We start from the raw sequence: 57,671 nt of genomic DNA, 5'->3' as shown, positions 1-57,671 counted from the left end.
GTCGTCTCCATGGCCGCCGGCGCCTGGTTCACGGTGGTGCTGAAGCAGGACGGTACGGTCTGGGCATGGGGCCGCAACTGGCAGGGTCAGCTCGGGGATGGAACGACCAGTACCCGCTTGAGGCCCGTTCAGGCCGTGGGCCTGAGCAATGTCATCGCCGTCAGCGCCGGCAGCCCTCACACGGTGGCGCTGAAGCAGGATGGGACCGTCTGGACCTGGGGCCAGAACACCTATGGCCAGCTCGGGGACGGCACGCAGACCGACCGTTGGTCGCCGGTCCAGGTGGCCGGGCTCAATGGTGTGACCGCCATCGACGCGGGGGCCTGGCACACGCTCGCGGTGAAGCAGGATGGAACAGCCCGGGCCTGGGGTTCCAATTTCTATACCCAGCTTGGGGATGGAACGCAGACCGACCGCCTGACGCCGGTCCAGGTGGTGGGCCTTTCCCTGTTGTGACGCCGAGTCCCCTCACGCCGGGTACGACCCGGTGTGTCGGCGCTGACGCAACAGGACGGGCGCGGTAGCATCCGCCCCGGTGCGCCCCCCCGTCCCAGGAGAAGAAGCGCCGTGGCCGAGCCGCTGAAGGGAAACGTATTGCTGGTGGACGACGATCCCGCCGTGGCCAAGGTGCTCGGTGCGCTGCTGGGCCAGGCGGGACTCACCGTGCATACGGCGTCCAATGGCCAGGAGGCGCTCACCCTGCTGGGCCGCAAGCCCATCGACGTGGTGGTGAGCGACGTGCGCATGCCCGGCATGAGCGGCATGGAGCTGCTGGCCGAGGTGGGGCGCTCCTGGCCGGACGTCCCCGTCATCCTCCTCACCGCGCACGGCACCGTGCCGCTGGCCGTGGAGGCCATGAAGGCCGGCGCGGCGGACTTCGCCCTCAAGCCCTTCGACCGGGAGGAAATCCTCTTCAGCATCCGCAAGGCGCTGCTGCATGCCCAGCAGCAGGAGGGGGCGCGCCCGATGGCCAGGGAGGCCAGCGCCTTCATCGGTGGCAGCACCGCCATGGCCGAGGTGCAGGCCATGTTGACGCGGGCCGCCTCGGGCACGGCCACGGTGCTGCTGCGCGGCGAGTCCGGCACCGGCAAGGAGCTGGCGGCCAAGGCGGTGCACGACGCCAGCCCCCGGCGCGGCGGGCCCTTCGTGAAGCTGCACTGCGCGGCCCTGCCGGACACGCTGCTGGAGAGCGAGCTGTTCGGCTACGAGAAGGGCGCCTTCACCGGCGCGGCCACCCGCAAGCCCGGCCGCGTGGAGCTGGCCAACGGCGGCACCCTCTTCCTGGATGAGATTGGCGACATCACCCCGCAGGTGCAGGTGAAGCTGCTGCGGCTGCTGCAGGAGCGCGAGTTCGAGCGGCTCGGCGGCACGCAGACGCTGAAGGTGGACGTGCGCTTCGTGGCGGCCACGCACCGCAACCTCGAGGAGATGGTGCGCAAGGGCGAGTTCCGCGAGGACCTCTTCTACCGGCTCAACGTGGTGCCGGTGTGGCTGCCCCCGCTGCGCGCCCGGCCCGAGGACATCGAGCCGCTCGTGCGCCACTTCCTCGACGTGCACGCGAAGGCCAACGGCCGGCCGCCCTTCACGCTGACGCCGGACGGGCTCGAGGCCCTGCGCGCCCAGCCGTGGCCCGGCAACGTGCGCCAGCTGCAGAACTTCATCGAGCGCCTGGTGGTGCTCTCCGATGGCCCCATCCTCACCGGGGACGAGGTGCGGCGCGAGGTGGCACGGCAGCCGGGCATCGTCCCCGTGGCTCCGGCCCCCACGCCCACGAGCCCCCTCCCGATCGCCCCGGCCATGCCCGCGCCGGGTGGCACCGGGAACGAGGGACGCACCCTGGAGTCACAGCGCAAGGAGATGGAGCGGCAGGCGCTGGTGGACGCGCTCAACCGGGCCGGGGACAACCGCACGCTGGCGGCGCGCCTGCTCGGCATCAGCCGGCGCACCCTCTACAACAAGCTCGAGGAGCACGGGCTGGTGTAAGGGTTTCCCACCGCCGGAACGTCATCCCCATCCACCGGTGCAACGCCGTCCTGTTCCAGGGTGGGCACGACGAGCCGTAGCGCGCCGGGGCCTACCGGCGCGCGGCCAGCCGGCGCATGAAGACGGGGGCGACGAGGAAGATGAGCAGGAGCCGCCCCACCTGCACGGCGACCACCAGGGACAGGGTGGCGTGGGTCCCCAGGGCGATGGCGAGCACCGAGTCGGCCCCCCCGGGCGAGGTGGCGAAGTAGGTGGTGAGCAGATCCACCCCGCCCACGGAGGACCAGAGCCAGGCGAGCAGCAGGCACCCGCCCACCATGGCCAGCGCGGCCCCGAGGGCGCCGAGGGCCACGCGCTTGAGCTCGTGCACGGCCGCCGCATCGAAGTGGCTGCCCACGCGCGCCCCGAGCGCCCACAGCGACACGAGCAGCACGCCCGGAGGCCACGCGCCCACCGGAATGCCCAGGAGCGTGAAGGGAATGCCCAGCAGGAGCGGCCCGAGGAAGCCTCCCGCGGGCAGCTTCAGCCACGTCCCCGCCGCTCCGCCGACGATGGCGACGAAGGCCGTGGTGCCCCACGCCACCAGGGGAGCGGGAGCGCCGGGCAGCGCCGCGACGGTGGCCACCTGCGAGTCCGGCACACTGCCCGACCACCGGCCCACCGCCGCCGCCACGACGATGACCACGCCCAGGCGCAGGTACTGGAAGAGCGTCACCAGGCGCGAGTCGGCGCCGAGCTCCTCGCTCAGGGCCACCATGGCCGAGGCGCCTCCCGGCATCAGCCCGAGGGTGGCGGTGCGGACATCCACGCCGCCGAGCCGGGCGAAGGCGAGCGCCACGGCCTGGCCGATGGCCACCACGCCCACCACGTTGACGAGCGCGACGAGCCAGTTCTCCGCGAGCGCGCTCCACGCGGAGGGCTTGAAGGAGGAGCAGAGGGCGGCGCCCAGCACGGCCTGAGAGGCCAGCAGCAGCGGCCGGGGCACGGGGACGTGGACGGACAGGGAGAGCGCGGCCACGAGCGACACCAGCATGCCACCGAGGAGCGCCCCGGCGGGTACATGGGACCACTCGCCCAGGGCGGCGCCCAGCAGCGTCGCCACCGTCACCGCCCACACGCGCGAGTCCTTCGCCATGAGGACGTCTCCCTACCCCAACCCCACCGGGATGGGCATAGTCTGGGCGGCGCATGAGTATGGATGAGCATGTCTTGGAGAAGCTCGGCTGGGGGCCCCCCTTCCAGGAGGCCTGGCGCTCCCGCGCGGGTGAAGGCGAGGAGCCGGCGCGCATCGGCGCCGACTACGGCGTGGAGTACGTGCTCTTCTCGGCGCGCGGGGACATGCGGGCCACCATCCCGGGGCGGCTGCGCATGTCCATCCGCAAGGGACAGTCCGTGCGCCCGGTCGTGGGCGACTGGGTCTCCTTCGAGCCGCGCAGCCAGGAAGGCACCACCGTCATCCAGGCGGTGCTGCCCCGGCGCACCCAGCTCGCCCGCAAGGCGGCCGGCCGGGCGGAGGAAGAGCAGGTGGTGGCCGCCAACGTGGACGTGGTCTTCCTCGTCTCCGCGCTGACGCGGGACCTGAACCCGCGGCGGCTCGAGCGCTACCTGGCGGTGGCCTGGGACAGCGGGGCCCAGCCCGTGCTGGTGCTCACCAAGTCGGACCTGTGCGAGGACGTGGTGGCGGCCCGCGAGCGCATCGCCGCCCTGGCTCCGGACGTTCCGCTGCACACCCTCAGCAGCCTCACCGGCGAGGGGATCGACGCGCTCTGGAAGTACATCGGCGGCAACCGGACGGTGGCGCTCATCGGCTCGTCCGGCGTGGGCAAGTCCACCCTCATCAACCGGCTGGTGGGCGCCGCGCGCATGGAGGTGGGCGCGGTGCGCGAGGACGACAAGGGCCGCCACACCACCACCCACCGCGAGCTGTTCGTCCTGCCGCAGGGTGGCCTCGTCATCGACACGCCGGGCATGCGCGAGCTCGGGCTGATGGAGAACGAGGAAGGCCTGCGCACCGCCTTCACGGACATCGAGGAGTTGGCGGCCGGGTGCCGCTTCAGCAACTGCCGCCACGAGAAGGAGCCGGGGTGCGCCGTCCGCGAGGCGCTCCGGAGCGGACAGCTCGCCCCGGAGCGCCTGGAGAACTTCCGCAAGCTCGTCCAGGAGGCCACGCGCCCCTTCAACGACTCCCAGAGGAAGCGCGGCCGGTGAGTGTCACCGCTCCGGGTGGTGCTCATCCATCGCCCGGTCCTCGAGGGCGCTGGGCATATGACGCCTGGGAGTGGAGCACCTCGGTGGCCAGACTCAGGGCAGCCCGGGCCTGCACCACCAGCAGCGAGGCCAGCACCACGAGCACCACGAGGAGGAAGGGTCCTCGCTGTCTCTCGGGGAGCTGATGAAGACCACTGTGGAAGAACAGCCAGGCGAACAGCAGCGAAAAGCCGAATGAGCCTCCCGCGAGTGCCGTGAGGAAACGTTCGGGGGGTGCGGCTTGGACGACGAGCGCTCCAGCGACGATGAGGGCCACCGCGCTGGTCCTCGTCCTGCGGGATGCGAGAACCTTCACGAGCTGCGTATAGGAATGGGCGGGCATGGAGTTCTCCTTTGCGTCGGCGAGGAAATCGGGACGTGTCCGCGCGCACCCATGCCCGGGCTCCGGCTCGTGGGAAGAGCGAAGCGGGAGAGGTGGCACCTCGGGCGGGAGCCCGACGGACACAACGGCCTGATGGGACGATAGGGTGGGAGGGCTGGCGGCCACTCCGCCGCGGACTCAGCGGCAGCGCGGCGGAGTCGCCAGGCCAGCCCCGAGCATTCCAGGAATCACCACCCCGTTGCCATGGAGCAAGCGGTACCGGACAAGCCACGCGCACAGCTGGGCGCGGGCAGATATCGCGGTCTCCTCTCGCTGCTCGGGATACATGGCTTGGGGCCCCCCTCTGGAAGTGGAGTCATCCGAGAGGACAGACACAGGAGCCGGCCGTTGTGAGCACGGCGGGCCCCTGCCCGCTCTCCCGGAGGCGGACCCGCCCGGGCTCAGTGCAACGGACGGGCGTGGCCGGAGTCCCTCACCGCCTCGGCCAGGGGCGGCCCCGGCACTGTCACTCATGCCGGAACCACTCCGCGGGAATACCGAGCGCCGCGAGGATCCGCTCGGGAGAGCGCTCGCCCTTGACCTCGTTGATGACAGGGAGCGATGTAAACTCATCATGCGGGTGCGCGAATCGCCCGATGCACTCTCCTCCCTGAAGCATGCTGACAACAAGAAAATCCAGACTTGGAGAGGCAATCACCGCATAGGCGATCGCATTTGGAAGCCGCTCCGATAGAGTGACGTCAGCGAAGCCAATATTGCCTGTTCTGCTGGAGATTCGAAGCCCTCGCGGTGTGTCCTCGAATCGGTAGTGTTCCGGAGGAAATGGATCGTTGGCCTCCTGCAACACGCGTGGTGCCTCTTGCGCCCGGACGCCTTCCACCAATGCGACATGCCGCAACGGCTTTCTCGCGGCCCGGTCCGATGTCTTCTCGCTTCCTGGCAGCGGGCAGCCGAGGGACTTCGCCAAACCTTCTGGGCCCACCTCCAGAACCTCGAGTGCACCGTTTCGCCATGCCGTGACGGCCCACGGGTCGTTGGCACGCTCAATCGAGTACACGGGCTCATCACATTCAAGCGACAGTTCCTCGGCGATTTGCATCTCGGCGCCCACGTAGCTGGCCTCCGTGCTCACGATGGCCTGGTAACGGCCACTGCCCGCGATGACCTCGAAGGGCTGCTCTTTTCCGTCCTCTTCGTCCTCTTCCGTCATCACGATGGCCCGCGCACGGCGCTCCAGCCATGCGGGCTCGCCTGGAGCCAGGACCGCCCAGAGAGGCCACCGGCTCATGGCGCACCTCCAGGCAGCACTTCCGGCAGTTCGAGTGCCGCCCGCAACTGCTTCGTCTTCTCCAGTATTCGAGCTTCCTCCACCTCGATGAACTGTGTGCCCCGTGCGTTCTCCGCGAGGAAGATATTCAGCTTGACTCTGGTTGGACCGCTCAATCTGTCTGTGCTGACGAGGAACGGTTTCCCTCGGGGTGCCTTCGCCGCGTCCGCCAGTTGGTCGAGCAGGCGCTGAAGCTGATCTACCAGCGCCTCCTGCTGTTCGTTGAGTGGGGCGCCCCCCTCTCCGGACAGCCAGGCGTCGAGCGCCTTGCGCCACCGGTTTTCGTTCCATCCCTTTACTTCCACTCCGTGTTGAAGCAGCGAGCCATGCATCGCCGTCAGCTCGTTGTCCATGATGTGCCCGTCTTTCATTTTCACCTGCCGTCCGGTCAACCGGAAACCCGGGAAGAGCTTCCGTGCATTGCGCTCTGTCAGCATCTCCACCGCGATGCCGCGGAGTCGCTCGCGTGCCCGCCGTTGCAGCATTGAATTCCCCGGTTCCGCCGCCGCCCGCTGGAAGTCTTTCCACGGCGTCATCTTGTCCCTGGCCATGAAGTTGAGGTCCTCCAGGGTCAGCCCCGTGGAGCGCAGCCAGCCCAGGTCCACGCGGTCCCCACAGGCTTTTCTCGCCAGCTCAGCCACGGCCTCGGCTTCCAGTTCCGGGTGACTGACGAGCCACCCGGCCTCTTCCAGGAAGGCAAGCGGGTCTGCCAGACTCGGTGCTCCTGAGCGCCTCAGCAGCTGCGCCAGCGCCGGCTTCGCCGCACCGCGGGCGGAGGCACGCAGCGATTCCACCGCGGCCAGGTACGCCTGGGCCCTGTCCGCCTGGAGGGCCGCCGCGCGCCTCGCCACGGCGTTGTAGGCGAGCGCCAGCTCCTGGCTCTCCACCGCCAGCAGCTTCAGCGCCTCCAGCGTCTTCTCGGCCTCCTGCACCGCGAGCCCCGCGCCGCGAATGCCACCGAGGGCCCGTGCGGCGGCCATCTCCCCCCGTATGGAGAAGAAGGCCTGCTTGAAGCCCTCGGCTCCGCCAGAGAAGGGAAACCGCAGTCCGTCCGGTATCGCAACGGCCTTTCCCTCGGCGAGCATCCGCTCCAGCGTCTTCGACAGGGCCTGGATGGACTCCACTGACTCGCGCAGTCCAGCCGAGGCCCTCGCGCCAGACTGGCTCAACACCCGCCCGCCCCGGTGCACCAGCTCGCGCAGGATGCCCGACGTGGCGAGCCTGGAGATGTCCCTCCCGGCCAGCCCCAGCATGGCCAGGTCATGCACCGCGAGGAATGCCCGTCCCTCCGGCGTGCGGGACAACTCGTCACGGGAGCTGTCCACCACCGCCAGCGTCGTCACCAGGGACATGCGGCCGATGAACTGGCCCACCGCCGTTCGCTGCGCCGCCGCCATCGTGCCGTCCTGCGCGGCGGTGGCCGTCATCCCCGCCAGCAGCGGCGCCCGGGCCAGGGCGGACACGGCGCCATACACCATGTGCAGCTCACCGATGCGGCCCAGCGCCGCCCAGAAGAGCGACGTGTCCGGCAGGGAGGCGAGCAGGGCCAGCTCCATGGCCGTCATGAGGTGGGTGCGCGGCCGTGGCCCGTGGACTTCCACGCGCACCCATTCCAGCGGGTGCAGGGCTCGGCTGCGTGTGGCCGGCTCCGTAGAGGAGAGGTAGCGCGCCTGGAATTCATGCCGCACCGGCTCGAAGTACAGGGCCATCCGCCTGGAGGTGCCCGCGGCCTCTCCCGGCAGGGCGGGCTCGGCGTCCAGGCTCACGCCCCGCTCCAGGTCCCAGGCCTCCGGCGCCACCAACGTGGTGGACACCAGCCCGGTAGACACGTTCAACAGGTGCGTCGTCTCGCCCTCGCGCCCCAGGTGGAAGGAGGGCAGGGATTCCAGCGAGCCGAGCACGAGGGGAAACGAGGCCAGCGCCTTCTGCGTGAAGGCCCGTCCCAGCAGCACCTTGTCCGACGCGTTGCTGCCCAGCAGCTTGTCCAGCACCGCGCTGGAGGTGAGCTGGCGCGCCAGGGCGGGATACTCGTGGGCCGGCATGGACAGCACCACGCGCCCCAGCAGGTGGACGGCCTCCCCCTCCAGGCCCGAAGTGGGCTCGGGCCCCGCGAGCACGGTGTCGAAGACATTCCGGCGCTCCTCCGCAGTGAGCAGGAAGAGCACGTCATGGTCCAACCCGAAGAGGGGTTGGGGCGCTTCGGGTGTGGCCCTGGCCAGGGCCGTGGTGAGAATCGCCCGCCGCAGGGCCGCCACTTCGCCCGTGCCGCTGCCGGGCCCCGGCTGCCAGTCTCCCGGGCGGATGAGCATGATGCCGGGGTAGTACCAGTAGAAGTGGCCCCGGGGATGCTCGAGAGGCTCGGGAGCACCGGCGGCGAGACGGAAGTCGGCGCTGTACCCACGCCAGCGCCCATCCTCCCCGGGAATGAGGATGCGCGGGCCATTGGAGGCGAGGTTGCGCAGCCGGACCTCCGCGCGCGACAGGGAAGCGTCCTCGGTGAGCAACTCCAGCAGGTACACCTGGACGCTGTCGCCATCCGGGAAGTAGAAACGGCCCACCACGTCCCCCGGGTGGAGGGCGGGCGAGCCATCCGTGACGTGGTAGCCCGTCTTCCAGCGCTGGGAGCGTAGGGCGATGGCCTTGCGCAAGGGCTCGGAGGCTTCGCCCAGGAAGCGCCAGTCCCGGGCCAGGGTGTCCCCCAGGTGAGAACGCAGAGGCTCGTCCCGCCAGGGGGCGAGCACCTCGAGGTAGCGGTCGAAGTAGCTCTGCCCTGTGCTGTCCAGGATGTCCGAGCGCTGGGACCAGCGCAGGGCCCTCTCCACGAGCGCGGCGGCGCTGGCCTTGTCGAGGGAGGGCATCGAGAGCTGAGAGCGGGTCCACGCAGTGTCCGCCATCAGTTGCGCATCCAGGGCCCCGCGCATGGCGTCAAGCACCCCGGGCAGGAGCGCTTGTGGCTGGTGCACGCGAACACAGACACGTGGCCCGCCCCCGGCGTCAGGTGGAGCCATGTGGTGCTCGAAGGCGAAGGCGTCCCCAGCGGACGCATCCCCGAAAAGGCGCGAGGCGAGCTCCTCTCGTGAAGCGTGACCGGGAACCCAGAGCAGCTCGGGCCGCTCAGGGTCCACCTGGACAGGGAGCGCAACCCGTTGGGGCGAGAGAAAGGCCAGCACACCGTCCTCGTCCTCCGGCGCGTCCTCCCACTCGGGCTCGGACGGCTCGTCCTCCAGCCACTCTGGAGGGATGGCCTCCAGGGGCGGGAGGCGCCAGGTGCGCACCAGGGCGGGCTTGCCGGTATGGTACCAGTCCCACTCATAGGTGAGGGAGAGCAACGCTCCGGCGCCCACTCCCTCCGGGACGTCTACCTCCACCTCCTCCCGCCCGGACTCGCGGTTGACGACCCGTGGCAGCGTCTCGGGCGGGTAGTCCGCGAGCAGGTCCACGTGCAGCCGCTGCTCCTCGTCAAAACGAAGCGCCCCCGCGGCAATGACTTCCGCGCCTGCCATCACCACCAGGCGCCCCGCGTCCACCACCCGCAGGGAGAGCACGCCCGCCCGCCATTCCTCCAGACGCGGGCCGGGCGCTGCATCTGGAGGATGCGCTTTGACCGAGAGCAGCACCTTCACCTGGCGCAACTCCTCGCCAGCCGCGCTCATGCTGGCCACCAGGCAGCTCGCCACCAGGAGGGACTGGAAGACTCTGGCCCAACGAGGCCGGGGCAGCGAGCGGGTGACGAGTGCGTAGTCCTTCGCCATGCCGGGTGCCCCTCGAAACGACAACCGCCTGGGAAGATAGCCCGTGGCGTTGACTCTGGAGAATCGGCCATCGTGCTCAACGCGCCGCGAGGCCCGGGGACAGTTGGAACGGGTGCCGCGGTCTCAGTGCAGCGGACGGGCGTGGCCGGAGTCCCTCACCGCCTCGGCCAGGGACTCGAGCTCCGCCTCGAAGTCCTCGATGAGCTCGTGCGGCTCCGGAATCAGCCCCTCATCCGCCGCCACGCCCAGCGTCACGTGGCCCGCGTAGCTGAAGATGCTCAGGCCCACGCCCAGCCGCGCCGCCATCGGCACCCAGAACATCACCCCCGCGAGCCTCGCCCCCGCCAGGTACACCGGCCGCTTCGGTCCCGGCACGTTCGTCAGCACCACCGAGGCCTTCTTCCTCAGCACGTCCACCGCCATCCGCTCCACCGGCGCTGGCGCCAGCCCCGCCGCGGACAGCATGCCGAACACCACCGTCGCCTCCGGCGAGCGCTTCAGCTTGTCCATCCGCCGCTTCAGCTCCCACAACCGGTCCACCGGATCCGCCAGGCCCAGCGGCAGCGGCAGGAACACCACCCCGAAGCGGTTGCCCAGCTCTCGTGGAATGGGCTCTCGCGGCGAGCGCAGATTCACCGGCACCACCGCCCGCACGTCCTCGGGGGGCTGCCCCCGCGCGTCCATGTAGCGGCGCAGCATCCCCGCCACCACCGCCATCACCACGTCGTTCACCGTGCTGCCCGTGCCGTGGCCGATCTCCCTCACCTTCCCCACCGGCACCGGCCGCGACCAGGCCACCTGCTTCACCCGTCCCAGTTCCCCCGTGAAGGGCGAGGGTGGATCATTCATCAGCGTCAGCAGCCGGCTCACCGCCGAGGCGCCCCGCGCGCCCTCCACCGCCAGGTCCATGAGTTGAATGGGCTCGGCCAGCAGCTCCGCGCCCCGCTTCCACGCCGCCCGCGTCGAGCCCACCACCGTCCGCGCGCCGCGCAGCAGCCGGCCCAGCGTCCCCGGGCTCTCCTCCTCCGCACTCTCGAAGTAGCCGGCCCGCCCGCCGCCACCGTCCGCGTGCTCGTCCGTCAGCGACAGCAGCACCCGCGCCAGCGAGATGCCATCCGCGATGCAGTGGTGCACCCGCATCAGCAGCGCGCACCCCTCCTCGTACCCCTGGATGACGTGCAGCTCCCAGAGCGGACGCGAGAAGTCCAGGGGCGTGCTCATGGACTCGCCCACCATCCGCTCCAGCTCGGCCCGGTCTCCGGGAGGCCGCAGCTTCGTGCGCCGCAGGTGCGTCTCCAGGTGGAAGCCCGGGTCGTCCTCCCAGCGCGCCGTCCCCAGCAGCCCTCCCGTCACCACCCGCTGCCGGAAGCGCGGATAGCGCTCCACCAGCCGCTCGCGCACCCCTTGCGTCAGCCGCTCCCAGTCCAGGGGCTCGTCGAACCAGAGCACCGCCGTGATGACCATGAGGCTGGTGGGCTCCTCCATCTGGAGCCACGACGCATCTGCCGGGTGCATCCGCTCGGACATAGACGCCTACTCTGCCTGCTGTTCCTCTGTCTGTCGCCGGAACTGGAACGTCTGCAGCGAGGGCGTCTTCGCGGTGAGGGTGAGCGTGTCCCCCTCCACGTCGTACGTGAACGTGGTCGGCTGGAACTTCCCCTTGGACAGGCCGATGACCCGCGGCTTGCCGCACACCGGCCCCACCGCCTGCCCGGACTTCGTCCGCAGCTCCACCGTGTCGTCCTTCTCGTTCACCTGGAAGGCGCCCCAGGCGCGGACCTCCAGCGCGTTGCCCCGGCCCAGCGTGGCGTCCTCCAGCTTCGTGCGCAGGAGGAAGCACCCTCCGGGCGTCACCACCAGCGAGCGCGCGTAGTCCGGGCGCGGCTTCGCGTCCGTGTTCTCCTGGCCGACGATGCGCTCCTTCTCCTCGGGGCGGATGCTCGCCGCCTCCAGGGACCAGCGGCCCACCACCTCCTTGGGCACCGCCCCCGCGCCGAGCGAGGCGTCCGCGCACGGGTCCGCATTCTCCTTCTCGGGGCTGCGCGGCGCGGGCTCGAAGGTGCGCCCGCACTGCTTGCCACACACGCGCGCCACGCAGTCCGAGTCATCCGGGCCACAGCCCGACTTCGCGGCGCACTGCGCGAGCGCCCCCAGTGCCTTCTCACAGCCCTCGGCCAGGCACCGGTCCACACACGACACATCGATGCACTGCGCCACACACACCCAGTTGGCCGAGCCGCACCGGCCGGCCAGGGTGCGTGCCCCGCCCCCGGATGGCGAGCCTCCGGGGGCCTGTGCACCAGCGGACGAGGTCAACAGCAGGGCGAGGACGACGGAACCGGAGACACGCAGGCGGGTACCCTCACAGGAAGCTCCACCGCCATGTGGTGACGTCCGACAGCTCCGGCAATGACATCTCCAGGTGGATCGTCTCGTAACGGGCAAAGTCCCGGGGATCCGTCCGCAGCAGGAGCACCGGGGTACACGCCTGCCGGCGCTCGGGGAAGGTGTCGAAGGACAGCTCGGAGTCGAAGCGGGCCCGGTAGAAGAGGCACAGGCCGTCCACGCGGCCCTCGTGCACCACGGGGCGCTCCAGGCGCAGGCGGTGGGGCAGCGAGCCCGCCCGCAGCGTCTCCAGGTCCAGCGCGAAGGCCGGCTCCGGGTGGCACAGCAGCCGCTCCACGTCCTGCGGCCGGACGAAGCGGGTGAAGTACGCGGGGCTCAGCGTGTCCCGCAGCACCTGCAGGCAGCTGAAGTCCACGTCCGGCAGGCGCTGGTTCCAGATGAAGGGCAGGCGCGCCTCCTCGCGCAGCTGCACCGGCTCGAAGAAGACCTCGAAGCGGTTGGGGAGGATGCGGCCGCCGTGCACCAGCAGCCTGTCCCTCAGGCCCAGCAGCTTCGGAATGAGCCCCGCGTCGAAGAGCGCGTCCCCGAGCTGCTCGTGCAGCAGCACGTCCACCCGCTCCGGAGGCCGGAAGCGCGAGCTGTCCGCGCGCACGAACTCGATGTCCGCGAGGCCATTGCGCCGGGCCACCCAGCGCGCCGTGTCCAGGTTGCGCGAGGCATCCACCGCGTACAGCTTGCGCGGGCCGCGCTTCGAGGCGAGCAGGGCCCTCAGTCCGGTGCCCGTGCCCACGTCCACCACCACCTGGCCCGGCTTCACGTAGCGCTCGATGGCGCGCTGGTACGCCTCCACGCGCCCGGCGTCCACCAGGCCCGAGTCCCGGGGCGCCGGGCTGGACAGCTCCGGCGCATCCACGAGCATGTTGCGCAACGTCCCCATCAGCGGCAGATGGAGCAGCCTCGACTGCAAATCACCCCAGGCCTGACGCGGCAGGTCTCTCAGGTTCGCCATACTTCCCCCCACGGCGCATGACGCCGGTTTCCGGCCCTTACAGCGGGAAACCCCTGAATACCTGGAAGGTGAGGCGCCGGAAAGGGCCGGCGCCGCTGCTGTCTCATCCGAGTCGGAAGGACTTTTCGCGGATGAACACTCGGCAGCGCGAGGCCGCGCCGCCCGGGAGCGAGGGGACCCTGGAAGCCCAGCGACTCAGAAGCGGCCCAGCACCTTCAGCTTCACCCTCCCCTCGAAGGGCTGGGTGTAGTCGGCGGCGTCATAGCCGCGCATCCGCATGTGCAGCTCGGCCTCGGGCCGGGTGCGGAAGATGGCCCAGGGCTTCTCGGCGATCGTCGCGACCGTGTAGAGCATCATCCGCGGGATGGGGCCGGGAATGGCGCACACCACCTCCGTCGTCCGCGCCGCCAGCTCGCGGTCGAGCTCCTTGAACGCGCTCGCGTAGCCGATGCGCGCGTTCACCATGCCCGTGCCCTCGTGGAAGAAGCAGAAGGTGCCCGGCTGGTTCTTGAGCAGCTGGCGGATCTGATCGCACAGCGCCTTGCCGTTGAGCTCATCGCCGTGCTCGGGATGCTGGATGAGCACCAGGCACGTCGCCAGCGGCGGGGCCCGGAGGCTTTCCAGGGCCGCTCGTGTCATGGACGTGCGGTGGGTGGCATGGAGTCCTGGCTTGGATGGAACGGGCATGACGGTTCGATTCTATCTACAGGAACGACATTCCTCGGAGCGACTCCCACGGCGCGATCGTTCACCTTGATTCATGGCGCGATTCAGACGGAAAGATGTGCCTCCACCGCTCTCTGAATTCCGGCGTGCGCGGGGAGAGCGGGGAGACAGGTGGCAGTTCTCCCCGCTGCCCTGAACCCCGGAGACCCGCCACGTCCGCTGCACACTGCGCTACTCGCCACGAGGATCTTCCTCCCCAAGCCGCCGGGGATGTGCTGCGCTACGCGCGTTTCGGAGACGGGTCTCCGGTGGGGAGGCGCCATGAGCAGGAAGAAGCACAGGGGTGAGGACACCTGGGCGCTCATCCGCGAGAGCCTCGATGACTTCAAGCCCGCGCACCTGGCGGCACGCCTGCGCGAGTACCTCGCGCCCCGCCTCGCCTCCGGCTCCCGCCCCCCGGACGAGCGCACGCGCCGCTCGCTCCTCGAGGGCGTGGACGCGCTGCTCTCCGAGCACGCCGGAGCCTGGTACACCCACGGCTTCCACGGCGAGCTCCCCCGCCAGGGCGCACCGTCCGAGCCCGTCGTGGAAGGCTACATCGAGCGCATCCTCTTCACGCTCGGCGTGGCCCACGAGTGGCTGTGCACGCTCGACACGTACTTCCGCTCCGTGGCGCTGCCGCCGGACGAGGAGGATCGCACGGCCGTGCTGTCGGACGCGGTGCGGCGGGTGCTGGAAATCACCTCCGAGGCGAACGGCGGCGGCGAGGCCTGGCACCGCCAGGCGCACCTGGGCCTGGGCTGGTTGTTGGAGTCACAGGGAATCCGCCGGACCGAGCGCCTAGAGCAGGCCCGGCGCGAGGCCCTGGCGGACTTCACCCGCGCGGCGCCCACCCCCGAGCAGGCCCGGCGGGCGGCGGACACCCTCGCCCGGGTGGCGGTGAAGGAGGCGTCCGCCCGGCGCTACCGGGACGAGGGCGTCTCCTGAGCGCGAGGGCTCACGCGGGCTGGATGCCGAGCCGCTCGTCCCGGCGCCGCAACCAGGAGACGAGGGGCAGCGACAGCAACACCATCCACGCCTTGCCCACCACCTGCCCCGCGAGGAAGTCGAGGCTCCCGAAGGCGAGCTGGAGGAAGAGGAGGCTGTCCACGACGAGGCCCACGAGGCTGCTGGCGAGCACGGCCAGCACGAGGCCGCGCCGCTGCAGGGGCGTGTAGACGGCGAAGTCGGCCAGCTCGGAGATGGCGAAGGCGCCGCTCGAGGCGACGACGAGCGGCGGGGGGGCGAGCACGGCGGAGAGCAGCGCGCCCAGGGCGATGGCCAGCAGCGTCCAGCCCTTGCCGAGGCGGCGCTGCACCAGGTCTCGCAGCACGAAGGCGATGCCGACGACGAGGACACCGCTGGGGGCGAGCAGGCCCGGCCCCACGGGCAGCAGGCAGGGCCCGGTGTCCGGGCACACCACGCCCACATGGCCGATCATCCAGTTGGACAGCGGAATCGAGGCTCCGAAGCCCGCCAGATAGATGAAACCCTCGATTCGACGCCGCTGCATTGCCGCCTCCACCGGGGCGGGCGCCATAGCACGTTTCCCGGAGGCTGTCAGAAGGGGGGCATGCCCCCCCTTCGACACCGCGAGGCGCGTTACATCATCGGCGCCGTGGACTCGAGCTCCTGCGTGTTCAGCAGGCCCGTCTGCTTGAGCAGGGGCTGGGTGCTGGGAGCGCGGCCGCGGAACTCCTGGAAGACCTCCAGCGGGTGGCGGCTGCCGCCGAGCGCGAGCACGGTGTCGCGGAAGCGCCGGCCGGTGCGGGACAGCGCCTGCGCGTCGGACAGCCCGGCCTCCTCGAAGGCGGAGAAGGCATCCGCGGAGAGGACCTCGGCCCACTTGTAGCTGTAGTAGCCTGCGGCGTAACCGCCCGCGAAGATGTGGGTGAAGGAGCAGAGGAAGCGGTCCTCGGGGAGGGGCGGCAGGACGGTGTACTCCTTCGCCACGCGCTTCTGCACGTCGAGGAAGCCGGCCTGTCCGTCATCGCCGGGCTGGTAGCGGTGGTGCAGCTCCAGGTCGAGCGTGGCGAAGTACACCTGGCGCAGGGACATGGAGGCGGCGCGGTAGATGCGGCCGGCGCGAATCTTGTCCTGCAGGGGCTTGGGCAGCGTCTCGCCGGTGTCCACGTGGCGGGCGAGCCGGGAGAGCGTCTCCTCGTGGAAGCACCAGTTCTCCATGAACTGGCTGGGCAGCTCCACGGCGTCCCACTCCACGTTGTTGATGCCGGCGGCCTCGGGGTAGTCCACGCGGGTGAGCATGTGCTGCAGGCCGTGGCCGAACTCGTGGAAGAGCGTCTCCACCTCCTGGAAGGTGAGGAGCGCGGGCTTGTTGCCCACCGGCGGCGTGGCGTTGCAGACGAGGTAGGCCACCGGCAGCTGCAGGTTCCCGTCCGGCTTGCGCTTGCGATCGAGCGCGCCATTCATCCACGCCCCGCCGCGCTTGGTGGCCGGGCGGCTGTAGGGGTCCAGGTAGAAGGCGGCGATGTCCTTGCCGGACTCGTCGGCGACGCGGAAGAACTGGACGCTCGGGTCCCACACGGGGACCTCGCCGTTGGCGGCGCGCACGGAGACGCCGAAGAGGCGCTTCGCGGTGTCGAACAGGCCGTCCAGCACGCGGGGGAGCGCGAAGTACGGCCGGAGCTCCTCGTCGGTATAGGCGTAGCGCTCCTCGCGCTGGCGCTCGGCCCAGAAGGGCACGTCCCACAGCTTCAGCTCGAGCGAGGCATTGCCCGTCTTGCGGCGGGCGTACTCGGTGAGCTCGGAGTGCTCGGCGCGGGCGCGCGAGCGGGCGGCGTCGCGCAGCTCACCGAGCAGCTTCTCGACGGCCTGCACGCCCGGCGCCATCTTGGCCGCGAGGCTCACCTCGGCGAAGGAGGAGTAGCCGAGCAGGCGGGCCTTCTCCTTGCGCAGGGAGAGGATGCGCTCGATGAGGGGGCCGTTGTCCGAGTCGCCGGAGGAGGCGCGGGTGACGAAGGCGCGGTAGAGCTTCTCGCGCAGGTCCGGGCGGCGCGAGTGCTCCATGAAGGGCACGTAGCTGGGGGCATCCAGGGTGATGCGCCAGGGGCCCTTCTCGGGGGTGGGCTCGGGGGCGCCGTCGGGCAGTCCCTGCTTCGCCATGTGGGCGGCCATGGCGAGCGCGCTGGGAGGCAGCCCCTCCACCTCCTCGGGCTTCGCGAGCGTCATGGACCAGGCCTTGTTGGCGTCGATGACGTTGTTGGTGAAGCGGGTGGACAGCTCGGCCAGCTCGCGCTCGATGTCCTGGAAGCGCTCACGGGCCTCGCCCTCGAGGCCCACGCCGGACAGCTCGGCGTCGCGGATGGAGGCGTCGACGACGCGGTGCTGGGCGGAGTCGAGCTTCTTCCACGCCGGCCCCTCGCGCAGGGCCTTGAGCGCCCGGTAGAGGGGCACGCTCTGGCCGATGCGCATGAAGGTCTCGACGACATCGCCCTCGACGGCGGAGTGGGCCTGGCGCAGCTCCGGGCTGTTCTGCACGCTCATGAGGTGGTTCACGGCGCCCCACGCGAGCCCGAGCGGCTCGGTGAGGGTGGACAGGCGCCCCACCGTGCCCTCCCACGTGGGCTGGACGTCGCGCTCGAGCGCATCGAGGTCGGCGTTCAGGCGCGCCAGCAGCTCGCGGATGGCCGGCTCGACATGCTCCGGGCGGATGCGGTCGAACTTCGGAAGGCCTTCGTTCTGAAGCAGCGGATTGTCGGCAAGGGTCGCGGTCATGACCCGCTGACGTTAGGGCAGGCGCTGGCGATTGGCAGCAACGGCGAGCGGGATGCCGGGCGGGCAGTCAGGGAGTGCACGTCCCCTGCCCTCTCGGGGCCCGAGGGGCGGTTGGAGGGGAACGGACAGGGCCGGGGACTTCACCTTGACAGGGCACGGGGGGCGCTGCACTCACGCCGGATATGCTCTCCCTCTTGCTCGCGGCCTCGCTGGCCGCCGCCCCCGCGCCCCGCGCCGCCAGCGCCTCGGGGACCATTGTCCATATTCCACGGTTGGACGCGCTCCAGGGTGTCACCACCTTCCTGGACCGGGCGGGACAGTCCGCCGCCTTGTTGCGGCCCATCGTCTGGTACGCCGAGCTCCACCCCTGGCTCTCGCTGGACCCCAGCCAGCCGGAGACCCTCGCCGGCCTGGGCATCGACCCCGCGGGCCCCGTGACCGTGTCCCTGCGTGGCAATGGCCGCATCTCCTGCACGCGGCTGAAGGACCCGAAGCTCTTCCAGCAGAAGGCCGCCGGGGTGCTGGTCTCCGGGAGCGGCAAGACGGAGGTGAAGCCCGCGACGTCGGGGGGAGTCACCACGGTGAGCATTCCGCGCGAGTCCGGTGGACATGCGGGCTACGCCCTCAAGGGCCAGGAAGCGTGCGCCTTCGCGACCACGGGTGGGGGCTTCGTCGATGACGGGCAGGGACCGGTGATGGTGAAGGAGGTGTCGCGGCTGGTGGGCAAGGCCCCCAAGCCTGACGCGCGGCTGGGGCAGCTTCCTGGAAGCGTCTACGTGATGCTGCCCGGACGCGGCATGGTGGTGGGCATGGACGGCAGCGCCACCGAACTCAGGCTGGAGGGGACGGCCACCCAGCTTCCGCTGCCGCCCTTCCAGACGACTGGGACGAGCCCCTACGGGACGATGAAGCCGGAGGGGATGTTCTTCTCGCGGTCGCGGGTGGCGCCAGAAGGGGTGAGCCAGGCGGTGGGCAGTGTGCGCGCACTCGTGCAGCAGGCGTGCCCCGCGTGTCCTCCGGCCGAGGTGTCCTCGGTAGCGCGGGCGGTGTCCGAGCGACTCACCGGCAACGTGCTGGTGGTGGTGGACAGCGTGAGGTCTCGACCCAACCTGCGCACGCCCGAGGGCCGCTTCTTCGCCCCTCGCCAGGCGGTCGCCGCCGAAGTGACGGAGGCCGCGGCGATGAAGGCCGCGCTCGCCCCGGTGGCGAAGTTCCCAGGCGCGAAGGCACTGGAGGACGGGTATGCGCTGGACGTGAAGGGAGGAACCCTGTTCGTGCGGTTGAAGGGCAAGCAGCTCGTGATGGGCAATGACGAGGCGGTGGTCCAATCGCTCCTGGGGGCGGTGCCACAAACAGGCGCGAAGCTGCCGCACGCGGTGGACTTCACCGTGGACCCGAAGCGGCTGGCGAGCGGGTTGAACCAGGTGTCACTGATGGACGTCGTCTCCGACCAGCAGCTCGCGGGCCTCTTCACGGTGGGACTGGAACTGGGACCACTGCTGGCCCGGAGCGAGCGCATCTCGGGCTGGCTCGACAGCACCGGCGGGGCCCACCGGTTCTCCACCCTCTGGACGCTGCCAGGAGCGCCATGACTCAGGCTGGTTTGAAAGTACCTGCCTTCCATTGTTCGAGCGCCACCCCCGCGGTGAACCCCACGAAGCTCTTGGGGATCTTCGCAAGCTCGGTAAGCACGCGCTCACCTTCATCTGGAGCAAACGCCAGCGCGAAAGAAGCAACCCAATACCGGGTTCCCGGCTCAGGAGCGTCAATCAACTTCAGCAATTGGCGCTGTGCTTCAATACCTCGCTCCCGAAACTCCTTACGTATTGCCACCAAGAGTTCGTACTTGCGATTGGCATCCTTGGGCCTACCTGCCTCGATGTCACGCCCATGCTCAGCAGAGATGAGCCCGTACTCTTCGACCAGACGTTCTGTCGAAAGCTCCTTCCACTGTGTTTTTTTCATGGGATGCCTCCGAACTGCCTCAAGACCATCAACCCAAACGCTCGATGCTTCTCATATGATTGGGTACGCAGCCACTCACGCACCACCATATCGCCAGAAATTTCTTGCCTGGATGAGTAGAATGCACTGATTCGTTCGTGCAGCTTTGCATCCACTGCGATCACGTTCTCGGTGTTGTGAATAGCCTCGGCGCCAAACCGCTCGACATTGCACTGCTCGACGATGTGGTGCCACTGCTTCCCCTCACCCGCTTTACCCATATAGGCCTTGAAGTCCTTGTAAGATTTGAAGGCCCGATGCCCATTGGGAAGAAGCCTGCCCTGCGTCCGGCTCGACTCGCCACCGGACATGGCCATGGCATTGATCGGCAACACGACCCGGATGGTGCTCTCGGCCACAGAGACGATGACCTTCTCCGTCTCGGCCGCCGCAGCGAGCACACGCACACCACCCTGCTGCGCCCCACGGATTGAGGCCTGTGCGAACCCCGGCAGATTGGGCGCCCTGGCCATCAGCGCGGCCGTTTCACCCACCGCCGCCGTGCCCACCATGACCAGGATGCGCACGCTGTTGGGCCCGATGCGCCGACCGAACCGCTCGCCCGCTTCGCGCAACTCCGCGAAGGTGGTGGCTCGCGCGGACTCCTCCGAGAGCGCCATCCACCCCTCGATGAGCCCCCACATCTCCGTCCCCAGATAGCTCCACAGGAGGACGGCGAAAGCCGTGGCAACCCCTTTGCTGAGCGGCTCGGGTGCCACCAGCAGCGCCATATAGGCCGTGATGGAGATGCTCGCCATGGCCGCCACACGCGTGGGGTCGAGCAGGGTCCGCAACTCCGCGTTCACGCCCTCCAGCGCCGGCTCCACGGCCAGCGCCAGCGCGATGCGGCGCTTGTCGTCATCTCGCAGGCACGAACCGTCCTCGAGGAGGGAGAGACAGTCACCCGGAGTGCCACGCCGTTCGCAGAAGCGACCATAAGACCTGGCCAGCTCCGGCTGACACGACTGACCCACCGAGGCTCCGGAAGCCAGCGCATACCTGCGACCCGGCCGCATGGGCACGGACGCGGGTGCCACCCGCAGCGGCATCTCCAGCACCAGCCCCGCCATGGCGGCCGAGAACTCGGCGTCCCCCACCTGCACCGGCGCGAAGTCCGTGGGCAGGGTCGCGAACACCCGCGCCTCCCCCTCCACCGAGGCCTCGCTCATGGGCGGTGCCGCCGTGGCGCAGCCCGCCAGCAGCACACCCAACGCCAGAGCCAGCACGCCCAGACCGGCGTACCGCCAGATACCTCGAAGCACTCGACTGATGACGCGAAGGGTCATTCCACCGTGAATGCTGCGGTACGCCCGAGGCAACGGGAAGAAGCAAGGGGTACGAGCACGCGTCACTTCCAGGCGTCCCAGGCGCCACATACACCGCCCTACACACCTTCGGCCCTCCAGAAGCGAGGCTCATCCCTCACCGTGCAGTGCCTGCCCGAGCCGACGCCGCCGGTCCCCCTCCCGGGCCCAATCGTGCTAGATGCGCGCCCCATGGACGGAACCACGGAAAAGGATCCCCTTCGCGCCCGGCTGCAGGACATGGAGAAGCAGGCCGAGCTGGGCGGTGGCGCTGACCGCATCGCCAAGCAGCACGAGGCCGGCAAGCTCACCGCTCGCGAGCGCATCGACCTGCTGCTCGACCCCGGCTCCTTCACGGAGATGGACAAGTTCGTCACCCACCGCAGCAACGACTTCGGCATGGGTGACAAGAAGATCCTCGGCGACGGCGTCGTCACCGGCTACGGCACCGTCGAGGGCCGCCAGGTCTTCGTCTTCGCCCAGGACTTCACCGTCTTCGGCGGCTCGCTCTCCGGCGCCTATGCCCAGAAGATCTGCAAGATCATGGACATGGCCATGCGCGTGGGCGCTCCCGTCATCGGCCTCAACGACTCGGGCGGCGCTCGCATCCAGGAGGGTGTCGAGAGCCTCGCCGGCTACGCCGACATCTTCCTGCGCAACACCCTCGCCTCCGGCGTGGTGCCTCAAATCTCCCTCATCCTGGGCCCGTGCGCGGGCGGCGCGGTGTACTCGCCCGCCATCACGGACTTCATCATGATGGTGAAGGACACCTCCTACATGTTCATCACCGGCCCGGACGTCATCAAGACGGTGACGCACCAGGAGGTGACCAAGGAGGAGCTGGGCGGCGCGCTGGCGCACAACCAGAAGTCCGGCGTGGCCCACTTCGCCGCGGAGAACGAGCAGACCGCCATCATGATGACGCGCGAGCTGCTCTCCTTCATCCCCTCCAACAACCAGGAGGACCCGCCCGTCCAGCCGTGCGATGACGATCCGTTCCGCGCCGACGAGGGCCTCAAGACGGTCGTCCCCAGCAACCCGAACAAGCCCTACGACATCAAGGAGATCATCCGCGCGGTCGTGGACAACAAGCACTTCTTCGAGGTGCAGGAGCACTTCGCGAAGAACATGGTCATCGGCTTCGCCCGCATGAACGGCAAGTCGGTGGGCATCGTGGCCAACCAGCCGGCGGTGCTCGCGGGCTGCCTGGACATCGACGCGAGCGTGAAGGCCGCGCGCTTCGTCCGCTTCTGCGACTGCTTCAACATCCCCCTCATCACCCTGGTGGACGTGCCCGGCTTCCTGCCCGGTACCGACCAGGAGTGGGGCGGCATCATCACCCACGGCGCCAAGCTGCTCTACGCCTTCGCCGAGGCCACCGTCCCGAAAATCACCCTCATCACCCGCAAGGCCTACGGCGGCGCCTACGACGTGATGGCCTCCAAGCACATCCGCGCGGACATCAACTACGCCTACCCCACGGCCGAGATCGCCGTCATGGGCCCCGAGGGCGCGGTCAACATCATCTTCCGCAACGAGCTGCTCAAGGCCAAGGACGCCAACTCCGAGCGCACCCGGCTGGTGAACGAGTACCGCGAGAAGTTCGCCAACCCCTTCAAGGCGGCCGAGCTCGGCTACATCGACGAGGTCATCCGCCCCGAGGAGACGCGCGCCAAAATCATCCGGGCCCTGGAGATGCTCAAGAACAAGCGCCAGGAGAACCCGCCGCGCAAGCACGGCAACATCCCGCTGTAGGCAGGCAGGCAGGCAGGGCCTTCAGCCCGAGAAACAGTGGAACGCCTCCCCGGGAAATTTTAGGGGGGGCGTTCAGGCTTTGAAGGGACGCACCACATAAGGAGCCCCCTTTTGTCTCAACCCCGCCTCGTTCTCTTCCTCGCCGACATCGAAGGCAACCTCGCCGCCCTGCGCCAGACGCTCACCCGGGCCTGTGAGGCCGCCAACGTCCCTCCGCCGGAGGTCCGCTGGGTCGAGTCCGCCACCTCGCTCGCCGATGCCGGCTGGCGCGTGGCCGAGCTGAAGCTGGTCCCCTCGGGCGGCAAGGCCGTCCCCGAGGACCACCTCGATTCCCTCGTCCGTTCCGTGGCCCGTGACTTCCGCGACCAGGCCGTGGGCCTCTACACCGACAAGGCCGGCAGCTATGGCCGCGCCTCCCTGAGCGAGCCCGGCCGTCCCTCCCGCTCCCTCGAGGGCGAGTACATCGACGTGGTGCGTCAGACCGCCCGCTGGCTGGGCGTCGAGGCGCCCCTGCTCGGCCGCCTGCTCGACGGTGGAGCGACGGCCCGCAACCTGCTCGCCGCCGCGGTGGACTTCGGCAACGACGACCCCCACGCCCCGGCCCCCACGGGCAAGCCGCGCCGCCAGGAGCAGCCGCCTCCTCCGCCCGAGCCGGACGAGGATGACCGTTTCGTCGACGCCAAGCTGGCCGAGGCGCGCCGGCTGATGGAGCAGTACCTCAGCCACCGCAAGTAGTGGCTGGGCATGCGCTCCCCTGTGCTAAAGGGAGCGCCCATGGCCAAGATCCGCAAAATCCTCGTCGCCAATCGGGGCGAGATCGCCGTCCGGGTGATGCGCACCTGCAAGGAGCTCGGCATCGCCACGGTGGCGGTCTACTCCGAGGCGGACCGCTCCGCCCTGCACGTCCGTACCGCCGACCAGGCCTTCCTGGTGGGCCCGCCGCCCTCGCGCGAGAGCTACCTCGTGCAGGAGCGGATTCTGGAGGCCGCCAAGAAGGCCGGCGCGGACGCCATCCACCCCGGCTACGGCTTCCTCTCGGAGAACGCGTCCTTCGTGCGCGCGTGCGAGAAGGCCGGCATCATCTTCATCGGCCCGCCCGCCAGCGCCATGGACGCCATGGGCGAGAAGACGCGCGCCCGCCAGAACATGATCAAGGCCGGCGTGCCCGTCGTCCCCGGCACCGCCGAGCCCATCCCCACCGTCGAGGAGGCCCGCGCCTACGCCGAGAAGATCGGCGTGCCGGTGATGCTCAAGGCGGCCGGTGGTGGCGGCGGCAAGGGCATGCGCAAGGTGGAGCGGATGGAGGACTTCGAGTCCTCGTGGCGCGCCGCCAAGAGCGAGGCGATGAACGCCTTCGGCAACGACGCCGTCTACATCGAGAAGTACCTCGAGAAGCCGCACCACGTGGAGATCCAGGTGTTCGCCGACCAGTACGGCAACACCATCCACCTCAACGAGCGCGAGTGCTCGGCGCAGCGGCGCCACCAGAAGGTGGTGGAGGAGACGCCCAGCCCCATCCTGACGCCGGAGCTGCGGGCGAAGATGGGCGAGGTGGCGGTGAAGGCCGCCAAGGCGGTGGGCTACGTGGGCGCGGGCACGGTGGAGTTCCTCGTGGACGTGCACCGCAACTTCTACTTCCTGGAGATGAACACCCGCCTCCAGGTGGAGCACCCGGTGACGGAGTGGGTGACGGGACTGGACCTGGTGGCCTGGCAGATCAAGGTCGCCGAGGGCGAGAAGCTCCCGTACACCGAGGCGCCGAAGCCCAACGGGCACTCCATCGAGGTGCGCGTGTACGCGGAGGACCCGGCGCGCAACTTCATGCCGAGCCCGGGCCGCATCAACTACCTGCGCGTGCCGGGAGGCCCGTACCTGCGCGACGACTCGGGCGTGTTCCCCGGGTACACGGTGCCCAACACGTATGACCCGATGATCTCCAAGCTGTCCGTGTGGGCTCCCACGCGGCGCGAGGCCATCGAGCGGGCGAAGCGCGCGCTGACCGAGTACGTGGTGAAGGGAATCACCACGAACGTGCGCTACCTGAAGGCGATCGTCTCGCACCCGGAGTTCGTCGAGGGCGACTACGACACGAGCTTCCTGACGCGCGAGCACGAGACGCTGCTGGGCAAGGGCGAGGATCCGCAGCTGACGGAGGCCGCGCTGCTGGCGAGCGTGGTGTACGCGTACCAGAGAGATCAGAAGAAGGCGAAGACGCTGACCCAGGCGCCGTCCGAGGGCGGCAAGGGCGGCATCTCGGCGTGGCGGCTGGCGAGCCGCCGCGGGCGCTAACTCCACGGGGAACCGATTCCAATGCGTTACTTCGCGAAGCTGCAGGGACAGAAGGAAGCGGTGCCGGTGGACATCGAGCCGGCCGGAGAGAATCGCTTCAAGCTCACGCACAACGGCAAGACGTTCGTGGTGGACGCGCTGACGCTGGACCACGGCGCGGTGTCCATGCTGGTGGATGGAACCTCCTACAGCGTCGAGTTCGACGAGCAGGGCGACGAGGTGCAGGTATCGGTGCGTGGGCAGGTGACGCGCATCGACGTGGCGGACGAGCGGCGGCTGCGGCTGCGCGCGGCCACGGGGGGCTTCTCGGTGGAGGGCAAGCAGGTCATCTCCGCCCCCATGCCCGGCAAGGTGGTGAAGGTGCTCGTGAAGCAGGGCGACGAGGTGAAGGAAGGTCAGGGCCTGGTCGTCATCGAGGCCATGAAGATGGAGAACGAGCTGAAGAGCCCCAAGGCCGGCAAGGTGGTGGAGCTGCCAGCCAAGGAAGGCACCGCGGTGGAGATCAACGCGAAGCTCGTGGTGGTCGAGTAGGACCCTATTTCCCCTCTCCCTCCGGGAGAGGGGGCAGTGATCAGCTCCGGGGACCCGAGAGAAAGGTCCCCAGGATGCGCCGTGCGGCCAGCGTGGGAGTCGCACGGCCCTCCCGTACGTCGTGCTCCAACGTAGGCCCGAGCTCGGCCACACCCGGATGCGCATGCAGGGCGGCGCGCAGTCCGTCCTCGATCATCGACCACATCCACTGGACCTGCTGCACCCTCCGGCGCTTCTCCAGCTCGCCCGAGGCCCGCTGGGTCTCCAGGCGCTTCTCGACCGACGACCACACGCGCTCGATGTTCGTGTTCTCCAGCGCGCTGCAGGTCGTCACCTCGGGCTCCGCTCCCGGGCGCATCAGGTGCAGCGCCGCACGATACTCGGACCGCGCCCGCTCCGCGCGGATCGCGTTGTCTCCGTCCGCCTTGTTGATCGCGATCATGTCCGCGATCTCGAGGATGCCGCGCTTGATGCCCTGCAGCTCGTCCCCGGCTCCCGCCAGCATGAGCACCAGGTAGAAGTCCACCATGTCGGCCACCACCGTCTCCGACTGGCCGACCCCCACCGTCTCCACCAGCACCACATCGAAGCCCGCGGCCTCGCACAGCAGCAGCGTCTCGCGCGTCTTCCGGGCCACGCCTCCCAGGGTTCCGCTGGAGGGACTGGGCCGGATGTACGCGAGGCTCTCGCGCGACAGCCGCGCCATCCGCGTCTTGTCGCCCAGGATGCTCCCGCCCGAGACCGTGCTCGAAGGGTCAATCGCGAGCACCGCCACCCTCTTGCCCAGCCCCACCAGGTGCATCCCGAGCGCGTCGATGAACGTGCTCTTCCCCACTCCCGGCACGCCGCTGATGCCCACGCGCAGCGCCCCACCCGTGTAGGGCAGCAGCCGCGTGAGCACCTCCTGCGCGAGGGCCTCGTGCTTGGGGTGCTCGCTCTCGATGAGCGTGATGGCGCGGGCGAGCATGGCCCGCTCGTTCGCGCGGACGCCCTCGACGTACGCCTCGACCGGCAGAGGCTTCAAGCATCCCCCAGCGCGGCGTCGAGCTTGTCCAGCAGCTCGATGGCCGCCTTCGCGATGACCGTGCCCGGGCCGAAGATCGCCGCGGCACCGGCCTCTCGCAGGGCCTCGTAGTCCTGGGTGGGAATCACGCCGCCCACCACCACCATGATGTCCTCGCGGCCCAGCTCCCGGAGCGCCTTCTTCAGCTGGGGAACCAGCGTCAGGTGACCCGCGGCGAGCGAGCTCGCACCCACCATGTGCACGTCGTTCTCGACGGCCTGGCGGGCGGACTCCTCGGGCGTCTGGAAGAGCGGACCGATGTCCACGTCGAAGCCGAGATCCGCGAACGCGGTCGCGATGACCTTCTGCCCGCGGTCGTGGCCGTCCTGGCCCATCTTCGCGATGAGGATGCGCGGACGCCGTCCGTGCTTCGCCAGGAAGTCATCCGCCTTCTCGCGCGCCTGGGTGATGCCCTGCGCGTCCTTGCCCGCTTCGCTGGAATACACCCCTGAGATGCTTCGCACGGTGGCCTCGTAGCGCCCGAAGACCTTCTCCAGCGCCTCGCTGATCTCCCCCACGGTGGCCTTGGCGCGCGCCGCGTCGATCGCCAGCGCGAGCAGGTTGCCCTCGTTGCGCTGGGCGGCCTGCGTGAGCGCCTCGAGCTTCTGCTTCACGTCGCTCGGGTTGCGCTCGGCGCGCAGATCGCGCAGCCGCGCGATCTGCGCCTCGCGCACCGCGGTGTTGTCCACCTTGAGGATCTCCAGGGACTCCTCGCGCTCGAGCGGGTACTTGTTCACGCCGATGATGGCCTGACGGCCCGAGTCGATGCGCGCCTGCGTCCGCGCGGCGGCCTCCTCGATGCGCAGCTTGGGCAGACCCTTCTCGATGGCCTTGGTCATGCCTCCGAGTGCCTCGACCTCCTGGATGTGCGCCCACGCCTTCTGGGCGAGCTCATGGGTGAGCCGCTCGACGTAGTAGCTGCCGCCCCACGGGTCGATCACCCGCGTGGTGCCGCTCTCCATCTGGAGATAGAGCTGCGTGTTGCGGGCGATGCGCGCGCTGAAGTCCGTGGGCAGCGCGATGGCCTCGTCGAGCGAGTTGGTGTGGAGGCTCTGCGTGTGGCCCTGGGTGGCCGCCATGGCCTCGATGCACGTGCGGACCACGTTGTTGAACACGTCCTGTGCGGTGAGGCTCCAGCCCGAGGTCTGGCTATGCGTACGCAGCGCCATGCTCTTGGTGCTCTTCGGGTTGAAGCCCTTGATGAGCCTGGCCCAGAGCATCCGGGCCGCGCGCATCTTCGCCACCTCCATGAAGAAGTTCATGCCGATGGCCCAGAAGAACGACAGGCGCGGCGCGAAGTCATCCACGCCCAGCCCGGCCGCGAGTCCCGTGCGCACGTACTCCACTCCGTCGGCGAGCGTGTACGCGAGCTCCAGGTCCTGCGTCGCCCCGGCCTCCTGCATGTGGTAGCCGCTGATGCTGATGCTGTTGAAGCGCGGCATCTTCTCCGCCGTGAAGCGGAAGATGTCCCCGATGATGCGCATCGAGGGCCCGGGCGGGTAGATGTACGTGTTGCGGACCATGAACTCCTTGAGGATGTCGTTCTGGATGGTTCCGCTGAGCTGCTCGGGACGCACGCCCTGCTCCTCGGCCGCGACCACGTAGAGCGCGAGGATGGGCAGCACCGCGCCGTTCATCGTCATCGACACGCTCATCTGATCGAGCGGGATGCGATCGAACAGGATGCGCATGTCCTTGATGGAGTCGATGGCCACGCCCGCCATGCCCACGTCACCCGTCACGCGCGGGTGGTCACTGTCGTAACCCCGGTGCGTGGCGAGATCGAAGGCGATGGAGAGGCCCTTCTGACCGGCCGCGAGGTTGCGGCGGTAGAAGGCGTTGGAGGCCTCGGCCGTGGAGAAGCCGGCGTACTGCCGGACGGTCCACGGCTGCTGCACGTACATCGTCGAGTACGGGCCCCGGACGAAGGGCGGCAGGCCCGGCATCGTCCCGAGGTGCTCGACGCCCTGGAGATCCTCGGCGGAGAACACGGGCTTGACGGGAATGCCCTCGGGGGTGAGCCAGGGGTCGGCGCGCTGGGTGCTCTCGTGAGCGCGCTGCCGCAGCGAGTCGCGCGTGGACGCGGGCGAGAGCGTCTCGGGGGCGTCGAAGTCGATCTCCGCGAAGTTCGGCACGTTGCTGCGCATCAGGACACTCCGAGCTGCTTGTGCAGCGAAGACAAGGTCTCGAACAGGTCGCCACCCGCGAAGATGAACAGGTCGACCCCCGCCGCCCGGAACGCCGCCTCGTGCTCACCGGGGCGGCCCGCGACGGCCACGATTCGTCCGCCCTGCTGCTTCAGGGCCGCGGTCAGCGCGGGCACCCACTCCGGGTACATCGCATCCGGACCGGAGAGCACCACCAACCGGGCCCCGGCAGCCGCGATGAGCGAAGCGGCCTGCGCCACATCGGTGAAGCCATGGTGCTGCACCGGCTCGATGCCTCCCGCGGCCAGCGCATTGGCGATCCACGTCGCACGGGCCGTGTGCTCCGCCACCGTGCCGAGATTGGCCATGAACGCCCGGGGACGATGCCCATGCGCCGCGAGGTAGCGGTCACTGGCATCGCGCAGCGACTCGAAGGCATCCGCCAGACGCACCGGACGCAGCGGCGTCATCCGCAGCTCGACGGGCCCAGCCGAAGCGGGGCTCGCGGCCTCGGACGCACGGGGCGTCCTGCTCACGGACTGCTCGTCGAGGTTCGGGAACTCGCTCACGCCCACGATGGGCAGGCGGCGCGTACGGATGGCCTTGTTGCGGGCCGCGACCGTCTCCGCGAGCACCCGGGCAATGTCACCCTGCACGAGCGCGGCCGTCATGCCGCCGAGCGCCTCGATGCGCCGCAGCTCGGTCCAGGCGGCGCGGGCCATGTCGCGGGTGAGCTGCTCGATGTAGTAGCTGCCGCCCGCGGGATCCGCGACGCGGTTCAGGCTCGACTCATCGCGCAGGATGAGCTGCGTGTTGCGGGCGACGCGGCGGGAGAACTCGTCGGGCAGCCCGATCGCCTCGTCGAAGGGCGACGTGGTGATGCTGTCCGCTCCACCGACGACGGCCGCGAAGGACTCGGAGGTGGACCGCAGCATGTTCACCCAGGGGTCCCGCCGAGACTTGGTGGCGGCCGCCGTGCGCGCGTGGAGCACCATGGCCTGTGCCTCCGGAGAGCCACCCGAGGCCGCGACGGCCTTGGCCCACAGCAGCCGCGCCGCACGCAGCTTGGCGATCTCCGGGAAGAACTGGCTGCCCACCGAGAACGAGAACTGGAGGGAGCGGGCCGCGTCCTCGGGCGAGACGCCGGCACGCTCGAGCCCCCGCAGGTACTCCACGCCGGTGGCAATGGCCCAGGCCAGCTCGTGCACGGACGTGGCGCCCGCGTCGGCGTAGGCCCGCGTCGAGACGAGCAGCGCGCGCAGCCCCGGAGAGCCCTTGCGCGTGGACGTGACGAGCGAAGCCGCTTCGGTGAAGACCGCCTGGAGCCCGTTCCGCAGCGCGCCCGTGCGAGCCAGGACACCAAGCGGGTCCACCCCGAGGCAACCCTGGAGGCTCTCGCGCGGGGTCCGGGTGCGCTCGGCCACGTCGAGCAGGAGCGCCGCCGCGGACAGTGGGTTCTCCTCGGGCTCGAGGTGGACGGGTGTCCTGGAGAGCGCGACGGAGGCGAGCAGGCGCTCCAGGTCCGCGGCATTCCGCACGCGGATGCCCTGGGTCTCGCCGAGGCAAAGCCACACGCCCAGGACGCCCCGGTCGAGATCAACGCGGATGGCCTCGGCGGCGGTGGCCACGTCGGGCTCGCTGTACTCCTGGCAGACGAGCCAGCCGCCCTCGGTCAGGCCGAGAGCCTGCGTCCCACGAACGAAGGGAGCGACGCCCGGCGGCTCGGGCGGAGCGGCCGGGCCCGCGTCCTCCCGCGTGTACAGCGGCTGGAGCGAGAGGCCCCCTTCGAGCGCGGACTGGAGCGACGTGAAGGGCTTTCCCTTCAGGTCCTTGTCCACGAGGCGACGCCACTCCTCGACCGAGGTGGGCGGAAAATCCTGGGCGATGTGCAGAGGGGTTTGCGACATGCAGCGTCCTCGAATCGGTGGCGGGGGCCTGGCTCACGAGCGGGGCCGGTTGCCTCTTAGGTCCAATCCGCCCATGGGGCAACGGGGCCTCGTGAGCCGTCCTATCCTTCTTATGCGCACCATTTTTCTACGTTCTTCGACGAGCCGGGCACGCTCGACGCGCTGGGTCAACATTTGTCGGCACTCCCGCTGGCCCGCCCGGCTGCCCCTCCGCCGCTTGCATCCACCCGGGCCGGGCCATAATAGTGAATGACCCATTCACTGATGGCGGAGGTGGGCGATGGCGCAATACCTCAAGGACGAGGTCCACGAGGCCATCCTGGCGGCCGCGCTGGAGGTGTTCGCCCGCAAGGGCTTCCGGAGCGCCAGCATGGCGGAGATCGCCTCGGCCGCCCGGGTGTCCACCGGCAACATCTACCGTTACTTCGAGAACAAGAACGCCCTCTACGAGGCCGCCGTCCCCGACTCGTTCGTCACCACCTTCCAGCGGCTCCTGCGGCAGCGCGTGGAGGCGGCCCGGGGCGTGAAGGACCTCCGGAAGCTGGAGCCCGGCGCCCCCTATCGCCTCATCTCCGAGGAGGCGCTCGCCTTCAGCCTGGGCAACCGGCTGCGCGTCGTCGTGCTGCTCTCCAGCTCCGAGGGCACCCCGCATGAGCACTTCGCGGACAAGCTCGTCCAGTTCCTGCTCGAGTCCGCCACCTCCCACTTCCACGCCCGGCCCTCCCCACCCACGCGCTTCGCGCTCGAGGAGCTGTACCGGAACTACGTCACATCGCTGGGGCGCATCCTCCGTCACTTCGAGGAGGAGCACGCCATCCGCGAGGCGGTGGAGGCGCTCTCCCGATACCACCTGACCGGACTCGCGGCGCTCTTCGAGTCCTGAGCAGGCGAGGAGCCGGGCCCACCCGCGCGTCCTCGCGTCCATCAAAAATGAATCATCCGTTCACTCATGAAGGAGAGGCACTCGTGACGAACTCGCTGAGCAGGGGGGTGGACACCCGATCGCTGATGTACCGCATCTTGGAGAGCCCGGAGCAGGTCTCGGCCCTCCAGCAACTGCCAGTCCCCGCCCTGACGCGCCTCATCCACCACGTCGGGCTGGAGGACGCGGGAGAGCTGGTGGCTCTCGCCACGACGCAGCAACTGGCCCGCATCTTCGACGAGGACCTGTGGCACAGCACCCGCCCCGGCCAGGAGGAGCGCTTCGACACGGAGCGCTTCGGCCTCTGGCTGGAGGTGATGCTCGAGATGGGGGCGGATCGCGCGGCGGCCCGGCTCGCGGAGATGGACGAGGACTTCGTCACCTTCGCGCTGTCCGGGCAGCTCCTGGTGCTGGACCTGGATGCGCTGACGCTCGAACGCATGCGCTCGAACGAAGCCCAGGAGGACGAGTCCCTCGTGGACAAGGCGCTGGAGAGCAGCCTCAGCCATGAGCTGGACCGGTTCCTGCTCATCGCCCGCCGGCCCGAGTCGTGGGACGCGGTGCTCTCGGTGCTCGTGGCGCTCGACGAGGCACACCATGAGCTCCTCGTGCGTCTGCTCGAGCGCTGCTGCCATCAGGCCTCCGAGTTCATCGAGGACAACGGTGGGCTGTACGCGGTCCTCACCACGGCCGAGCAGCTCGAAGCGGACGTGTCCCAGGCGCGGGAGGAGCGGCGCGAGCGCGAGGGCTTCGTCGCCCCCACGGATGCGGCGGCCTTCCTGGGACTCGCCAGGTCCGGGCGCGTGGGAGACGACCCCATCACCCGCGGCTACGCCCGGGCTCAGCGCGAGGCCACACGGACTCCGCCCGCCCAGGTGGATGGCGTACGGCCCGCCCAGGCCGCGGCATCCACCATGCCCCTGCTCCACCTCCTCCAGGAGGCGGAGGTGCTGACCCCGCGGCCCCCGGTGGCCCTGCTCGGCGAGGGCGGCGGCACCCACCCGTACGCCTCGGCCAGGGTCCTCCGGGAGGCGCTGGCCTGGCTCCAGGGTGAATCGCCCGAGGCCCTCGCGCGGTGCATGCAGGACCTGGGCTACCTGTCGAACGTGCTGCTCTCCGGCTGCGTCCATGCGGGCCGCCCCTTGCGCGCACTGGAGGCGGCGCAGGTGGCCATCGCCACGTGCAACCTCGGGCTGGAAGCGCACCCGGAAGCCGGAGCGGATGCTTCTCGCATCGGCGGCGTCCTGCTCCGGGAGGGGCTCGTTCCCGCGTTCGGCCAGGGGTGGTGGTTGCTCCACGAGGACGTGGTGATGCGGAGCGCCTGCGCCTTCGACGCCGCGCTCGCCCGCCAGGTGCCCGCGGGGCGCGGAGAGGCCGCGAGGGCCCGTGCCGAGCTCGCTCGGGACATCGCGGCCGGCAAGCCCTGGGCCTCTCGCAAACGATGGGTGCACCTCGCTCCCTTCCTCTCGAAGGCGGCGTTCGCCGCGATGCGGGAGCTCGTGGACGAGTGCCCCGCGTTCAACGGGGCCTTCCTCGCCACGCGGGAGCAGGTGGAGGAGGCGCGGCGGCGGGTGGGAGAGCTGCTCGCGCCGCCCTCCCGGTGAAGCACCGCGCCTACGGCATGGGCCGCGACGTGATGGACGGCGCCTCGGGCATCGAGGGCCAGCCGTTGCTCCAGAGGATGGGGTCCATGAGCATCACGCGCGCGGTGCTTCGGCGGACCCCCGGGCGCGGGCTCGATACTTTCGAGGGGTTGCGAACCACTGGTAAGGTCGCCGCCCCCGTGACCCGGGCAGGAGAAACGGATGGAGATGCTCTGTACCCTTCGCAGCCTGACGGACACCCAGCGCCAGAAGCTGCTCGAGCACCCCGACAAGCTCGAGGAGTTCATCGACGACGAGGAGGACTTCGAGGACGCGGAGGGCTCGCGCTTCCTGGACCTCGACATCGGTGAGACCTGGCACGGCCTGCAGTACCTGATGACGGGCACGGCCTGGGAGGGCAAGGCGCCACTGGACTTCCTGGTGCGCGGAGGCCAGGACGTGGGAGACATCCCCTCGGACGAGGGCACCGCTCGCGTCTTCACGCCGGACCAGGTGAAGACCCTCTCCAAGGCGCTCGGCGCGCTCTCCGAGGACACGCTGCGCAAGCGCTATGATCCCGCGCGCCTGCAGGAAGAGGACATCTATCCGGGCTTCTGGGAGGAGCCGCCGCCCGACCTCGACCCCGAAGAGGAGCTCTTCTCCTTCTTCGAGGAGCTGAAGAAGTTCACGGCCGCCGTGGCCAGGCGCGGCCACGGGCTGCTGGTGTTCATCGGCTGAGCGGGCTCACCCGGCGAAGACGTCGCGGCCCAGCTTGAGGACGAGCGCCGTCACCACCAGCAGCACCACCTTGCGCACCAGCTTGTCGCCGCCCCGCACGGCCAGGTGCGCGCCAATCCACCCGCCGGTGAACTGCGCCGCGGCCATGGGCAGGGCCACGTACCAGAGCACCAGGCCGCGGTAGGCGAAGAGGCTCACCGCCGCGAGGTTGGAGGCGAAGTTCACCACCTTCGCGTCCGCCGAGGCCTTCGTCAGCCCGTGCCCCAGCAGCCCCGAGAAGGCGATGATGAGGAACGTGCCCGTCCCCGGCCCGAAGAAGCCGTCATAGGTGCCGATGAGCAGCGCGATGATCGCTCCCAGCGACAGCAGGCGGTTGCGGGGAGGCTCGGGCCGCTCGCCCGGCGGCGGCCCCCGGCGGAAGGCCAGGAAGGCCGCGACGATCACCAACAGCGCGAGCACCACCGGCTTGAGGACCTCGGGGCGCATCAGCAACACCAGCCCCGCGCCGAGGAACGAGCCCACCAGCCCCAGCGGAAAGGTGACCGTCGCGAGCTGCCGGTTCAGCAGCCCCGCCCGATAGAAGCGCACCAGCGCCGCGAACGCGCCGAACACCGACTGTCCCTTGTTGGTCCCCAGCACCACGTGCGGCGGCAGGCCGGTCGTCAGCAGAGCGGGCAGCGTCACGAGCCCTCCTCCCCCGGCGATGGCATCCACCACACCCGCCGTGAGGGCCGCGATACACAACAGGACGATTTCGAGCGCGCTGACTTCCACGAGCGGCCACCTACCACGTCCAAAGCTTGCGTGCGCGACGACTCTGGGCGTCAATTCGGGGCCAAGCCCCCCCGCCGAGGTCCTTCCGTGCTCGCCTCCCTCGTCTCCGTGATGACCCTCGTGCTGCTGTCCGCCCCGCCCGCGCCCGTGGACCCCAAGGGGCCCACCTGCCGCTCCATCGACGGGCACGTGGCGTGTGGCTACCAGTGCAAGTCGGACGGGCGGCGCGTGCAGTGCGCGCAGACGCCCCAGGGCACCTGCCAGGTCCTGGATGGTCAGGCCATCTGCTTCGACCCTCCGCCCCACATCGTCCGCATCTACGGCAGCGCCCTGCCCGAGCCCGATTGCAAGGTCATCGACGGACAGGTGGCCTGCGGCTACAACTGCGCCACGCAACCCGGCAAGGTGAAGTGCGCGCGCACTCCCGCGGGTATTTGTGTCGGACGCAATGACGAGATCGTCTGTTTCGATCCGCCCCCCGAGGTGTACGCCGTTCATGGCAAGGACACGCCTCGCGCCGAGTGCCGCAGCAACGGCGTGGAGAGCGCGTGCGGCTACAAGTGCACCCTGGGCGCCGGGAAGGTGGCGTGCAACAGGACGCCCGCGGGCGCCTGCAAGAGCGATGGTCTCCAGCTCACCTGCTTCGACCCGCCCGCCGAGGTGCTCTGCGCCTATGGCAAGAACCTGCCGGCCCTGCAGTGCCAGTTGAGCGACGGCCAACCGGTGTGCGGCTACGGCTGCACCAAGGCCTATTCCAAGGTGTCCTGCGCGGCCACCCCCAAGGGCCTGTGCAAGGTGTTCGATACAGAGGTGTATTGCTTCGACCCACCGAGCGCTCAGGACGCGGACCCGGCCTGCCTGAGCCTCATCGGGCTGGCCTCGTTGGAGGCTCCGTAGCGGAGGCGTTGGGTCCGGGTTAGGGTGCCCCCAGGCACACAAGGAGCGACATCCGAGATGGCGGAGGGAGAAGTCCGGCAATACTTCGTGCGGAACGAACAGGGGACCATCTGGGGTCCGCTCGCCCTGCCAACCATCGAGTTGCTGATCGATAACGGCATCATCCAGGGCAAGCTCCAGGTGTCCGAGGACGGCATCAACTTCGCCTTCCCCGGGCGCTTCCCGCACCTGCGCGACTCGTTCCCCCGCGAGACGTGGGGCGACGTCGTTCCCCCCGGTCCAAGTGTGCCCGCGGCCCCGCCCGGTGCGCCCGCCGCGCCGCCTCGTGCCGTCACGAGGCCGCCCGTCGCCGGTGCCGGTGTGCCTGTCGCGGGCCCCGCGGTCACCCGTCCTCCCGTCGCCGGTGCCGGTGTGCCCATCGCGGGCCCCGGCATCACCCGGCCTCCCGTCTCCGTGCCCCCCGCGGGCCCCGGTGCCGTCGCCCGGCCGCCCGCTCCCGGTGTGCCTGGCGCCGGCCCCGCCATGACCCGGCCTCCCGTCCCCGGTGCCGGTGTGCCCGTGGCAACCCCCGCCGCCCGCCCGCCTGCCCCCGTGGCGCCCGGTGCACCCGCACAGCCCGCGGCCCAGGCTCCGGGCGTGCCTCCCGCGGCGGCCGCCGCTCCCGCACCGGCCGTCGCGCGGCCCTCGGTCTCCGTCCCCTCGGTCTCCACCCCGGAGGAGCCACCTCCCGCCAGTGGGACGATCGAGACGCACTCGCCCGTGCGCCTCTACGGCCTCATCGCCGCCGGCAACCACACGGGCCTGCTCACGCTCACCCTCGCCGACTGCGCCGTCAGCATCCACTTCCGCAAGGGCAACCCCGAGTTCATCGACTCCTCCCACCCCGAGGACACGCTGGGCACCTGGCTCCTCCAGGCGAAGCTCGCCACCGCCGAGCAGCTCCAGCAGGCCGAGGCCGCCCGCGGCCGCTTCGGCGGAGAGCTGCTCGCGGCCCTCTTCGGCCTGGGGCTCCTCCAGCCCGCCTCCGCCTTCACCCAGCTCGCCCACCGCGCCCAGGCCATCCTCCTCAAGGGCCTGCGCGCCGAGTCCGGCTCCTTCACCTTCGAGCCCAGGGAGCTGCCCGCCGCCAAGGCCATGCCCCTGGGCAACAAGTGGGCCGTGCTGAGCGATCTCGTGCGCCGCATGCCCAGCGCGGACCTCCGCCGCCGGCTCCAGCCCGTGCTCCCCCTGCCGGTGATGAAGGCCAACGGCCGCGTGGCCACCGGTGACCTGCGCCTCACCCCTCACGAGGTGCGCGTGCTCGCCCTCATCGACGGGGTGCGCTCCACCGGCCAGCTCCTCAACGACATTCCCCAGGACGCCGAGCACCTGCTGCGCCTCGTGTTCCTCCTCAAGGAGCTCGATGGGGTGTCCTTCGCGGCCGTGGCCCCGCGCGTGGCGGCTCCCCCTCCCACGCAGGCGAACGCCCCGGCCGCCCCGCAGCCCGCCGCCAAGACCGCGCCTCCCGTGGCTCCGGCCGCCAAGACGGCGCCTCCCGTGGCTCCGGCCGCCAAGACGGCGCCTCCCGTGGCTCCGGCCGCCAAGACGGTGCCTCCCGTGGCTCCCGCCGCCAAGCCGGCCGCGCCTCCCGCCGCCGCACCCCAGGCCGCCCGCGCGGCCACGGCGCCAGGGGTCGCCCAGGCCGGCGCCACCCCCCAGGCCACCGCGCCCCGTCCGGCGGCACCTCAGGCCCCGGTGGCCAAGCCCGCCCCGCCTCCTCCCGCCGCGAAACCGGCCGCGCCCGCCGCCGCCGCTCCGCCCGCGGCGAAACCGGCCGCCCCGGCTCCTGCCTCCGCTCCCGCCGCGGCCCCTGGCTCCGCACCGGGCGCGGCCGAGATTCCCACGCTCCGCGAGCTCGCCGCGAAGATGAAGGAGCAGAACCACTTCGAGCGCCTGGGCCTGGGCGTGGACACCAACGGCCCGGCGGTGAAGATCGCCTACTTCAAGCTGGCCAAGCAGTACCACCCGGACACGCTGCCTCCCGGTGCGCCTCCCGAGCTGGAGAAGCTCAAGGCCGACATCTTCGCCTACATCGGCGACGCCTACCGCGCGCTCTCGGACGACAAGAGCCGCGCCGCGTACCTCGAGGATCTCAAGACCGGCGGCAGCACGCCGGCCCAGGTGGACGTGGAGGCCATCCTCAAGAGCGAGGAGTTCTTCCGCAAGGCCGGCATCTACATCAAGGCCCGCAAGTTCGCCGACGCCGCCAAACTGCTCGACGAGGCCATCCAGCTCAACCCCGAGGAGCCCGAGTTCTTCGCCTGGCGCGGCTACGCCCGCTTCTTCACCTTCGAGGACAAGAAGGCGGGCTACGCCGAGGCCTACAAGGACATCCAGCAGTGTCTGAAGCAAAACGACAAGGTGGCCTCGGGGCACTATTTCCTGGGAGTCATCGCCAAGCTATGTGGTGACAACCACGGCGCGCTCAAGCACTTCCAGAAGACGGTGGAGGTGCAGCCCAATCACATCGACGCGCAGCGGGAGATCCGCATGGCGTCCCAAAAGAAGTAGGGTGCGCCACCCCGGGAGCGCCGCCGAGCGCTCCCCTACACGAGGAGAAGCATCTTGCCGTTGACCGGAAAACAGCGCCGCCACCTCCGCGGGCTGGGACACCACCTGGAGCCGGTGGTCATCGTGGGCCAGTCGGGCGTCACCGAGGGCGTCATCGCCGCCGTCGAGCAGGCGCTGCACGACCACGAGCTCATCAAGGTGAAGATCAACGAGGGCCCGGAGGACCGCCACGAGGCCGCCAAGAAGCTCGCCGAGGGCACGGGCTCCGAGCTGGCCCAGCTCCTGGGCCGCACCGCCCTGCTCTTCAAGAAGCGGGACGAGGACTCGCAGTTCGAGAAGCTCGAGAAGATCTGAGCGGTCCGCTCAGCGAGTGAAGCCCGCGGCCCGGGCGGCCTCATCCGCCCCCGTGCCCAGGCGTTCCAGCAGGGCGGGGCCGAAGTACTGGCGGCGCGACTCGCCCTCGCGCGCCTCCACCCGCTCCGGCGTCTCCACGTAGCCCACGTAACCGTCCGCCAGCCCCAGCACGCCCGTGGCCCCCGTGCGCCGCACCAGCGCCGCACCCGCGCCCACCGTGGGCTCGCCCGGCAGCATCAGCAGCTCCAGCGGCCCGAGCGTCAGCGCCCCCACCTCCGCCGTCCGCGAGGACGAGGCGCACAGGAAGTTGTCCCCCGCCGCGCGCGAGTATGACGGCACCAGCCGCGAGGCGTCCGGCCTCGGCAGCGCCACCTCCACCCGCGCGAAGGCCAGCCTCGGGCTCCCGGCCGCCACCGGCGCCGTGCGCTCGGCCAGTCCCGCCACGGCCCGCGCGTACCCCAGCGCCTTCTCCACGCCCTCGCCCTCGTCGAAGGCCACCGACGCGTTGCCCGCGGCCCCCTGCAGCACCAGCGCCACCCCACCCCGCTCCTCGCGCAGCTGGCTCAGCCGCCCCGGCCAGTCCGGGTCCACGAAGTCCCGCTTCCTCGGCACCACCGTGGGGTGCGCGGCGAACACCAGCAGCTCCGCCACCGGCCCCGCCGCGCTTCTCAGCACCGCGTGGGTGAGCGCTCCATCCGGGGCATCGCCTCCCGAGCGCGAGCGCACCAGGCCCGGCTCCTTCGCCTCGCCCACCTCCAACGTGACGTCCGCGAGCCGCGCCACCGACTGACGCAGCGCCTCGGTGGCCCCGGCCACCGCCGCCTCCAGTGCCGCCTTCCGGAAGCGCCCGGTGCCCACCAATTGGGACACCAGCCGCGAGTCATAGCCTCCGAAGGACGAGTGCGCGTGCGTGGCCACCACCACCACGTGCGGGAGCCCCAGGCCCGCGGCCCGCTCGCGCACCGCCGCCACCAGCTCGTCGGGCACCAGCAGCAGCTCCAGCGACACCAGCCCCACCTTCACGTCCCCGGCGGCCAGCACCACGGCCCGCGCCTGGGGTGGGGTGTCCGCCTGGCTGGCCTCGGGGCGGGGAGGCCCATAACCGGCCACCACCACGGGATAGGGCGGAGCCAGCGGCACCTTCGCCGCCCCGGCCTTCAGGGGACCCTCGGCCCTCGCCTGCTCGAGTACCAGGGGTGCGCGCTCGTTCCACCGCCCGCACCAGTTCCAGGACGCGAGGGCGTACGCCGAGCCCACGGTGAGAATCAACAGGGGAAGCAGGTGGCGCAGCCAGCGCCGGAAGCGCGAGGACATCCAGGGAGGGAAGCCTACCTCCAGATGGTGAATTCCAGGTGAATCTCCGCCTGCCTGCCCTTTCCCCACCCCCCTCCCGGAATCCCCCGGACGAGGCCGCCGTTCTCCAGTTCCGTTCGGCACCCGAAGGGGGTAAGGCTCGCGGCATGTGTGGGATCTTCGGAATCGTTGGTAACCCAGAGGCGTCCAACCTGACGTACCTCGGCCTGCATGCCCTGCAGCATCGTGGGCAGGAGTCCGCGGGCATCGTCGCCACGGACGGCCATGGCCTCCGGGCCCATCGCGAGATGGGGCTCGTGGCGGACATCTTCACCGCGCCGGTGCTGGAGAAGCTGCCGGGCAGCGCGGCCATCGGCCACGTGCGCTACTCCACGGCGGGCGTCAGCCAGCTCAAGAACGCCCAGCCCCTCACGGTGGAGTACGTGGGCGGGCAGCTGGCGGTGGCCCACAACGGCAACCTCGTCAACGCGCAGGAGCTGCGCCACCAGCTCGAGGCCGACGGCGCCATCTTCCAGTCGGACTCGGACACCGAGGTGGTCATCCACCTCATCGCCCGCTCCAAGCAGCCCACCTTCGAGCAGAAGGTCGTCGAGGCCCTCTCCAAGGTGAAGGGCGCCTACAGCATCCTCTTCCTCACCGACAAGAAGCTGGTGGCGGTGAGGGACCCGAACGGCTTCCGGCCGCTGGTGCTCGGCATGCTGAAGAACAGCTGGGTGCTGGCCAGCGAGACGACGGCGTTGGATCTCATCGAGGCGGAGTTCCTGCGGGAGCTCGAGGCCGGAGAGATGGTGGTCATCGACGAGACGGGCCTGCACGCCAGCCAGCCCTTCCCGCCCACGCGGCTGGGCCGGTGCATCTTCGAGCACGTGTACTTCGCCAAGCCGGACTCGGTGCTGTTCGGCACGAGCGTGTACGAGACGCGCAAGGAGATGGGGCGGCAGCTGGCCAGGGAGCAGCCGGCGCCCGGAGCGGACCTGGTCATCGCGGTGCCGGACTCGGGCGTGCCGGCGGCGATCGGCTACGCGCAGGCGAGCGGCATTCCGTACGACGTGGGCCTCATCCGCAGCCACTACGTGGGCCGCACCTTCATCGAGCCGCAGCAGTCCATCCGCCACTTCGGCGTGAAGCTGAAGCTGTCGGCGGTGCGCCAGGTGCTCAAGGGCAAGCGCGTGGTGGTGGTGGACGACTCCATCGTGCGCGGCACCACGAGCCGCAAAATCGTGAAGATGCTCAAGGCGGCCGGAGCGTTGGAGGTGCACCTGCGCATCTCGTCTCCGCCCACGCAGTGGCCCTGCTACTACGGCATCGACACGCCGAGCCGGCAGGAGCTGATCGCCTCCAGCCACAGCGTGGAGGAGATCGCCCGCTACGTGACGGCGGACACGCTGGGCTACATCTCCATGGAGGGCCTGGGCAGCGCGGTGGGAGACAAGGAGCGCACCACCTTCTGCACGGCCTGCTTCTCCGGCAAGTACCTGACGGGCAACCTCAATCCGAGTGCCCCCTCAGCCGAGTCCAGCCCGAAGCTCGCCAGCGCCTGAGCCGCACCCGCCCCTGAACGGGGCGGGTGGCAAACCGAGGACGCTCAGCGCCCGAGCTGGATGTTCTCCAGGACTCCGAGCGCGTCGGGGATGAGCACGGCCGCGGAGTAGTACGTACTGACGAGATAGGACGAGACCGCCTTCTCGTTGACGCCCATGTGCCGCACGGACAGGCCCGGCTCGACCTCGTCCGGGATGCCCGTCTGGCGCAGCCCGACGACGCCCTGATCATCCTTCCCCGTGCGGAGCACGAGAATGGAGGTCGTGCCGTACTCGGAGATGGGAATCTTGTCGCAGGGCAGCAGCGGCACGTTGCGCCAGCCGATGAACTTCCGGCCCTCCACCTCGACGGTGGGCGGGTAGAGCCCACGCCGGGTGCACTCCTGCCCGAACGCGGCGATGGCCCTCGGGTGCGCCAGGAAGAACCGTGACTTCTTGCGCCGGCTGAGCAGCTCGTCCAGGTCATCGGGCGTGGGCGGCCCGCTGCGCGCGTGGATGCGCTGCTTCAGGTCCGCGTTGTGCAACAGCCCGAAGTCCCGGTTGTTGATCATCTCGTTCTCCTGCGCCTCGCGCAGGGCCTCGATGGTCAACCGGACCTGCTCCCCCACCTGGTTCATCGGACCGTTGTAGATGTCCGCGACGCGGTTATGCACCCGGAGCAGGGTCTGCGCCAGGCTCAGCTCGTACTCGCGGGGCTTGAGGTCGTAGTCGACGAACGTCCCCGGCAGCTCCGGCTCGCCGCGGTGTCCCGCTGCGAGCTGGATGGCGGCCTGTCCCGCCTTGTCCTGCGGCTTGCTCAACCGCTCCTTGAGCCGATCCACATGCGCCGACAGCACCGGGGACTGTTTGATCAGCTCCTCGAACACCCGCTGCGGCAGCATCATCACCGTGCACGGGGTGAGCGCCTTGACCGTGAACTTCCACTGGTCGTTCGCCTCCACCACCGACATGTCCCCCCAGTGATCGCCATCGGCGAGCACCTCGAGCAGGACCTCGTCGCCATACTGGCCCCGGCCCACCTTCTGGGCCCGGCCATGGGCGAGCAGCACCACGTGCTCGGCGGGCTGACCCGCCTCGACGATGCGCTCGCCCGGCTTGAACTCCCGCTGCACGAACCGCGACGCCAGGGCGGACAGCACCTCGGCATCCTCGACCTCGCGCAGCAGGGGCAGCTCGCGCAGCTCCTGGGGGATGACCTCCACCCGGGCGCCGATGTTCGCGAAGCTGAGGCGCCCATCACCCACGGAGTAGGTCAGCCGCCGGTTGACGCGGTACACGCCACCCGGCACCTCGACCCAGGGCAGCATGCGCAGCAGCCACCGGGGCGTGATTCCCAACATCTGCGGCCGCGACTTGGTCGTCGTCGCCAACTGACGGGCCGCGTCCGTCCCCAGGCTCATCTGCCGCTGTTCCGCTTCACCACCACCACTGCCCGTGTTCATCGTATTCGCCATGAGCTGTGCCTCAGCTGTGTCTCTGGACTGCCTCGGAGCGCCCGCGCGCTAGACGCGGCCGATCTCCACGCTCTCGAGGATGCCGAGCGCGTCGGGGATGAGCACCGCCGTGGAGAAGTAGGTGCTGACGAGGTAGGACATGACCGCCTTGTCGTTGATGCCCATGAACCGCACGTTCAGGCTGGGCTCGACCTCGTCGGGGATGCCGGCCTGGTGCAGGCCCACGACGCCCTGGTTCTCCGCGCCCGTGCGCATCAGCATGATGGAGCTGGTGCGCGACTCGCTGATGGGAATCTTGTTGCAGGGGAAGATGGGGATGCCGCGCCAGGCGGTGACCGCGCGGCCGTTCACGTCGATGCTGCCCGGGTACACGCCCCGGCGGTTGCACTCCTGGCCGAACGCGGCGATGGCCCGCGGATGCGCCAGGAAGAAGGACGGATCCTTCCACACGGTGGCCAGCAGCTCGTCCATGTCATCCGGCGTCGGCGGACCGCTGCGGGTGTGGATGCGCTGCTTGAGGTCCGCGTTGTGCAGCAGGCCGAACTCCCGGTTGTTGACGAGCTCGTGCTCCTTGCGCTCCTTCAGCGCCTCGACGGTCAGACGCAGCTGCTCCTCGACCTGGTTCATCGGATCGTTGAACAGGTCGGCCACGCGCGTGTGGACCTGCAGCACCGTCTGCGCGACGCTCAGCTCGTACTCGCGGGGCGACGTCTCGTAGTCCACGTAGGTGCCCGGCAGCACGGGCTCGCCGTGGTGGCCGGCGGCCAGCTCGATGTCCGCCTGGCCCGACGAATCCTGCTTCTTCTTGGCGAGCGCCTTGAAGTCCTCGATGTGCTTCTGCAGCGTCGGGGACTGGGCGAGCACCGCCTCGAACGCGGACTGCTGGAGGGACAGCACGGTGACCGGGGTGACGGCCTTGGCCGTGAACTTCCACGGGTCGTTCGACTCCAGCAGCACCTCGTAGCTGTAGTGGTCGCCATCGGCCAGCACCGCGAGCACCGTCTGCTCGCCGTACTTGCTGGTGCCGATCTTGTTCACCTTGCCGTGGGCGATGAGGACGATGGAGTCGGCCTCCGTGCCGGCCTGGGTGATGACCTCACCGGCCTTGTACTCCTTCTGCTCGAAGCGGCTGGCCAGGGCCTGCAGCACCTCGGGGTCCTCGAAGCCGCGCAGCAGCGGCAGCTCCTGGAGCTCCTGGGGGATGGCCTGCACCCGCGCACCGGTGCTGGTGAAGGACACGCGGCCATCGCCCACGTTGTAGCTCAGGCGCCGGTTGAGCCGGAACACGCCGCCGTTGACCTGCACCCAGGGCAGCAGCTTGAGGAGCCACCGGGTGGAGATGCCCTGCATCTGCGGGGCGGACTTGGTCGTCGTCGCCAGCTGGCGCGCCGCTTCCGTCCCAAGGCTCATCTGCTGCTTCCGGGCTTCCTCAATCAGCTTCTCGATATTCGCCATGACCTACCTCTTTCCTTCCGTCTGAAGACCACGATCCTTTTCACGGCCGGTCTGCCCGGCCCGATTTCCACCCAGCAGGGACGCGATGCGCGCCGCCGAAGTCCCCAGCCCCGTGGGGCCCCGGAGGTGGTGCAGGTACCGCCCGGGCGTCCGGCTGCGGCGCAGCTCGAACTCCTTGTAGCGGTCCACCGTCTGGTGCCAGATGAGCACGCCGGCCATCCACTGCTGGAGCTGCTCGACGTAGGCGTGCAGCCGCTCCTGCGCCTTCCCGTCCAGCCCGAAGTGGGTGATGAGGGTGGGCAGCTCGGTCTTGATGAGGTGCTCGAACTGGCGCATCCGCGCGGTCATCAGGTCGTTGACGACCTCGACGCTCCGCGCCTTGTCCAGGTCGAGGAAGCGCTGCACCACCAGCACGCCGTTGTGGAGCTCCCCCTCGAACTCGATCTCCTTCTGGTAGGAGAAGACGTCGTTGGTGAGGCAGGCGTAGTCGGCGGCCGAGTTCTCCAACGCGCGCATCGTCCGGGTGCGGAAGAGCTCGGCCGGAAGCCCGTGCCCCTGGGCCAGCCGGCACAGGCTCATCGTGAGATCCGAGCCGAACGTCTTGCGGCGCATCTCCACGTAGTCCACCGGATCCGGCACCCGGTTCTGCATCTGATTGGCCAGCTCCCACAACCAGCTCTCCGTCATGTCCTGGATGGCCTTGCGGAAGTGATTGCGCGCCTCGGCGGACATGGGGCCGGCGGTGCGAGCCCACAAATCCGCCAGGCCCTTCTCCACCGGGTTGGTGGGGACGGTGGTGGGGGTGGCGGGGTCGTCCGGCATGAACGCGGACAGCCGGGCGTTGAAGACCTTCGCGCCCGCCATGTCGCCTCTGTAGCCGTAGAGCGCCGGGAAGTAATCGTCCGCGTAGGTGCCCCACACGAGCCAGCAGGCCGTGATATCCAACTGAGGGCCCGTCGCCGCCGGGTGGATCAACGCCCCACACAGGGCCACGTCAGCGACATCGAAGATGTGGTCATTCCAGATGCACGCGCCCGGAAGGCCTGGCAGGGATTCCAGCATTCCCATCCGGCGCGCCCACTCCTTGGAGCTGCGCCGCGCGGCGTCCAGGTGCGAGTTCTGCCGTGTCGAGTACGGCATGTAGAACCGCGGCAGCTTGACCGGGCCCACGGCCGTGAAAGGAACGTGGGTGTAGCTCTTGATCCGTCCCAGTCCCAGGCCACCCGGCGTCAGGTGGAGCCTCGCGAACGAGGTCCCCAGGCCCGTGGGGCCCAGAGGCAGGCCACCCAGCGCGTGCCCCGCGTTGTTGGCGCCCTTGTTCATGTAGCGGCTCGAGCGCATGTGCCACTCGTGGCCGCCGGACTGCCAGTCCTGGAGTCCCCGGATGTACGAGAGGACGTGCGTCCGCTCGATGGGGTTGAGGCCGAACTCCTCGAAGAGCGGGGGCAGCTCCGTCAGGGCGGTGTTCTCGAACTGCTGCAACCGCGACGTGAGGATGTCGTTGGTCAGCTCCGCGGCGCGCGGCGGGTCCACGTTCAGGAAGCGCTCGAGGACCAGGACGCAGTTGGAGAGCTCGCCCTCCTCCAGGATTTCCCGCTCGTAGGAGAACAGGTCGTTGCGCAGGTGCACCGCATCGGAGAACGTGTCCTTGAGGACGCGCATCGGACGGGAGTCGGCGATACGGGCCGGCACCTCGGCGAAGACGGCGTGCTCCACGAGATCCGCCGACCAGGGCGCCCCGCCCACCTTGCGGCGCATCTCGATGTACTCGATGGGATTGGCGACCCGCTTCTCGCTGATATTGGCCAGCTCCCACATCGACTCGTCGAGCAGGTTCTTGGTGCTCTCGAAGAACCGGCGCCGCCACTCCACGGACTTCGTGGGCACCGTGCGCGCCCACAAGTCCGCCAGGCCCCGCTCCACCGGATTCGTGGGCTGCGGCGGCGCGACGGAGAGGTCCACCGGCATGAACGCTGGCAACCTGTCGAGATAGGCCTTCGCGCCCGTCAAATCCTTGGAGCGTTTGTAGACCTCGAGGAAGTGGTCATCGAAATAGAAAACCCAGACATACCAGTCCGTGACCAGGTCGAGCTCGGGGCCAGGACACTCGGGATGGGTGTACGCGCACAGCAGCGCGTAATCCATGGCATCGAACTTCGCCTCATCCCAGACATCGGGCGTCCCGTCCTTGGGCTCCAGGATGCCCATCTCACGCGCCCACGCCTTCGAGTGCACCCGGGCACCCTCGAGATGGGGATTCAGGCGCGCCGGCCAGGGGACATAGAAATCTGGCAATTGAAAGGGTTGTTTGGCTTGCGCCGAAGTCATGGTTGCACCTTGTCGAAAGCCCAGCGTTTGTAGTGCCAGACAGACAACACTCCAGTTTTTTCCTGTCAGGAGATGCGGATTTCCCATACCGGGTCCGTCCGCACCAGATTCTCATGGCGCGAGACGGATCCGGCTCATCTCGTCATTTGTAATGCAAGGAATTGAGACCGGGATCTCAATGAAAACTACGGTGAGGCGGTCATGCCCTCACCCATGTGCGGCAAGGCCTGGAGGGAGCGCAGCAGCCCACCGAGCACCTCGTCGAGCGTGGTCCAGCCGCGCACCATGTGAAGGGGGTCCTCGACCATTCCCAGGAGCATCGGCACCTCGGCCGCGGGCGTGTGCTCCTCCAGGCGGATGGGCCGGCCGAGCAGCCGCGCCAGCGTGTCCGCGACCTCGAGCGGGCTGTACTCCACCGGCCCCGCCAGCTCCACCACGCGCCGGCCCAGCGTGGGCTCGCGCAGCAACCGCGCCGCCACCTCGCCCACGTCGCGCGTCGCCACCATGTGCATCCGCCGGTCCGCGGGGCCGAGGAAGCAGGGCATCACGCCCGAGTCCACCACCGCCCGCAGCCCCTGCCCCCAGTTCTCCATGAAGTATGCCGAGCGGAGGATCGTCATCGGCGTGCCCCGCGAGCCCAGCTCCCGCTCCGCGAGGTTCAGCGTCTTCACGAGGCCCGTCCCGCCCTCGTGCTGCGCGCCCATCGCCGAGAGCAGCACGAAGTGCGGCAGCCCGCTCTCCTCCACCGCCCGCGCCATCGCGTCCACCACCGGCCCGCGGGCCTCCATCACCCCGGTGCTCGCGGGCCTGGGCGGCGGCACCATCAGGTAGGCCCCCTGAGCGCCCACCATCGCCACGGCCAGCGCGGAGACGTCGCGCAGGTCCGCCCGCACGACCTCGGCGCCCCACCGCCGCCACGGCTCCGCCCTGGCCTCATCCCGGAGGACGACCCGGACCCGCTGCCCCTGCTTCAGCAGCGTCCGCGCCACCACGGCCCCTGTATGCCCCGATGCTCCCGTCACCACGAACATGACCGCCTCCATGAGCAAGGCCCATGCCGGGCCCGGCGCGGAGCGTCTCCCGAGGGAGCGCATCACGCGTGGGCCGGTGAACGGGCCCGCGGCACGTCCATGACGCGTCAGTGGACACGTCAATGACGTGTCAACCGCGGGCGGCTCAGAGCGTCTCGGCCCCGAGCGCACGCACCACGATGCGCTCCTGCCGGAAACGGCGCTCCAGCTCCTCGCGGTAGCCGCTCCACCACTCCCGGTCGAGCCGCTCCACCATCACCTCGAAGAGCAGCCACGCCCCCGAAGCCGGGGACTGGAGGAAGGCGGTGACACCCCCGAAGTGCTCGGTGAGCTCGGTGCGGACCTTCTCGAAGTCCGCCCGGGGGAACGCGCGCCGCTCGTTGTCACGCAGGGGCAACAGGAACTGGACGAGGTGCATGTCCTAGGAGCGCGAGGGCGTGTTCGGATCGAAGCCGATGGGAGGCGTCACCTCGTGGTCCTGGAACTTCGCGCTGTCCATGCGGGCCTCGGACAGGGCATCCGTGCCCATGTCCAGCCGGTCGGTCGCCTGCAGCACCTCGCCCAGACTGGCCTTCCGCAGCTGGTCCCTGTCCAGGGAGAGGAGGATGTCATCCCCCTCGATGGTCTCCACGGAGCGGAAGGGGACCCGGTAGTCCTTGGCGTAGAAGATGCCCTTCTCCACCACGAAGGCGTCATCCGCCAGGCCGATCACCTTGCCCAACCGGTGTCCGTCCCTGCTCTTCACATCCATGCCGACCCGAACATCCATCCGCTGCGCCATCGCTCGCTCCTGCCGCGGTGAGAAAATGGAGGCGGCCGGGTCCTCCCCGGTCACCCCTCCGGGCGGAAGATGCGAATCATGACGGCTTCGGACAGCGGGGCCTCGCCCCCTCGCCTACCGGGCGCCCGCGCGAGGCGCCCGGCCAGGCTGCTCCGGAGGGGTCAAGGAGCGGAGCGGCGGCGGCGCGCCAGCAGCGGAGCGAGCGTGCCCAGCAGCAGCCAGGCCGCATCCGGCGTGAGGCCCGAGGTGCAGCCGCACCCGGAGCTCCCCCCCGCCGCGGCGACCTTCACGGTGAAGGAGCAGCTGGCCCGGTTGCCCGAGGCGTCGGTGGCGACGACCTCCACGCGGTTGTTGCCCACGGGGAAGGTGGCACCGGACGCCGTGCTGTAGGTGAGGGTGACGTCCGAGACGTTGTCCGTCGCCTGCGCGGCCGGGTAGTTGACCACCGCGCCCGCGTTGCGGGTGGCGGTCGTCTCCACATCCGCCGGGCAGAGCAGCGAGGGCGCCACGGAGTCCTTCACCGTCACCTTGAAGGAGCAGGTGTTGGTGTTGCCCGCCGCGTCGGTGGCCGTGGCGGTCACCTCGGTCTCCTTCACGGCGAAGGCCGTCCCGGACTCCTGGCTGTAGCTCACCGTGGGGGCCGCCGCGCCCTCATCCGCCGCCGTCGCGGGGGTGTAGTTCACCGTGGCGCCCGAGCGGCCCGTGGCCTCCACCGTCACGTTCGCCGGGCAGGTGATGGCCGGCGGCGTGCAATCGAGGGGAATCGAGGGGACCACCGCGTACGGCTCGCGCCCGGACGTGGCGTCCTCGGCGGAGAGGTAGAGGGTGCCGCCCGTGAACGTCAGGGACTGAGGATCGCTGGCCGTCAGGTTGCCCACCTCCCGGGTCCCCGCATCCGTCCCATCGCTCACCCACAGCCTGGCGCTGGGGCCGTCCCCCACCACGAAGAAGAGCACCGGGCCCGCCGCCGTCAGCTGCCGCGGATTCGAGCTCTCGCCGCCCGCGAGGATGTCCTTCACGCGCACCGTGCCCGCCGCCGTCCCATCGCTCTTCCACAGCTCCACGCCACTCGCGCCGTCATTCGCGGTGAAGTAGAGCGTCCCACCCACGGCGGTGAGGTTCTCCGGGAAGGACTCCGGGGCTCCGCTCCAGATGTCCTTCACGCGCACCGAGCCCGCGTCCGTCCCGTCGCTCACCCACAGCTCGGTGCCCGCCGCCGCGTCCTGCAGGCGGAAGAAGAGCTTGCCGCCCACGGCCACCAGGCTCTCGGGGGAGCCGGCCGTGCTCACGGCGTTGATGTCCTTCACGCGCACCGTGCCCGCCTCCGTGCCGTCGCTCTTCCACAGGTCGTTGACCAGCGTGCCGTTATTGGCCGTGAAGAAGACGGTCGTGCCCACCACCGTCACCTCACCGATGCTGGCACCGCCGGCTCCCGGCGCCAGCTCCTTGACGAGCTGCGTGCCGGCCTCCGTCCCGTCGCTCTTCCACAGTTCGGTGCCACGGGTGCCGTCATCGGCGGCGAAGTAGAGGGTATTGCCCACGACCCGCAGCGTTCCCGGGGAGATGGAGCCCCGGATACCGGGGTTGATGTCCTTGACGAGCCGGGTACCGGCGAACGTTCCATCCGAGACCCACAACTCGCGGCCCTCCGTATGGTTGGTGGCGGTGAGATAGGCCTTCCCGCCCATCGTGATGATCTGCGTCGTGCCACCCGACTCCAGCCCCTCGCCAATCTCCCGGACCATCACCGTGCCGGCCGCCGTCCCGTCGCTCTTCCACAGCTCCACGCCGTGCTCGCCGTCATCCGCGGTGAACAGGAGCGTCCCGTTCAGATCCGTCAGCAGGTCGGGAATCGAGTCTCCCAGCGGGTTGATGTTCTTCACGCGCGCCGTACCGGCCGCCGTCCCGTCACTCTTCCACAGCTCGATGTCGCTGGACTCGCCCGCCGGGGCGCCATTGGCGGAGAAGTAGAGCGTGGAGCCGATCCGCTGGAAGAAGGCCGGCGACGAGCCGGTGTCCCCCTCGGACACGTCCTTGATGAGCGTCGCGGGACGGCACCCCGGGGCCGGAGTGGCCTGCGCATGGGCCGGCAGGTAACTCCCCCCCGCCAGCGCGAACGCCAGCAGCCACGACCAATCCATGGAACGATGAGGCATCTGCATTCTTCCTTCCGAAGCGGGGTGCGCCCAGCGCCGGGACACACGCCCAAAAAAAACAGGGGACGCGGGCTCGAGCGCCTCGCGTCCCCTGCATGAAACCCTGTTACGCCTCGGATTGCATCACCGGGAGGGCCACCGGCACCCTCCCGGTCCCTCGGCGGGACGAGCCGTGATTACAGCTCCGACAGGTCGTAGTACTCGGCCGACGCCTGGTCGTGGTTGCTCACACCACCCACCGCGAGCACCGTGCCGTTCTTCAGCAGGGTGGCGGTGTGCTTGTAGCGGTCCACGTTCATGGCGGCCGTCTTGCTCCACGTGCCCGTGGCCGGGTCGTAGAGGTCCGACGCCGTCTGGATACCGGTGTACTGGTGGTAACCACCGGCCACCAGCACGCGGCCATCCGGCAGCAGGTTGGCGGTGTGGAACCGGCGCGGCGAGAGCATGCTGCCCGTGGCCGACCAGGTGTTGGTCGCCGGATCATACAGCTCGGCCGAGGCGCTCAGCGCGATGTCCAGGCCCGAGCCACCCGCGACCAGCACCTTGCCGTTGTTGAGCAGGGTGGCGGTGTGCGAGGAGCGGCCCGTGCCCATGGAGGCCACCGTGCTCCACCTGCCCGTGGCCGGGTCATACATCTCCGCGGAGGAGATGAGGCCGTCGGCGGCGTCGCTCCCACCCGTCACCAGCACCTTGCCGTTGGGCAGCAGGGTCATGGTGTGGAAGGCGCGGGCCGTGTTCAGGCTGCCCGTGTAGGACCAGGTGTTGGTGGCCGGGTCATACAGCTCGGAGGAGGCCAGGGTGCCGCTGTCGTACTCACCCGTGCGGCCACCGGCCACGAGGACCTTGCCGTTGGGGAGCAGGACGGCGGAGTGGTAGTAGCGCTGGGTGTTGAGGATGCCCGCGGGCCTCCACTTGCCCGTGGCCGGGACGTAGACCTCGGCCGTGGCGTTGGTGATGGGGCACACGCCGCCGCCCGCGATGAGCACGCGGCCATCCTGCAGCTTGGTGGCCGTGTGGCCGCGGTGCGAGCCCAGGGTGTTGCCCGTGGCGGACCAGGTCTTGGTCTCCGGGTTGTACAGCTCCGAGGTGGTGTTGAAGCCACCGGCCACCAGCACCTTGCCGTCGTCCAGCAGGGTGGCGGTGTGGAGCAGGCGCGGCAGGGCCATGCTGCCCGTGAGGATCCACCCGCCGCAGGTGCCCGTGGCGTCCGCGACGACCGTGACCGTGCGGTAGGCGGTGCCCACGTTGCCGGCCGCGTCCCTCGCCGAGTACGTCAGGGTGTAGGTGCCCGGCGACCTGGTGTTGACGGTGCCGGAGACGGTCACCGAGGAGGACAGGTCACCGAAGCACACGTCCGTGGCCGTGGCGCCCGCCTCGACGTACGGGGTGCGGCACTCCACCGTCACGGAGGAGTAACCGGCCAGGGCGACGACGGGGGCCTGGGTGTCGGCCACCGTCACCGAGTTGGTGCAGGTGGAGACGTTGCCGAAGTAGTCCGTCGCCTTGTGCGTCACGGTGGTGGTGCCCAGCGGGAAGCTGCCGGCGCCCGGGGTGCTCGTCACGGTCGGGATGCCGCAGTTGTCGGAGCTGGTCGCCTCGCCGGGGTTGGCGCTGGCGGCGCCACCGACGCACTCGGCCGTCACGCTGGCCGGGCACGAGATGGACGGAGCGCTGTTGTCGACGACGGTCACCATCGCGGAGCAGGTGGACTTCAGGCCCGTCCGGTCGGTGCAGGTCAGCGTCACGCCGGTGCCGCCAGGACCGAAGGAGGACGTGGACTGCGTGCAGCCCACCAGGTCGCCGTCCGGATCGTACGAGCCGTTGTCCACGGAGCCGGTGGCGCCGCAGGTGGCGTTGGCCGACAGCGTCAGGTCCTTGCAGAGGGCCACGGGGGGACGGTTGATGACGGAGAGGGTGCAGGAGGCGCTGCAGGAGCCGGCGCCGTTGAGGGCGCCGTTGTCGCACTGCTCGCCGGGGTTCACCACACCGTCACCGCACCAGTTCAGGCGGCACGTGGAGGAGCAGGGGGTGCCGGGCTTGCCGTTGTTGGCGCCGGTGTCGCACTGCTCGGGGTACTGCTGCACGCCGTCGCCGCAGTTCACCGGCGCCGCGCCGCGCACCAGGATGTAGGGCACACCGTGTGAGCCGTCCGCGAAGTCCTTGGAGCCCGGGAAGCGCGAGCCGTACGCCGGGTCCCGCGCGATGGCCAGCGGGGTGAAGTTGGCCTCGGGGTAGGTGTCGAAGGCCTCGTGCACGGAGCAGCTCCAGTTGGAGAGGATGCTGTCCGTCAGACCCGACAGGGCCGGGTGGCTGGCCACGATGTGGGCGTCGTTGTAGCAGCCCACGCCCGTCACGGTGAAGGTACCGAACGGCTGCATGATGGGCAGCGGCGTCTTGGGCGCGGCGCCGTCGTAGTAGCAGCTCAGGTTGATGTACATGCCCGTCTTGCCTTCCTGAGCGGCGGCGAACTTGACGGAGTTGTTGGTGAGCACGCCACCGTCCCGGGTCTTGTGGAACACGGGGTCGGTGCCGACGAGGATGACGTTACCGTCCACCACGGGGCCCCAGACGTTGCGGTTGGCCACGGCGGCGGCGATCAGGCTCACGCCACTGCACGTGTTGTCGCCCAGGATGAGGGCGCGGTAGGTGGCGAAGTCCGCGGAGGTCTTCGCGGCCCAGGCGGCGTCGGTGGCGAGCTCCACCGTGTAGCCCAGGGCCCGGGCGGCCGCGGCCTCGAGGCTGCTGGTGCCACCGGTCACCGTGTTGGCCAGGATGAGCACCTTGTTGGTGCTGCCCACGCCCTGAGCGCGCACGCTCACCGCGGACGGGGCCACTTCCGGCTTCGCGCTGTCCGCGTCCGACGGCAGCTCACCGCCGCAGGCCGCGATGAGCAGCGCGCTCATCGCCATCAGCATCCGGGCCCGGATGCCGCTACAGGTCCTCTTGAAGGTTTCAGTTTGCATTCGTCCCCCCTCTTCTTTCGTTCAGGCGCATTACGTTCTCCGTTGGAGACCGGCCTGCGGCCAGGAACGGTGAAGTCGCCCTCACCGCTTCGCATTCGGCAGTGCGCTCCTGGCTTCGTACCTACGATTGCAGGACCGTCATTGGACTTTTACACCATGTCCACCCGGGAAATGAATCACTCTTTTAAGTGAATCAATCCGCAAAGCCCGGCGATAACGGGTATTTGCTGGAATCACGACCCTTGACGCATGTGGCATGAAAACATTCATGTCACGCTTTGAAGCAGGGCCTCGGCGCGGCGGACATCCCGCTCCAGTTCTGCCACGCGGGCCTGACGCTGGGAGTCGGAGGAGAAGGGCACGCGCGCCAGCTCCTCCCGAGCGGCGCGGGCCACGCGGGCCACGCCGTCCCGGGCGATGACGCCCACCGCGAAGGCCTCCAGCGCCGCACCGACATAGGTGTCGAAGAAGAAGACGCGTCTGGCGCGCCACGTCATCCGGACGGACTCGGGGGTTTCCACCACGTCGTGGATGAACACGGCCCGCACCGACTCCGGGTGCTCTGTGAGCATTCTCTCACCAAAGGCGACATCCCCCTGCCCGCTGTCGCCGGTGAAGACAAAGCCATACTCGGGGTAGAGCTGGAGGTAGCGGCTGAAGTTCTCGAACTTCATGGCGGCGATGCGCGCGTTGCCCAGCAGGTGGGTGAATGCCCCCGAGAGCATCACCGCGGACGACACGCCGTGCTCACGCAGCGTGGCCAGGGTCCGGTCCTCGATGAGGCCGAGCGGATCCTGCGGACGCGCGCTGATGAAGGTGAGGTCCCCCTCGCGCCCGGGGATGACGCCCGGCCCCCGGTCCAGCTCGCGGTAGAACTGGAGCACCCCCGGGTACACCGTCTTCGGCGGGTAGCGCGTGTCCTTCCAGTTGGCCAGGAAGGTGTCGTCGATGTCGCTCAACACCTTGTTCTCGCCACTCGGGGCGGCCACGGCCTCCCGCTGGATGTGTGTGAGGATGTCCTGCCGGATGCGCGCGTCGTCCACATCTTCGAAGACGAGCTGCTGCAGATCGTGGGAGTTGCCGCGGCCATCGAGCAGGTTCTTGAACTCGGAGAGCTCGCGGCCGCGCAGCCCGAGGAAGAGGGCACGCACCATGCGCTCGGCCAGGCCGGGGGTCTGTCCCGTCTGGAGCGCGGTGACGAGCGCGGCGCGGACGGGCAGGCCCAGCTCGGGTGCCCGCTGCACGCACAGCAGCTCCAACAGCGCGGTGAGGTTGTCCGGGCCCACCACCCGGTCATCCACGTCCCCGAACAAGGCGTCCAGGTCCACGTTGAGGAGCAGGTGGTTGAGCTCGGCGGCGGTAGCGCCGATGAACAACTCGAGGATGCGCCGCTCCTCGGCGCGGCCGGTGTGACCGGTCATCAAGGAGCGGAGCGACTGGAGCTTCCGGGCAGCGGCGTTCAGGTCCACGCGGCCAGCCTACCGCGAACCCCCCTCTCCACCGCCAGGGGTGCCACCGGGAGCGCCGGGACCCTGGGGCTGCGCGGTCTGTGCTCCCGGCCCGCCGGGTGCGCCGGGTCCGGAGATCGCCACATACGTCCCGGGGCCTCCGGGGGCGCCAGGGCCGGCGAGCCCCGGGCTCACGCCAGGGCCCACCGGTGAGGGGTAACCCGCGACCGGCATGGGAGCCATCGGCGCGTACATATAGAGGTACGCGGGCACGAGGACGGGGACCATCGCCGGCATCTGCGGAACGGCCATGGGCACCGCCCCCGGCACGCCCGCAGGCCCCAGGGAGAGCGAGCTCAAGGGCACCTCGGTCAGGTCCCCCGCTTCTCCCAGCCGCTCCAGCTTCACCGCCGCGCCCGTCGCCGAGTCCACCGTCAGCAGGTACCTCGTCTGCTTCGACATCTCCCCTCCCATCGTTGTCAGTGGGCTCTCGCGAGCCGCTCCGTCCGCAGTCCTTCCGGAAGCATCGCCAGCGTCACCAGCAGCGAGCCCAGACTGGCGATGATGCCCCGTTCCAGCAGCCGGGACAGTTCCTGCTCCAGCGCCCCGGCATTCGAGACACCGGTGGCCTCGGCCGCCGTCCGCAGCGCCTGCTCGCGCGAGACGGGCGCATCACACGCCAGCAGCAGCGACACCGTGGCCTCCGCGAGACGCTCGCTGGCCGGCGTGTGGTTGAAGCGGCTGTCCACGAGCACGAAGCCTCCCCGCCAGTGCGGCCTCACGGCGAGCTCTCCGTTCTCCCGCCGCCGGTGACGCTCCTGCCACTGGAGGATGAAGGACTGGAGCTCCGCGCCCCGCGCCAGCACCTCGTCGAAGCGGGGGTGCTCGTAGTCGAAGTAATAGGCCAGCGCGTGGAGCGTCTCCTCCGGCAGCGAGAAGACGTGCCGGTAGGCCGGCATGGGACGGATGCGCGTGAAGCCCTGCTCCCGCCAGCCCGAGTGGTTGGGGCTGAAGCGGTCCATGCGGATGGGCGAGCAGATGTCCGGGGGCCGCAGGTGCCCCATCTTCTGGAGGAGCGCGAGCGTGCGCGCGTAGTCCTCCACGTCCTCGCGGGGGAAGCCGTAGATGACGTTCCAGAGCGAGTCCACGCCCAGCTCCTGGCACCAGCGCAGCAGCGCCACGTTCTGCGCGCCCGACACGCCCTTGCGCATCACCTTGAGCGTCCCGTCCGCCAGCGTCTCCACACCGGCCTGCACCCGGGTGATGCCCGCATCGCGCAGCAGCCGCACCTGCCGGCGTTTGAGATTGGATTTGATCTCGAAGAACTTCTCCGTGCGCACCGGCTGGCCCGCCCAGTGGGGCAGCAGGTCCTTGAAGTAGTCCATCGCCAGGATGTTGTCGGCGTACTGCACGGGCGTGGCGCCATGGCGCCGGCCCACCTCCTCCAGCTCGTCCACCACGCGCCGCCAGCTCTTGCGGCGGAACGTCATCGCCTCGCCGTTGAGGCCGCAGAAGGTGCAGTGCGAGTGCTCGCCCCACCAGCACCCCCGCGAGGCCTCCAGCGGCAGCCACATCCCCGCCGCCAGCTCCGGCGCGCTCGTGCGCACCAGGTGGAAGAAGTCCTCGTAGTCGGGCGTCGGCAGCGCGTCGAGGTGGGCGTAGCCGGGCTCCTTGCGCCGCGGTGACTCGCGCACCTCGCCGCCCTCCCGGTAGAGGAAGCCCGGAGGGACCTCGCCGCGGCCCTCGCGCAGGTGCTCGCAGAGCTGGGGAAACGAGACGTCCGCCTCGCCCGTGGCCACGTAGTCGAGGAAGCCGTACTGCTCCATGTACTGCCGGCCCATCCCCGCCTCGAAGTTGGCGCCGCCCGCCACCAGCTTCACCTTCGGGTAGCGCTCGCGAATCATCCGCGCCAGGCACAGCGAGGGCATCGTCTGCTCGAAGGTGCTGGTGAAGCCCACCAGGTCGTACTGGCTCCAGTCGCAGGACTCGAAGGCGAGGCGCAGGAACATCGGCGCCAGCTCCTCCAATGCCCAGACATGCCCGCGCAGCGCGGGCGGCATGCCCCACACCGGATGATCCAACACCTCGCGTGCGTAGGCCTCCCGCGCGCCCTCGCGCCGCCCGTGGAAGGCCTGTGCGAAGGCCCACTCCCCGGCCAGCGCCGTCATCGGCGCCTCGTGGCAGAAGAAGCGGTAGGACTCCGCTCCCAGCATCTTCCAGAGGGTGACGTTGAAGTACTTCGTCTGGCACTCGATGCCCCGCGCCTTCACCGCGGCCTGGAGCAGCCCCGCGGCGAGACTCGGGCGGTGGACCGCCGCCAGCGGCATCACGACCAGCGCGACCTTCATGGGCCGCACAGCATAGATGACCCCGTGCTCTTCGAGGACTGGTGACCACCCGCCCGGCGTACTGCCGTGGCGTGGCTCACGTGCTCCCCGAGCGGTGGGGGCTGGGGTTCGGACAGGACCCCCGCACGTTCATCGGAAGTGGAATTCCACCCACAACGTTTCCCTTCGGCCATTTGGCGTACGCGCCGTGCATGAAACGTCGCCTGGGGCTCTCCTCCCAGATGGCGTGTGGCAGAATCCGCCACGGCTCCCCCCCGGCGTCTGGAATGGCACCGATGACCTCATCTGGTAGCGAGCGGCTCATCGTCGGCCGCTACAAGCTGCTGCGGTCCATCACCCCCGTGGGGCGGGACGAGACGTACGAGGCGCTCGACGTGGAGCGCCAGCAGCACGTGACGGTGCGGCTGGTCCGCACGGACAAGGGAGACCCGGAGTCGCTGGAGCGCCTCGAGCACGAGCTGCACCGGGCCCGGGACGTGGTGAGTCCCCACGTGCAGCGCATCCTGGAGGTCGGCCGCCACCATGACGAGGCGTCCGGCGTGGAGCTGCCCTTCCTCGCCACGGAGCTGCTCGAGGGCGAGAGCCTG

45 protein-coding genes (2 of these 45 only partly in view) are annotated in these 57,671 nt (G+C 69.7%); 17 read left to right on the top strand and 28 right to left on the bottom strand.

What is annotated here, in order from left to right; all coding sequences use genetic code 11:
- Together AC16DP_RS04575 and AC16DP_RS04570 are read left to right on the top strand one after the other, a co-directional pair.
- Positions 1–456, top strand: partial view of an RCC1 domain-containing protein gene (locus AC16DP_RS04575; protein WP_329730240.1) — the 3' end only. It extends 1,053 nt beyond the left edge of the window; 456 of the gene's 1,509 nt are visible here — the last part of the coding sequence; its start codon lies off the left edge, out of view; the stop codon is at positions 454–456.
- Between the two features lie 111 nt (positions 457–567).
- Positions 568–1,983 carry a sigma-54-dependent transcriptional regulator gene (locus tag AC16DP_RS04570; protein ID WP_329730241.1) on the top strand — a complete coding sequence of 472 codons (1,416 nt, stop codon included), beginning with the start codon at positions 568–570 and terminating at the stop codon, positions 1,981–1,983.
- A 91-nt stretch (positions 1,984–2,074) separates the two neighbouring features.
- Here the strand turns inward: AC16DP_RS04570 and AC16DP_RS04565 are convergent, their stop codons facing one another.
- The gene (locus tag AC16DP_RS04565) at positions 2,075–3,118 is read right to left on the bottom strand and encodes an AbrB family transcriptional regulator (RefSeq protein ID WP_329730242.1); all 1,044 of its coding nucleotides are present in this window, start codon (positions 3,116–3,118) and stop codon (positions 2,075–2,077) included.
- Between the two features lie 74 nt (positions 3,119–3,192).
- Here AC16DP_RS04565 and rsgA point away from each other — a divergent pair, with 74 nt between their 5' ends.
- On the top strand, positions 3,193–4,191 hold the full coding sequence (gene rsgA, locus AC16DP_RS04560) for a ribosome small subunit-dependent GTPase A (protein ID WP_329730243.1): 999 nt from the start codon (positions 3,193–3,195) through the stop codon (positions 4,189–4,191).
- 22 nt (positions 4,192–4,213) lie between these two features.
- On the opposite strand, the gene AC16DP_RS04555 is transcribed toward rsgA, so the two are convergent.
- The 7 genes from AC16DP_RS04555 to AC16DP_RS04525 all read right to left on the bottom strand — a co-directional run bounded on the left by AC16DP_RS04555 (position 4,214) and on the right by AC16DP_RS04525 (position 13,694).
- Positions 4,214–4,573, bottom strand: coding sequence for a hypothetical protein (locus AC16DP_RS04555; RefSeq protein WP_329730244.1), 360 nt, complete (start codon positions 4,571–4,573; stop codon positions 4,214–4,216).
- 505 nt (positions 4,574–5,078) lie between these two features.
- Entirely contained in the window at positions 5,079–5,861 is a 783-nt protein-coding gene (locus AC16DP_RS04550) for a hypothetical protein (protein ID WP_329730245.1), read from the bottom strand.
- Positions 5,858–9,652 (bottom strand): hypothetical protein, encoded by a 3,795-nt coding sequence (locus AC16DP_RS04545; protein ID WP_329730246.1) that lies wholly within the window; start codon positions 9,650–9,652, stop codon positions 5,858–5,860. Before AC16DP_RS04545 ends, AC16DP_RS04550 begins: the two co-directional genes overlap by 4 nt.
- A gap of 123 nt (positions 9,653–9,775) precedes the next feature.
- A complete protein-coding gene (locus tag AC16DP_RS04540) occupies positions 9,776–11,179 on the bottom strand; it encodes a WS/DGAT/MGAT family O-acyltransferase (RefSeq protein ID WP_329730247.1) in 1,404 nt (467 codons plus the stop codon).
- Between the two features lie 6 nt (positions 11,180–11,185).
- Positions 11,186–11,869 carry a hypothetical protein gene (locus tag AC16DP_RS04535; protein WP_329730248.1) on the bottom strand — a complete coding sequence of 228 codons (684 nt, stop codon included), beginning with the start codon at positions 11,867–11,869 and terminating at the stop codon, positions 11,186–11,188.
- Positions 11,870–12,014: 145 nt separating this feature from the next.
- Positions 12,015–13,007, bottom strand: coding sequence for a class I SAM-dependent methyltransferase (locus AC16DP_RS04530; RefSeq protein WP_329730249.1), 993 nt, complete (start codon positions 13,005–13,007; stop codon positions 12,015–12,017).
- A 195-nt stretch (positions 13,008–13,202) separates the two neighbouring features.
- Entirely contained in the window at positions 13,203–13,694 is a 492-nt protein-coding gene (locus tag AC16DP_RS04525) for a hypothetical protein (RefSeq protein WP_329730250.1), read from the bottom strand.
- 300 nt (positions 13,695–13,994) lie between these two features.
- On the opposite strand from AC16DP_RS04525, the gene AC16DP_RS04520 reads away from it, so the two are divergent.
- Positions 13,995–14,660 (top strand): hypothetical protein, encoded by a 666-nt coding sequence (locus AC16DP_RS04520; protein WP_329730251.1) that lies wholly within the window; start codon positions 13,995–13,997, stop codon positions 14,658–14,660.
- A 10-nt stretch (positions 14,661–14,670) separates the two neighbouring features.
- Here AC16DP_RS04520 and AC16DP_RS04515 read toward each other — a convergent pair whose 3' ends face one another.
- The gene (locus AC16DP_RS04515; protein ID WP_329730252.1) at positions 14,671–15,225 is read right to left on the bottom strand and encodes a VUT family protein; all 555 of its coding nucleotides are present in this window, start codon (positions 15,223–15,225) and stop codon (positions 14,671–14,673) included.
- A gap of 89 nt (positions 15,226–15,314) precedes the next feature.
- Positions 15,315–17,447 (bottom strand): M3 family metallopeptidase, encoded by a 2,133-nt coding sequence (locus AC16DP_RS04510; protein WP_329730253.1) that lies wholly within the window; start codon positions 17,445–17,447, stop codon positions 15,315–15,317.
- Positions 17,448–17,629: 182 nt separating this feature from the next.
- On the opposite strand from AC16DP_RS04510, the gene AC16DP_RS04505 reads away from it, so the two are divergent.
- Entirely contained in the window at positions 17,630–19,039 is a 1,410-nt protein-coding gene (locus tag AC16DP_RS04505) for a hypothetical protein (protein ID WP_329730254.1), read from the top strand.
- 1 nt (position 19,040) lies between these two features.
- Here the strand turns inward: AC16DP_RS04505 and AC16DP_RS04500 are convergent, their stop codons facing one another.
- Together AC16DP_RS04500 and sitA5 are read right to left on the bottom strand one after the other, a co-directional pair.
- Positions 19,041–19,412 (bottom strand): DUF2019 domain-containing protein, encoded by a 372-nt coding sequence (locus AC16DP_RS04500; protein ID WP_329730255.1) that lies wholly within the window; start codon positions 19,410–19,412, stop codon positions 19,041–19,043.
- Complete coding sequence (gene sitA5, locus AC16DP_RS04495; protein WP_329730256.1) at positions 19,409–20,737, bottom strand: SitA5 family polymorphic toxin; 1,329 nt, start codon at positions 20,735–20,737, stop codon at positions 19,409–19,411. The genes AC16DP_RS04500 and sitA5 overlap by 4 nt, the downstream gene beginning before the upstream one ends.
- Before the next feature lie 210 nt (positions 20,738–20,947).
- Between sitA5 and AC16DP_RS04490 the strand changes: the two genes are divergently transcribed.
- From AC16DP_RS04490 to AC16DP_RS04475, 4 genes are all read left to right on the top strand, one after another.
- Positions 20,948–22,510: an acyl-CoA carboxylase subunit beta gene (locus tag AC16DP_RS04490; RefSeq protein ID WP_329730257.1), complete on the top strand. Its 1,563-nt coding sequence runs from the start codon at positions 20,948–20,950 to the stop codon at positions 22,508–22,510.
- 111 nt (positions 22,511–22,621) lie between these two features.
- Positions 22,622–23,245 (top strand): hypothetical protein, encoded by a 624-nt coding sequence (locus AC16DP_RS04485; RefSeq protein WP_329730258.1) that lies wholly within the window; start codon positions 22,622–22,624, stop codon positions 23,243–23,245.
- A gap of 39 nt (positions 23,246–23,284) precedes the next feature.
- Positions 23,285–24,799: an acetyl-CoA carboxylase biotin carboxylase subunit gene (accC, locus tag AC16DP_RS04480; protein WP_329730259.1), complete on the top strand. Its 1,515-nt coding sequence runs from the start codon at positions 23,285–23,287 to the stop codon at positions 24,797–24,799.
- 21 nt (positions 24,800–24,820) lie between these two features.
- Positions 24,821–25,330, top strand: a complete 510-nt coding sequence (locus AC16DP_RS04475) for a biotin/lipoyl-containing protein (protein WP_329730260.1) — start codon at positions 24,821–24,823, stop codon at positions 25,328–25,330.
- A gap of 40 nt (positions 25,331–25,370) precedes the next feature.
- Here AC16DP_RS04475 and meaB read toward each other — a convergent pair whose 3' ends face one another.
- Genes meaB through AC16DP_RS04460 form a run of 3 tightly spaced genes read right to left on the bottom strand, consistent with a single transcriptional unit; the run spans position 25,371 to position 30,447 of the window.
- Positions 25,371–26,354, bottom strand: coding sequence for a methylmalonyl Co-A mutase-associated GTPase MeaB (gene meaB / locus AC16DP_RS04470; RefSeq protein WP_329730261.1), 984 nt, complete (start codon positions 26,352–26,354; stop codon positions 25,371–25,373).
- Positions 26,351–28,540, bottom strand: coding sequence for a methylmalonyl-CoA mutase (scpA, locus tag AC16DP_RS04465; RefSeq protein WP_329730262.1), 2,190 nt, complete (start codon positions 28,538–28,540; stop codon positions 26,351–26,353). Before scpA ends, meaB begins: the two co-directional genes overlap by 4 nt.
- Positions 28,540–30,447, bottom strand: coding sequence for a methylmalonyl-CoA mutase family protein (locus tag AC16DP_RS04460; protein ID WP_329730263.1), 1,908 nt, complete (start codon positions 30,445–30,447; stop codon positions 28,540–28,542). Before AC16DP_RS04460 ends, scpA begins: the two co-directional genes overlap by 1 nt.
- Before the next feature lie 280 nt (positions 30,448–30,727).
- Between AC16DP_RS04460 and AC16DP_RS04455 the strand changes: the two genes are divergently transcribed.
- The 3 genes from AC16DP_RS04455 to AC16DP_RS04445 all read left to right on the top strand — a co-directional run bounded on the left by AC16DP_RS04455 (position 30,728) and on the right by AC16DP_RS04445 (position 33,690).
- Positions 30,728–31,330, top strand: coding sequence for a TetR/AcrR family transcriptional regulator (locus AC16DP_RS04455; protein ID WP_329730264.1), 603 nt, complete (start codon positions 30,728–30,730; stop codon positions 31,328–31,330).
- A gap of 83 nt (positions 31,331–31,413) precedes the next feature.
- On the top strand, positions 31,414–32,973 hold the full coding sequence (locus AC16DP_RS04450) for a DUF6178 family protein (RefSeq protein ID WP_329730265.1): 1,560 nt from the start codon (positions 31,414–31,416) through the stop codon (positions 32,971–32,973).
- Positions 32,974–33,174: 201 nt separating this feature from the next.
- Positions 33,175–33,690, top strand: a complete 516-nt coding sequence (locus tag AC16DP_RS04445; RefSeq protein WP_329730266.1) for a YfbM family protein — start codon at positions 33,175–33,177, stop codon at positions 33,688–33,690.
- A 6-nt stretch (positions 33,691–33,696) separates the two neighbouring features.
- Here the strand turns inward: AC16DP_RS04445 and AC16DP_RS04440 are convergent, their stop codons facing one another.
- Complete coding sequence (locus AC16DP_RS04440) at positions 33,697–34,464, bottom strand: TSUP family transporter (RefSeq protein ID WP_329730267.1); 768 nt, start codon at positions 34,462–34,464, stop codon at positions 33,697–33,699.
- 87 nt (positions 34,465–34,551) lie between these two features.
- Here AC16DP_RS04440 and AC16DP_RS04435 point away from each other — a divergent pair, with 87 nt between their 5' ends.
- The 3 genes from AC16DP_RS04435 to yhbY are packed head-to-tail and all read left to right on the top strand — an operon-like array spanning position 34,552 to position 38,265.
- Positions 34,552–35,361, top strand: coding sequence for a hypothetical protein (locus tag AC16DP_RS04435; protein ID WP_329730268.1), 810 nt, complete (start codon positions 34,552–34,554; stop codon positions 35,359–35,361).
- 57 nt (positions 35,362–35,418) lie between these two features.
- Entirely contained in the window at positions 35,419–37,911 is a 2,493-nt protein-coding gene (locus tag AC16DP_RS04430; protein ID WP_329730269.1) for a J domain-containing protein, read from the top strand.
- A 54-nt stretch (positions 37,912–37,965) separates the two neighbouring features.
- On the top strand, positions 37,966–38,265 hold the full coding sequence (gene yhbY / locus AC16DP_RS04425) for a ribosome assembly RNA-binding protein YhbY (protein ID WP_329730270.1): 300 nt from the start codon (positions 37,966–37,968) through the stop codon (positions 38,263–38,265).
- Positions 38,266–38,274: 9 nt separating this feature from the next.
- Here the strand turns inward: yhbY and AC16DP_RS04420 are convergent, their stop codons facing one another.
- Complete coding sequence (locus AC16DP_RS04420) at positions 38,275–39,579, bottom strand: hypothetical protein (protein WP_329730271.1); 1,305 nt, start codon at positions 39,577–39,579, stop codon at positions 38,275–38,277.
- Between the two features lie 146 nt (positions 39,580–39,725).
- Between AC16DP_RS04420 and purF the strand changes: the two genes are divergently transcribed.
- The gene (gene purF, locus AC16DP_RS04415) at positions 39,726–41,120 is read left to right on the top strand and encodes an amidophosphoribosyltransferase (RefSeq protein ID WP_483956635.1); all 1,395 of its coding nucleotides are present in this window, start codon (positions 39,726–39,728) and stop codon (positions 41,118–41,120) included.
- A 44-nt stretch (positions 41,121–41,164) separates the two neighbouring features.
- Here the strand turns inward: purF and AC16DP_RS04410 are convergent, their stop codons facing one another.
- The 11 genes from AC16DP_RS04410 to AC16DP_RS04360 all read right to left on the bottom strand — a co-directional run bounded on the left by AC16DP_RS04410 (position 41,165) and on the right by AC16DP_RS04360 (position 57,084).
- Positions 41,165–42,574, bottom strand: coding sequence for a family 2B encapsulin nanocompartment shell protein (locus tag AC16DP_RS04410; protein ID WP_329732485.1), 1,410 nt, complete (start codon positions 42,572–42,574; stop codon positions 41,165–41,167).
- A gap of 48 nt (positions 42,575–42,622) precedes the next feature.
- A complete protein-coding gene (locus AC16DP_RS04405; protein ID WP_329732484.1) occupies positions 42,623–44,029 on the bottom strand; it encodes a family 2B encapsulin nanocompartment shell protein in 1,407 nt (468 codons plus the stop codon).
- A 3-nt stretch (positions 44,030–44,032) separates the two neighbouring features.
- Positions 44,033–46,357, bottom strand: coding sequence for a family 2 encapsulin nanocompartment cargo protein terpene cyclase (locus AC16DP_RS04400; protein ID WP_329732483.1), 2,325 nt, complete (start codon positions 46,355–46,357; stop codon positions 44,033–44,035).
- Between the two features lie 185 nt (positions 46,358–46,542).
- On the bottom strand, positions 46,543–47,388 hold the full coding sequence (locus AC16DP_RS04395) for an NmrA family NAD(P)-binding protein (protein ID WP_329732482.1): 846 nt from the start codon (positions 47,386–47,388) through the stop codon (positions 46,543–46,545).
- A gap of 145 nt (positions 47,389–47,533) precedes the next feature.
- The gene (locus AC16DP_RS04390; protein ID WP_329732481.1) at positions 47,534–47,806 is read right to left on the bottom strand and encodes a hypothetical protein; all 273 of its coding nucleotides are present in this window, start codon (positions 47,804–47,806) and stop codon (positions 47,534–47,536) included.
- A gap of 3 nt (positions 47,807–47,809) precedes the next feature.
- Positions 47,810–48,169, bottom strand: a complete 360-nt coding sequence (locus AC16DP_RS04385) for a hypothetical protein (protein ID WP_329732480.1) — start codon at positions 48,167–48,169, stop codon at positions 47,810–47,812.
- Between the two features lie 161 nt (positions 48,170–48,330).
- Entirely contained in the window at positions 48,331–50,325 is a 1,995-nt protein-coding gene (locus tag AC16DP_RS04380) for an ELWxxDGT repeat protein (protein WP_329732479.1), read from the bottom strand.
- Between the two features lie 176 nt (positions 50,326–50,501).
- Positions 50,502–53,288, bottom strand: a complete 2,787-nt coding sequence (locus AC16DP_RS04375) for a Kelch repeat-containing protein (RefSeq protein WP_329732478.1) — start codon at positions 53,286–53,288, stop codon at positions 50,502–50,504.
- A gap of 266 nt (positions 53,289–53,554) precedes the next feature.
- The gene (locus AC16DP_RS04370; RefSeq protein WP_329732477.1) at positions 53,555–54,757 is read right to left on the bottom strand and encodes a phosphatase domain-containing protein; all 1,203 of its coding nucleotides are present in this window, start codon (positions 54,755–54,757) and stop codon (positions 53,555–53,557) included.
- A 9-nt stretch (positions 54,758–54,766) separates the two neighbouring features.
- Positions 54,767–55,198 (bottom strand): hypothetical protein, encoded by a 432-nt coding sequence (locus tag AC16DP_RS04365; RefSeq protein WP_329732476.1) that lies wholly within the window; start codon positions 55,196–55,198, stop codon positions 54,767–54,769.
- A 17-nt stretch (positions 55,199–55,215) separates the two neighbouring features.
- The gene (locus tag AC16DP_RS04360) at positions 55,216–57,084 is read right to left on the bottom strand and encodes a RiPP maturation radical SAM C-methyltransferase (RefSeq protein WP_329732475.1); all 1,869 of its coding nucleotides are present in this window, start codon (positions 57,082–57,084) and stop codon (positions 55,216–55,218) included.
- A gap of 275 nt (positions 57,085–57,359) precedes the next feature.
- Between AC16DP_RS04360 and AC16DP_RS04355 the strand changes: the two genes are divergently transcribed.
- On the top strand, positions 57,360–57,671 hold the 5' end (the start) of the coding sequence (locus tag AC16DP_RS04355; RefSeq protein WP_329732474.1) for a tetratricopeptide repeat protein. It continues 3,600 nt past the right edge of the window; 312 of the gene's 3,912 nt are visible here — the first part of the coding sequence; it begins with the start codon at positions 57,360–57,362; the stop codon falls past the right edge of the window.

The organism is Archangium sp., from assembly GCF_057119385.1.
The sequence above is the reverse complement of the archived record's forward strand: the minus strand, read 5'-3'. Positions and strand labels throughout refer to the sequence as shown.

Bases quoted from the DNA above. Each gene is read 5' to 3' on its own strand.
- AC16DP_RS04400 (WP_329732483.1), bottom strand. From the start codon at position 46,357: ATGACTTCGGCGCAAGCCAAACAACCCTTTCAATTGCCAGATTTCTAT.
- purF (WP_483956635.1), top strand. From the start codon at position 39,726: ATGTGTGGGATCTTCGGAATCGTTGGTAACCCAGAGGCGTCCAACCTG.
- AC16DP_RS04380 (WP_329732479.1), bottom strand. From the start codon at position 50,325: ATGCCTCATCGTTCCATGGATTGGTCGTGGCTGCTGGCGTTCGCGCTG.
- AC16DP_RS04430 (WP_329730269.1), top strand. From the start codon at position 35,419: ATGGCGGAGGGAGAAGTCCGGCAATACTTCGTGCGGAACGAACAGGGG.
- scpA (WP_329730262.1), bottom strand. From the start codon at position 28,540: ATGCGCAGCAACGTGCCGAACTTCGCGGAGATCGACTTCGACGCCCCC.
- AC16DP_RS04520 (WP_329730251.1), top strand. From the start codon at position 13,995: ATGAGCAGGAAGAAGCACAGGGGTGAGGACACCTGGGCGCTCATCCGC.
- AC16DP_RS04490 (WP_329730257.1), top strand. From the start codon at position 20,948: ATGGACGGAACCACGGAAAAGGATCCCCTTCGCGCCCGGCTGCAGGAC.
- AC16DP_RS04510 (WP_329730253.1), bottom strand. From the start codon at position 17,447: ATGACCGCGACCCTTGCCGACAATCCGCTGCTTCAGAACGAAGGCCTT.
- AC16DP_RS04395 (WP_329732482.1), bottom strand. From the start codon at position 47,388: ATGTTCGTGGTGACGGGAGCATCGGGGCATACAGGGGCCGTGGTGGCG.
- AC16DP_RS04460 (WP_329730263.1), bottom strand. From the start codon at position 30,447: ATGTCGCAAACCCCTCTGCACATCGCCCAGGATTTTCCGCCCACCTCG.
- AC16DP_RS04545 (WP_329730246.1), bottom strand. From the start codon at position 9,652: ATGGCGAAGGACTACGCACTCGTCACCCGCTCGCTGCCCCGGCCTCGT.
- AC16DP_RS04410 (WP_329732485.1), bottom strand. From the start codon at position 42,574: ATGGCGAATACGATGAACACGGGCAGTGGTGGTGGTGAAGCGGAACAG.
- AC16DP_RS04405 (WP_329732484.1), bottom strand. From the start codon at position 44,029: ATGGCGAATATCGAGAAGCTGATTGAGGAAGCCCGGAAGCAGCAGATG.
- AC16DP_RS04360 (WP_329732475.1), bottom strand. From the start codon at position 57,084: ATGAAGGTCGCGCTGGTCGTGATGCCGCTGGCGGCGGTCCACCGCCCG.
- AC16DP_RS04550 (WP_329730245.1), bottom strand. From the start codon at position 5,861: ATGAGCCGGTGGCCTCTCTGGGCGGTCCTGGCTCCAGGCGAGCCCGCA.
- AC16DP_RS04555 (WP_329730244.1), bottom strand. From the start codon at position 4,573: ATGCCCGCCCATTCCTATACGCAGCTCGTGAAGGTTCTCGCATCCCGC.
- AC16DP_RS04530 (WP_329730249.1), bottom strand. From the start codon at position 13,007: ATGGCGAACCTGAGAGACCTGCCGCGTCAGGCCTGGGGTGATTTGCAG.
- AC16DP_RS04375 (WP_329732478.1), bottom strand. From the start codon at position 53,288: ATGCAAACTGAAACCTTCAAGAGGACCTGTAGCGGCATCCGGGCCCGG.
- accC (WP_329730259.1), top strand. From the start codon at position 23,285: ATGGCCAAGATCCGCAAAATCCTCGTCGCCAATCGGGGCGAGATCGCC.
- AC16DP_RS04500 (WP_329730255.1), bottom strand. From the start codon at position 19,412: ATGAAAAAAACACAGTGGAAGGAGCTTTCGACAGAACGTCTGGTCGAA.
- AC16DP_RS04385 (WP_329732480.1), bottom strand. From the start codon at position 48,169: ATGGCGCAGCGGATGGATGTTCGGGTCGGCATGGATGTGAAGAGCAGG.
- sitA5 (WP_329730256.1), bottom strand. From the start codon at position 20,737: ATGACCCTTCGCGTCATCAGTCGAGTGCTTCGAGGTATCTGGCGGTAC.
- AC16DP_RS04365 (WP_329732476.1), bottom strand. From the start codon at position 55,198: ATGTCGAAGCAGACGAGGTACCTGCTGACGGTGGACTCGGCGACGGGC.
- AC16DP_RS04475 (WP_329730260.1), top strand. From the start codon at position 24,821: ATGCGTTACTTCGCGAAGCTGCAGGGACAGAAGGAAGCGGTGCCGGTG.
- AC16DP_RS04455 (WP_329730264.1), top strand. From the start codon at position 30,728: ATGGCGCAATACCTCAAGGACGAGGTCCACGAGGCCATCCTGGCGGCC.
- AC16DP_RS04540 (WP_329730247.1), bottom strand. From the start codon at position 11,179: ATGTCCGAGCGGATGCACCCGGCAGATGCGTCGTGGCTCCAGATGGAG.
- AC16DP_RS04505 (WP_329730254.1), top strand. From the start codon at position 17,630: ATGCTCTCCCTCTTGCTCGCGGCCTCGCTGGCCGCCGCCCCCGCGCCC.
- AC16DP_RS04445 (WP_329730266.1), top strand. From the start codon at position 33,175: ATGGAGATGCTCTGTACCCTTCGCAGCCTGACGGACACCCAGCGCCAG.
- AC16DP_RS04420 (WP_329730271.1), bottom strand. From the start codon at position 39,579: ATGTCCTCGCGCTTCCGGCGCTGGCTGCGCCACCTGCTTCCCCTGTTG.
- AC16DP_RS04390 (WP_329732481.1), bottom strand. From the start codon at position 47,806: ATGCACCTCGTCCAGTTCCTGTTGCCCCTGCGTGACAACGAGCGGCGC.
- AC16DP_RS04515 (WP_329730252.1), bottom strand. From the start codon at position 15,225: ATGCAGCGGCGTCGAATCGAGGGTTTCATCTATCTGGCGGGCTTCGGA.
- AC16DP_RS04525 (WP_329730250.1), bottom strand. From the start codon at position 13,694: ATGCCCGTTCCATCCAAGCCAGGACTCCATGCCACCCACCGCACGTCC.
- AC16DP_RS04565 (WP_329730242.1), bottom strand. From the start codon at position 3,118: ATGGCGAAGGACTCGCGCGTGTGGGCGGTGACGGTGGCGACGCTGCTG.